At 60.5% G+C, this 57,671-nt stretch carries 17 protein-coding genes (1 of these 17 running past the window's edge); 5 read left to right on the forward strand and 12 right to left on the reverse strand.

What is annotated here, in order from left to right; translation table 11 throughout:
- A partial coding sequence (locus tag ABEB25_RS22450; protein ID WP_345738692.1) for an RCC1 domain-containing protein occupies positions 1-9,799 on the reverse strand: 9,799 nt, incomplete at its 3' end.
- Positions 9,800-10,507: 708 nt separating this feature from the next.
- Entirely contained in the window at positions 10,508-13,246 is a 2,739-nt protein-coding gene (locus ABEB25_RS22455) for a phosphoenolpyruvate carboxylase (RefSeq protein WP_345738693.1), read from the reverse strand.
- Between the two features lie 135 nt (positions 13,247-13,381).
- On the opposite strand from ABEB25_RS22455, the gene ABEB25_RS22460 reads away from it, so the two are divergent.
- Complete coding sequence (locus ABEB25_RS22460) at positions 13,382-14,458, forward strand: sugar kinase (RefSeq protein ID WP_345738694.1); 1,077 nt, start codon at positions 13,382-13,384, stop codon at positions 14,456-14,458.
- 64 nt (positions 14,459-14,522) lie between these two features.
- Here the strand turns inward: ABEB25_RS22460 and ABEB25_RS22465 are convergent, their stop codons facing one another.
- Complete coding sequence (locus tag ABEB25_RS22465) at positions 14,523-37,334, reverse strand: SdrD B-like domain-containing protein (protein ID WP_345738695.1); 22,812 nt, start codon at positions 37,332-37,334, stop codon at positions 14,523-14,525.
- A gap of 76 nt (positions 37,335-37,410) precedes the next feature.
- On the opposite strand from ABEB25_RS22465, the gene ABEB25_RS22470 reads away from it, so the two are divergent.
- The gene (locus ABEB25_RS22470; RefSeq protein WP_345738696.1) at positions 37,411-37,665 is read left to right on the forward strand and encodes a hypothetical protein; all 255 of its coding nucleotides are present in this window, start codon (positions 37,411-37,413) and stop codon (positions 37,663-37,665) included.
- 27 nt (positions 37,666-37,692) lie between these two features.
- On the opposite strand, the gene truB is transcribed toward ABEB25_RS22470, so the two are convergent.
- Together truB and ABEB25_RS22480 are read right to left on the reverse strand one after the other, a co-directional pair.
- A complete protein-coding gene (gene truB / locus ABEB25_RS22475) occupies positions 37,693-38,421 on the reverse strand; it encodes a tRNA pseudouridine(55) synthase TruB (RefSeq protein ID WP_345738697.1) in 729 nt (242 codons plus the stop codon).
- Positions 38,399-39,388, reverse strand: coding sequence for a DHH family phosphoesterase (locus ABEB25_RS22480; protein WP_345738698.1), 990 nt, complete (start codon positions 39,386-39,388; stop codon positions 38,399-38,401). The genes truB and ABEB25_RS22480 overlap by 23 nt, the downstream gene beginning before the upstream one ends.
- Positions 39,389-39,524: 136 nt before the next feature.
- On the opposite strand from ABEB25_RS22480, the gene ABEB25_RS22485 reads away from it, so the two are divergent.
- Positions 39,525-40,103 carry an acyl carrier protein phosphodiesterase gene (locus tag ABEB25_RS22485; protein WP_345738699.1) on the forward strand — a complete coding sequence of 193 codons (579 nt, stop codon included), beginning with the start codon at positions 39,525-39,527 and terminating at the stop codon, positions 40,101-40,103.
- 3 nt (positions 40,104-40,106) lie between these two features.
- Here the strand turns inward: ABEB25_RS22485 and ABEB25_RS22490 are convergent, their stop codons facing one another.
- A complete protein-coding gene (locus tag ABEB25_RS22490) occupies positions 40,107-41,495 on the reverse strand; it encodes a right-handed parallel beta-helix repeat-containing protein (RefSeq protein ID WP_345738700.1) in 1,389 nt (462 codons plus the stop codon).
- 139 nt (positions 41,496-41,634) lie between these two features.
- On the opposite strand from ABEB25_RS22490, the gene ABEB25_RS22495 reads away from it, so the two are divergent.
- Entirely contained in the window at positions 41,635-42,666 is a 1,032-nt protein-coding gene (locus tag ABEB25_RS22495; protein WP_345738701.1) for a hypothetical protein, read from the forward strand.
- A gap of 13 nt (positions 42,667-42,679) precedes the next feature.
- Here ABEB25_RS22495 and ABEB25_RS22500 read toward each other — a convergent pair whose 3' ends face one another.
- A complete protein-coding gene (locus tag ABEB25_RS22500) occupies positions 42,680-46,303 on the reverse strand; it encodes a beta strand repeat-containing protein (protein WP_345738702.1) in 3,624 nt (1,207 codons plus the stop codon).
- 298 nt (positions 46,304-46,601) lie between these two features.
- Here ABEB25_RS22500 and ABEB25_RS22505 point away from each other — a divergent pair, with 298 nt between their 5' ends.
- Positions 46,602-47,438 carry an LOG family protein gene (locus tag ABEB25_RS22505; RefSeq protein ID WP_345738703.1) on the forward strand — a complete coding sequence of 279 codons (837 nt, stop codon included), beginning with the start codon at positions 46,602-46,604 and terminating at the stop codon, positions 47,436-47,438.
- 31 nt (positions 47,439-47,469) lie between these two features.
- Here the strand turns inward: ABEB25_RS22505 and ABEB25_RS22510 are convergent, their stop codons facing one another.
- From ABEB25_RS22510 to ABEB25_RS22530, 5 genes are all read right to left on the reverse strand, one after another.
- Positions 47,470-48,786 carry a carbon-nitrogen hydrolase family protein gene (locus ABEB25_RS22510; RefSeq protein WP_345738704.1) on the reverse strand — a complete coding sequence of 439 codons (1,317 nt, stop codon included), beginning with the start codon at positions 48,784-48,786 and terminating at the stop codon, positions 47,470-47,472.
- A 44-nt stretch (positions 48,787-48,830) separates the two neighbouring features.
- On the reverse strand, positions 48,831-49,841 hold the full coding sequence (locus ABEB25_RS22515) for a polyprenyl synthetase family protein (RefSeq protein WP_345738705.1): 1,011 nt from the start codon (positions 49,839-49,841) through the stop codon (positions 48,831-48,833).
- Positions 49,842-50,048: 207 nt separating this feature from the next.
- The gene (locus tag ABEB25_RS22520) at positions 50,049-55,133 is read right to left on the reverse strand and encodes a beta strand repeat-containing protein (protein ID WP_345738706.1); all 5,085 of its coding nucleotides are present in this window, start codon (positions 55,131-55,133) and stop codon (positions 50,049-50,051) included.
- A 186-nt stretch (positions 55,134-55,319) separates the two neighbouring features.
- Positions 55,320-57,554, reverse strand: coding sequence for a redoxin domain-containing protein (locus ABEB25_RS22525; RefSeq protein WP_345738707.1), 2,235 nt, complete (start codon positions 57,552-57,554; stop codon positions 55,320-55,322).
- Between the two features lie 56 nt (positions 57,555-57,610).
- Positions 57,611-57,671: the end of a phenylacetate--CoA ligase family protein gene (locus ABEB25_RS22530; RefSeq protein WP_345738708.1), read on the reverse strand. Its footprint extends 1,205 nt past the window's final position; only the last 61 of its 1,266 coding nucleotides appear in the window; the start codon falls outside the window, past its right edge — the gene reads right to left on this strand; its stop codon occupies positions 57,611-57,613.

Below are 57,671 nucleotides of genomic sequence, written 5' to 3' on the forward strand. Positions count from 1 at the left end.
TGTCATCGAGGAAGGGCGAATTGAAGAACAGAATGTTACCCACCACATCTTCGGTGAAGCTCATCGTCGGAGGAACGAAATTGTTCTCGATGTAGATCTGCATTCTCCAGGCATTGGTGCCCGTGTTGGTGAAGGTCCAGTCCGGATGGATCCCGATCGTCGCATTGCCAAAGCCGACATCAGGGATCACACCCGCGGCGTGGTTGTTCCAGGCAAACACCGTCTCCGGCACGGTGGCCGAAAGGTTGTGCAACTGGAAGCTGCCATAACCGATGATCGGCCCGCCAGGAGTATCGTCATAGTCAAAAAGGGTGGCAGATCCCCCGATGATCCCTGGCGGGGAGTAATTACTGGTCCAGAGTTCCAGCCTGCCCTGTTCCGTGTTGCTATTGACCACCCGTGGATGGTTGGAGCGGATGGAAACATTCGTCACATTCCGCTGCGTCGTCAGGATGTTCCCCGCGTCTGGCACTTTCAGTCCATCCACCGTCAGACCCGACCAAGCATCGAAAGAGGCATCGGCATAGTAGGCCACCCCGCCCGTGGTGTTATCCATGCGATAACGCACACGGTTGAAGGGGAGACCGGCCAGAGTCGCCGCGTTGTTCGTCGTATAGACAATGAGGCCTGCCCCATCGCGAGACGGGTTCACCGTTTCATAAGCGAGGTAAGATGAGGAAGGTTTGATAGCCGGACCTTCATTAACATCCGTCACGATGACAGAGATGGCTTGAGTGTCCGTTAAACCTGGCGTTCCACTGTCTGTCACGGTCACAGTGACCTCGTAGATGTTGTTCAGGCCACTATCTGCAGGAGCTTCAAAGTTAGGCGCCGAAGTAAAACTCAAGGCCCCGGAGGTAGGATTGAGCGTGAAGAAGCCCGCATCCGCACCGCTCTTGGTGTAGGTCAGCGTTTGTGCAGGAGTGTTGGTATCTGTCGCTGTCACCGTCGTCACCGCCGTGCTGTTTTCGGCGACATCGATGGAGGCCGTGGCATCACCACCATTGCTGGTGATCGTCGGGGCAAAGTTAGGCACCACATAGGTGTAGAGGCTATTTGCCGCGTTGCTGCCACCGGACGTGGTGACGATGACACTGGCGGGGCCTGCACTGCCTGCCGGAGTGACGGCGGTGATGCTGGTATCGCTCACCACAGTCACACTCGTAGCGGCTGTGCCGCCGATGGTCACCGCCGAAGCACCCGTCAAGTTTGTGCCTGTGATTGTCACCGGAGTGCCGCCGAGTGTGCTGCCCGTCGCAGGGCTGACATTGGTCACGGTAGGCGGCGTCACATAAGTGTATAGCGTGTTCGCCGCGTTCGTTCCGATTGGCGTCGTCACCAACACACTCACCGCGCCTGCCGCACGAGCCGGAGTGGTGGCCGTGATCTGCGTGTCACTGTCCACGGTGTAGCTCGCTGCATTCATGCCGCCAAACGTGACTGCTGTGGCACCCATGAAGTCCATGCCTGTGATCGTCACCACCGTGCCACCGGCTGTGCTGCCTGCCGCCGGGGCCACATTCGTCACCGTCGGTGCAAGCAGTGTGACCTGGATCGTGAAAGTGAATGCAGCACTGCGGTCCACACCACCGTCTGCCGTGCCTCCATTGTCCACCGCGACCACACTCACCGTCGCTGAGCCATAAGCACTCGGTGCGGAAGTAAAGGTAAGCGTGCCAGCGCTGGAGATCACTGGCTGCACGCTGAAGAGCGCATTGTTGTTATTCGTTACCGTGAAGCTTACCGCCTGCCCAGACTCACCTGAAGGGCCTGGGGAGATGTTTGTCGCCACATTGGGCACCGTTTGGGGGCCCGCGTTTTCGGCTACCGTTACCAAGTAAGGCGCGGCAGTGACGGTCGAGGTGTAGATCTGACCCCCGATGACGATACCCACGACTTTGGTCCCATCGGCCGAGCATGCCAAGCTTCTCCATAGACGGCTGCCACTGCCAGCCTGAGGGACCCACGTCACTCCAGAGTCCGTCGAAGTGTAGATCAGCCCGCCCGAAACGGCTGCAAACAATTTCGTGCCATCTGCCGATGAAGCCAGGGCAGACCAGGCCAACTGGCTGGCTCGCGAAGTCCATGTCGAGCCTGAGTTTGTCGAGGTCCAAATGGTGCTGTGCTGGCTCGCCGCAGTCACCAGCTTCGTGCCATCCGACGATCCAGCGATCGGCACCAGATTGCCTGCGGTTCCATAATTCGGTGTCCAGGTCTGCCCCGAATCAGACGAGGTCCAAACCGGGCCTCCGCCACCTTCCACAAAGGCCAGCTTCGTGCCGTCTGCCGAGGAAGTGGCATACGCCCACTGCCTCGCACTGTCACGCGGCGTCCACGTCACACCGTAATCGGAGGAGGTGTAGAGGCGGGTAAAGTAGCCACCTGCCACCAGCTTGCTGCCATCTTCAGAACAAGCAATGCCACTCCAATTGCGCGTCCCTGCACCAGCCTGCAACGTCCACGTCACCCCGGAATCTGCGGAAGTGTAGATGCCACCATTCTCCACGGTGGCGGCAAGCCGAGTCCCATCCGCAGAGGAAGCAACGCTGGTCCAAGCGCGAGAACCCGAATTCTGCGCCGTCCATGTCGCTCCAGAATCCGTCGAGGTGTAAATTTGGCCGCCATTGGCCACCGCAGCCAGCTTGGTACCATCCGTCGAGGAGACCACCGACTGCCAGGCGCGGCTGCTGTCGCGAGCGACCCATACGGTCCCTGGAGCTAGCAACTCACCCGACCCCAGAGTAAAGCTTGGCGCATCATTCACCGGCGTCACGGTGAGGGTGAAGGTCTGCACCGGGGTGGAGCTCGCACCGCCGCTGTCCACCGCTGTCACAGAGACCGTCGCGGTTCCGTGGGCATCGTCCGCAGGTGTGAAAGTCAGCGTGCCACTGGCATCCATCGCAGGCTGCATGCTGAAGAGCGCATTGTTGTTGTTCGTCACCGTGAAGCTCAGCGTCTGCGCAGATTCATCCACAGGGCCGAACGAGAGATTGGTCGCCGCATTGAGGATGGACTGGGCTCCAGCGTCTTCCATCACCGAAACGGAGAACGGAACCAACACTTCTGCCGAGGTATAAATTCGGTTAAAAAACGCCACCGCCGCCAGCTTGCCACCATCCGCCGAAGAGGTGATGGAGCGCCAGTTCCGGTTGTTCTCCCGCGCCGTCCAGCTCACACCGCTGTCTGTCGAAGTGTAAATCTGCCCGCCCACGGCCACCGCCGCTAGCTTGCCACCATCGGCTGAGGAGGCGATGGAAAACCAAGAGCGATCGCTTTCTCGCGGCGTCCAGGTCACCCCACTGTCTGTGGACGTGTAAATTTGCCCGCTGTCCACCGCCGACACCAGCTTGTTACCATCCGCCGAGGAGCTGATGGCACTCCATAAGCGGCTGCTTTCACGCGCCGTCCAGGTCACACCGCTATCCGTGGAGGTATAAATCTGGCCACTATACACCACCGCCGCCAGCTTGCTGCCATCCGCCGAGGACGTGATCGAAATCCAAGAGCGATTGCTGTCTCGCGGCGTCCAGGTCACACCGCTGTCGGTGGAGGTGTAAATCCGTCCTTCTTGCTCCACCGCTGCCAGCTTGCTACCATCGGCTGAAGATGTGATGGAACTCCAATTGCGGCTGCTTTCTCGCGGCGTCCAGGTCACACCGCTGTCGGTGGAGGTGTAAATCTGGCCTGATTGCACCACCGCAGCCAGCTTGTTGCCATCCGCTGAGGACGTGATGGAAAACCAGTTGCGGTCGCTCTCCCGTGCCGTCCAGTTGATCCCGCTGTCAGTGGAGGTGTAAATCTGGCCGCTTTGCGCCACTGCCGCTAGCTTGCTGCCATCGGCTGAGGAGGTGATGGACCGCCAGGTGCGATTGGTTTCCCGTGCTGTCCATGAAGCTCCAGCGGGGGAACTCACAGTGGAAGCCAGCGCAAAGGTCGGTGCATCATTCACCGCCATCAGCGTCATCGTCACGGTCGTTGCTGGAGATGAAGAAGCAGCGCCGTCAGACGCCGTCACCGTGAAGGTCTTGGCTCCGTTCTCATTCGCCGCAGGCACGTAGGTTAAGTTCGCGAGATTCGCCGCCAGGATCACTTGGCTCGCCGTCACGTCCGAGCCGGACAGCTTCAACACGCCCGTCGCAGGCAGGCTAGCAATCGTGATGCTGGCCAGCGGGCTGCTTTCAAAATCACTGTAAGCATCTGTAAAGTCCGCTGCCGTGAAGGTCACCGTTGTATCCTCCGTGCCCCCCTTGCTGATGGATGCCAGCGTTGGAGGTGTATTGAGGTAAGTGTACAACGTGTTCGCCGCATTGGTGCCACCAGGAGTGGTGACCAGGACGCTAACCGCGCCTGCCGCACGGGCCGGGGTTGTCGCCGTGATCTGCGTGGCGCTATTCACCGTGAAGCTCGTCGCATTCGTGCCGCCAAAGGTCACCGCCGAGGCTCCTGTGAAGCCTGTGCCCGTGATCATCACACTTGTGCCGCCTGCCGTGCTGCCCGTCGCCGGGGCTACATTGGTTACCGTCGGGGCGGGGATCGGAGGAGTTGCTGGCGCGGCGGCCAGGGCCAGTGAATGTTGACTCTCGGCACTGCCCAATAACAGCTTGTTGAAGCGCTCTCCAGCCGCGAGCACGCTGCTATCGACCACCACCGGGACGGAGCTGTTCGTCAGGGTGTTGTCACCCAACTGACCCAAGTTGTTCCGGCCCCAGGAGGTCACCGTGCCATCCGAGCAAAGGGCAAATGCCTGGTAACCGCCGCCTTTGACGGCGACCACCGTCTTGCCACTGAGCACACCAGTTTGCGTGACTAGCACCGGCACGTTGCTGTTCGTCAGCGTATTGTTGCCGAGCTGACCGTACGTGTTGAAGCCCCACGCGGCCAGGGTCCCATCGGTGCACAGCACCACGCTGTGATAAGCGCCCGTCGCGAGGGCGGACACCGTCTTGCCGCTGAGCACACCCGTCCGGGTCACCGCCACAGGGACTGTAGTGCCCGTATTCAGGCCATGGCCGAGCCGACCGACAGCACCATTTCCCCAGGAAGCCAACGTGCCGTCCGAGCACAGCACCACATTGTGGACATAGCCTGCCGTGATCGCAGTCACTGTCTTGCCGCTGAGCACGCCCGTCTGCGTCACGGCCACTGGCACGAGGCTGTTTGTCGTCGAGTTGTTACCAAGCTGGCCATCCGTGTTCAAGCCCCAGGCCGCGAGTGTGCCGTCTGAGCACAGCACCAGGTTATGAGAGGCACCCGCCGCGATGGCGACCACCGTCTTGCCACTGAGCACACCCGTCATCGTCACCGCCACCGGCACCGTGCTCTGAGTCGTCGAGTTGTTGCCGAGTCGGCCTTCACCATTGCTGCCCCAGGCTGCCAGCGTGCCGTCCGAGCAGAGCGCCAGGCTGTGGGCGATTCCCACCGTCACGGCGATCACCGTCTTGCCACTGAGCACGCCCGTCTGCGTCACCGCCACTGGCACCGAGCTGTCCGTCGTCGAGTTGTTGCCGAGCTGGCCGTTGTTGTTTCGGCCCCAGGTCAGCACGGTCCCGTCTGAGCAGAGCACGATGCTGTGGGAATCTCCAGCCGCGCCCGCGATCACGGTCTTGCCATTGAGCACACCCGTCTGCGTCACCGCCACCGGCACCGGACTGTCCGCCGTCGAGCTGTTGCCCAACTTGCCAAAGCTGCCATTGCCCCAGGCCAGGACACGATTGTTCTTCCACACGAGCACCAGGTCATTGCCAGTGCCACCATAGTAGTTGGCCACGAATTCATAATCCTCCCCGCCAAAGCTCAGCGTCACCGTTTGACCCTGCGCGAGATTGTCAAAGACGCCGTTGATGAAAGCCAAGCCCGTGTTGTTCACCACTGTCAGTTGAGTGCCCGCCGTCGGTGCAAAGCCGAGGCTCAAATTCACGGTCTTGCCGCTGGCCGTGTAACCCACCGCAGTCACCGGCACATCCGTGGCGCTGCTGTAGGCAGCGGTCAGAATCGGATCAAAATAAGTGAATAGCGTGTTCGCCACATTCGTGCCGCTGGGTGTCGTCACCAGCACACTCACCGTGCCCGCACTGCGGGCCGGAGTCGTCGCCGTGATCTGAGTCGCGCTTTCCACCGTGAAGCTCGTCGCATTCGTGCCACCAAAGGTGACTGCTGAAGCATTTGTGAAATCCGTACCGGTGATCGTCACCACCGTGCCGCCCGCATTGCTGCCGTTTGCTGGGGAGACATTCGTGACAGTCGGCGCAGCCACCTCTGGGCCGAGGCCGGAGAAAATATAGGCCGCACCGGAATTGTCGGCCCCCTCATCGGGCGTGCTATTGATACTCGTGGCGCCGCCGTCCTCCAAATTCGCCCCGACGACCACCGTGTCACCGCTCACTGCCACCGACCAGCCGAAGTAGTCATTTTCCGTAACCTGGCTGGCCTTCAGGTAGGCCTGCTGGGTCCAGTCACCGCTGTTGCGCACAAACACATACGCCGCCCCAGCATTGTAGGAGAACTCATCCGGCGTGCTGTTGATGCCCGTGGTGCTGCTGGCCTCACCCGTCGCCCCGACGACCACCGTGTCCCCACTCGTTGCCACCGACCAGCCGAAGTTGTCAGATTCCGAGACCTGGCTGGCCTTCAGATAGGCCTGCTGGCTCCAGTCACCGCCGCTACGCACAAACACATACGCCGCCCCGGCATAGTAAATCATCTCATCTGGCGTGCTGTTGATGCCCGTGGTGCTGCTGGCCTCACCCGGTGCCCCGACGACCACCGTATCACCGCTTACTGCCACCGACCAGCCAAACTGGTCACTCGCCGAGACCTCGCTAGCCTTCAGGTAGGCCTGCTGGCTCCAGATGCCGCTGCTCTGCACAAACACGTAGGCTGCACCGGAATTGGGGCTCCCCTCATCCGGCGTGCTGTTGATCCCAGTCGTGCTGCTAGCCTCATTCAACGCCCCGACGACCACCGTATCCTCACTCACGCCCACCGACCAGCCAAACTGGTCACCCGTCGAGACCTCGCTAGCCTTCAGGTAGGCCTGCTGGCTCCAGGCACCGCTGCTGCGCACAAACACGTAGGCCGCCCCGGCACCGCTGGCATTCTCATCCGGCGTGCTGTTGATCCCCGTCGTGCTGCTGGCCTCACCCGACGCTCCGACGACCACCGTGTCTCCACTTATTGCCACCGAGATACCGAATTCATCGAATTCCGAGACCTGGCTAGCCTTCAGGTAGGCCTGCTGGCTCCAGGTTCCGCTGCTGCGCACAAACACATAGGCAGCTCCGGCAGCGTTGGCCAGCTCATCCGGTGTGCTGTTGATGCCCGTGCTGCTGCTGTCATCACCCCTCACCCCGATGACCACCGTGTTCCCGCTCACCGCCACCGAAAAGCCGAAGAAGTCATTTGGCGAGACCTCGCTAGCCTTCAGGTAGGCCTGCTGGGTCCACACCCCACTGCTGCGCACAAACACGTACGCTGCCCCAGAATCGAAGGACCCCTCATTGGGCGTGCTGTTGATCCCCGTCGTGCTGCTGTCCTCAAAATGCGCACCGACGACCACCGTGTCTCCACTCACTGCCACCGAGTTGCCGAACAGGTCAGTCGTCCCAGCGTGACCGAGCGGCCCTGTCGGCTTCACATACGCCTGCTGGGTCCAGGTGCCGCCGCTGCGCACAAAAACATACGCCGCCCCGGCAGAGCCGGCCAACTCATTGGCCGTGCCGTTGATGGCTGTGGTGTCGCCATCCTCTAAATACGCTCCGACGACCACCGTGTCTCCACTCACTGCCACCGAGTAGCCGAAGAAGTCCAACCCCGAGACTTGGCTGGCCTTGAGGTAGGCCTGCTGGGTCCATACCCCGCTGCTGCGCACAAAAACATACGCTGCTCCGGCAGAGTCGGCGAACTCATTGGCCGTGCTATTGATACCCGGGGAGCTGCTGTCTTCCCGATACGACCCGACGACCACCGTGTCCCCGCTCACCGCCACCGACCTGCCGAACAGGTCATTCCCCGTGACTTGGCTGGCTTTCAGGTAAGCCTGCTGACTCCAGGTTCCGCTGCTGCGCACAAACACGTAGGCTGCCCCGGCATCAGCGGCAGCCTCATTCGGCGTGCTATTGATGCCCGTGCTGCTGTCCTCATAAATGGACCCGACGACCACCGTGTCCCCACTCACCGCCACCGAGTAGCCGAACCAGTCAAACCCCGAGACCTGGCTGGCCTTCAGGTAGGCCTGCTGGCTCCACGTGCTGCCGCTGCGCACAAACACATAGGCCGCCCCGGCAGCGTTGACGAGCTCATTGGGCGTGCTGTTGACGCCCGTTGTGCTGCTGTCTTCAAAAATAGACCCGACGACCACCGTATCCCCGTCCACCGCCACCGAAAAGCCGAAGTTGTCACCCACCGTGATCTGGCTGGCCTTCAGGTAGGCCTGCTGACTCCAGGTTCCGCTGCTGCGCACAAACACGTAGGCCGCTCCAGCAGCGTTGGCACCCTCATTCGGCGTGCTGTTGATGCCCGTCGTGCTGCTGTCCTCTAAATTCGCCCCGACCACCACCGTGTCCCCGCTCACTGCCACCGAGTGGCCGAAGTTATCTTGCATAGTGACCTCGCTGGCCTTCAGGTAGGCTTGCTGGCTCCAGGTGCCACTGCTGCGCACAAACACATACGCCGCCCCAGAGTTGTAGACACCCTCGTTGGGCGTGCTGTTGATGCCCGTGCTGCCGCTGTCCTCCTCATTCGCCCCGACCACTACCGTGTCCCCGCTCACTGCCACCGAAAAGCCGAAGTTGTCACCCGCCGTGATCTGGCTGGCCTTCAGGTAGGCCTGCTGGCTCCACGTCCCAGCGCTGCGAACAAACACGTAGGCCGCCCCGGCATTGGGGCTCCCCTCATCCGGTGTGCTGTTGATGCCCGTGCTGCTGCTGTTCTCATATATTGCCCCAACCACCACTGTATCACCGCTCACCGCCACCGAGTAGCCGAACTGGTCGCCCACCCCAGCATAGCCGAGCGACTCTGCCAAGGGCTTCAAATACGCCTGCTGGGCGATCGGGTCGATGGTGATGGGGTAGCGCGCTGCGCTCTCGTCCACTCTCAGGATGATACCCCCCTCAGGCCCGGCCACGAAACGGGAAGGCAGCACCTGCCCATCCGCATCCCACACCTTCAGTCCAGCATAGGTCACCACCGGTGCGCCCACTCCGTCACGGAAATAAATCGTCTGCGCATCTGCCGCCACACTGGCCTTCAGCGTGCCGCGTGTGCCCAGCACCACCTCCAGCGCCGCATCCGCCGCCGCCCCCGCAGGACGACGAGCCACCGTGAAACCATGCTCCAGCCCGCGCTGGTCATTGACGAACCACTCCTGCACATCCGCATCCCACTGGTAGCTCAGGCGCTGCCCCTCGGCCTTCACCACAGGCTTCCCCTGCACCGCACGCTGCTGCTGGCCGAAGCCGTAACTGCGCAGCTCCAGCCCCCACTGCCACTCCGCCGCCTTTGGCTTGGCCAAAAAGCCACGCCCATCAAACTGCGTGGTCCACTGCTGCCCGGCATTGCGCGCCTGCCAGCCATCCTTTGTGGGCAGAAAGCTGTGCTCCCAGGCCTTGTGTGCCGCGCGGATGCTCTGCCAGTCTGACTTCGCCAGTCCCTCAGGCACCTGATCTGGCGAGCTGAGCTGCTGGGATTTTCCCGCTACGCCGCCCCGATCTTCCGACGTTACAGGTGACTCAGCCTGGAGCTGCGGGAAACTGAAGATCAGAGCGGCAAACAGACCACGCAGGGCATGAGGGGCAGACAAGTGATTCGTCATAGAAAAAGTAGCAGAAAACACAAGAAATGCGGAGAAGAATGACCCGTAACTGTCCGACCCGGCCTCAGATCGAAAAAGTAATGTAAGGCAAAGGGAAAACAGCAGACCACAAGCCTTACACCAACACTGACTAGTGAGATCTTTACTCGCCACCTAGATTTTTAAAAAAACCAATTTAACGATCTCAATTTCAAGAGGTTTCTTTTCTCTAAGATCTAGGATTTCAAAATAAATAAATCATTTTAACTATATTATTAACCTAGATAGAATGACTTTTAATCAACAAAAAATTATTAATTTAATCTTATGAACTAGTATTAATTTTTGGTAATTTTTAACTTAAATTATGAAGCACAATCTCCAATGGCTTCATCTTTTATCAGAGACCTTTCAAGGACTAAGGCACGAACACCTGACTGGGTTAAGCAAGCCCCGAGGTGGAATGGAATCTACGCAGAAGAGTTTCCCAAACTCTTTTTGAAGTCTCGTGAGATTCAGCCTCGTCGCACTCAGCACACCCAAATAAATCAGCCTCCGCACAGCGGAACTCAGGTAAAGAATTCCCGTATCCGAGCCACCGCCTGGACATCCATGTGCCCGCCCTCAAGACACGCAAGTGACTGGGCATGGACATCCACGCTGGACTGTAAACCAGTTTATTTGGCGACCTAAATTTGTGGATTCGCGCTGGGCAGACTAGCCTGTGGTGCGCAGGCCGGAAGCCAGGGCATTCACGGAGATGAGGAGATCTGGCAGCATGGCCTCGGCACCTTCATTTTCGCCAGCGGCGAGGCAGGCCCGCCATTCACGCAGGAGATTCACCTGCTGGTGATGCAGCACACGCAGGGGTTCTTCGCGGATGTCCAACGTGTAGGCGAGGCGCGGGCGGCGATTGGCAAAGGTGCCCTGGAAAATGTCCTCCAGCAGTTCACGGGTGCGTGAGTACTCGGCCAAGATGGTGCCCATGAAGGCTTCACGTACCATCGCATCCGGGACCAGTCCTGCATACAGTTGCATGAGGTCCGGGTTGGCACTGACCAGGGAGCTTTCGATGTTCGTCAGCACGTAACGCAGGAAGGCGGAACCTCGAAGCTGCGTGCGCAGTTCTTCAAAGGCGGCGCTGTCTTCGTTGCGCAACTTTTCTAGGGCGGAGCCTGCCCCAAACCAGCCGGGAAGGTAAAAGCGGGACTGAGTCCAGGAAAAGACCCAGGGGATGGCGCGAAGGTCATCCAGCGTGGCCTGGCCCGTACGGCGGCTGGGGCGGGAGCCGATGCGAGCGTGCTCCAGGGCATCAATAGGCGTAGCGGCGCGGTAGAAGCGCATGAAATCCGGCGCGTGCAGGAGACCGCGATAGGCATCGCGGCTCCAGTCGGCCAGGCGATCCATGGTGGAATGAATGGCGAGCGGGGCGGTGGTGGCATGGCGATGCCGGGCCGTGGCAGCAGCGGCGGAGGCCATAAGAAGCTCCGTATTATAAACGGCGGAGCCTAAGTGAGCATACTTCTGGGCAATGGTTTCCCCCTGCTCCGTCATGCGCAGCCAGCCGCCAAGGGAACCCTGAGGCAGGGCCTCCATGAACCAATGGGTGGGGCCAGCGCCCCGTCCGACGGTGCCGCCGCGCCCGTGGAAAAAGACGGCCTTCACACCGTGAGCCTGGCAGGTGCTGGCCAGGGCGATCTGGGCCCGGTGCAGCGCCCATTGGCTGGCCAAAATCCCGCAATCTTTATTCGAATCGGAGTAGCCCACCATCATCTGAAGGGTGGGTTTCCCCTTCCCTAGGCTACGCTGGGTGACGGGATGGGAAAGGAAGGCCTCAACAATGCCAGGGCCAGCTTCCAGGTCATCCATCGTCTCAAAAAGCGGCGTGACTGGCAGCGGGCAGCGCAGACCTTCCGCCGTCCATTCGGTGAGGCCAGCTTCGCGGGCGAGGATGTACACCGTCAGCAGGTCCTCCACATTTTTGGTCATGGAGACAATGAGGGCGCCCAGTCCGGCAGCTCCATGTTTTGCCAAATGCGTGGCGACGACGCGGTAGCAGGCCAGCACGGTATCGGCCTCCGGCCCGGCGGACATGCCGGGAGCCAGGAAGGGGCGCGGGGAAAGGAGTTCCTTTTCCAACAGAGCCCGTTTTTCCTGCAAAGACCATTCGCTGAGAGGGCGCTCATCCAGCAGCCCTGCGGTGCGCAGAAGCTGATCCAGCGCCTTTTCATGAAAGCTAGAGTTTTGCCGAATGTCGAGAATGGCCGAGTGGAAACCAAAGGCCAGCAACTGCCGACGCAGGGGCACGATGAACTCCTGCACCAGGGTACTGGCGCCCACGGCGGTCAGAGACTCCGCATAGGCGGCCAGATCAGCATCCAGTTGGGTGGCCTCTGTGTAGGCGGCGGGGGAGTCGGGCTTGTCCGTGGCCAGGACGACCTTGGCGCGCATCAGGTAGATAGCGGCGCGCCAGGGCTCTTCCTTGTTGCGTTCCAGGATGTAGGCCAGGTCCACCGCTGGCTCGGCCTGCAGGCTGGTGGTGAGCTGGGCAATGAGGTTTTCCAACACCTCGGGCGTTTTCTGAAACAGCGAGCTGAGGGGCGACTGGAAAGCCAAGGCCTCCAAGGACCGGCGTTGGATGCGCAGGGCATTCGCCCGCAGGGCCGTGAGAGAACGGGCGGTGACTTCGGCTGTCACAAAAGGGTGTCCATCCCGGTCCCCGCCGATCCAGGTGCCAAAGCGCAGCAGGGGCGGGAGTGAATCCACCGCCGCAGGCTCATACCCAGCAGCCACCCAAGCCTCGCGCAGGTGGATATGGGCGCGGGAAAGCGCTTCGGGGAAGACTTCGCGCAGGTAGTGCAGCGCATTTTGCAGCTCGGCATCAATGGTGGGGCGGGTGACGTGGATCTCCCCCGTGCGCCAGAGGTTTTCCAGCCGTGTTTCCAGGTGACTCTGTAGCCGCACCTGCTCACGCGGGGTGTAGGAGGGGTTCTCATGACGATTCATGAGACTGTAGATTTCCAGGTGCAGCTCGCGCACGGTTTCGCGCTTCGCCTCCGTCGGGTGGGCGGTCAAAACGGGCTCCACCAGCACCTCACGCAGCACTTCCAGCAGCTCGTCCTGGCTGAGGCCCAGGGACTGCATTTCCCGCAGATTGTCAGGCCACAGGCCTTTTTCCGCCAGGGGGCCTTTCTCCTTTTCCCGCAGGCGGCGCACCTGGGCGGCGGCACGCTCTTCCACGATGTTCAGCATCTGGAAAGCGATCGAATACGCCTGGCCCAGTGCGCGATCTGGCGCATCGCCGATGCCTTCGCACTTGCCTGCCCAGGGCAGCTTTTCTGCCAGTGCAGGCTCGCCCAGACGGCGCAGCACGTTGGCAAAAGCATCCATCAGAAACTTCAGTTCATCTTCGAGAAGGCGGAAGCCATGCTCCCGCAGCGGGTTGGTCGGTGTCATTCACGGCCACATTTAGCAGGAAGGATGCCGGGTGCCAGTGATCTCATTGGGGGACTTTTATGTTTGGCGGAAAACCGTCCCCTGCCCTACTCGCCCCTTGCTCCCGCCTGAGTGCGCTACATATCTACCGCCCTCATGTCCCGCCAACCGTTCTACGATGTTCTCTCCCTCGGTGAAGTTCTTTTGCGCCTGGATCCCGGTGAGGGGAGGGTACGCACCTCCCGCCAGTTCACGACCTGGGAAGGCGGCGGCGAGTACAATGTGGCCCGCGGGGCGCGGCGCTGCTTTGGCTTGCGCACGGGTATCCTGACGGCCTTCGCCGACAATGAGATCGGTCGCCTGATTGAGGATCTCATCCTCCAGGGCGGGGTGGATACGAACCTCATCAAATGGGTGCCCTATGACGGCATGGGCAAGCGCGTGCGCAACCCCATCAATTTCACCGAGCGCGGCTTTGGCGTGCGCGGGGCCAAGGGCAGTGTGGACCGTGGCCACAGCGCGGCCTCCCAGCTCAAGCCGGGCGACTTTGACTTTGACCACCTCTTTGGCACCCTGGGCTGCCGCTGGCTGCACACGGGCGGCATTTTCGCCGGGCTTTCCGAGTCCACGGCCGAGCTGACCATCCAGGCCTGCGAGGCAGCCAAACGCCACGGCGTGACCGTGAGCTATGACCTGAACTACCGCCCGTCCCTCTGGCAGGAGCGTGGCGGCTTCCCGGCGGCGCAGGCGCTGAACCGCCAACTAGCCCCTTACATTGATGTGATGTTCGGCGTGCTGAGTGATGAACCGCCAGTCGCCAGCGCAGTGCCTACCGACCCGAACGACATCTTCGCCGGGGAAGAGGCCAAGCTGCGCCCCGCCATCCTGAAACTGGTGGCCGAGTATCCAAATCTCAAAACCGTGGCCGCCACCCTACGCCGCGTGCACACCGCCAGCATCAATGACTGGGGTTCTCTCTGCTACCACGAAGGCAACTTTTACCGCAGCCGCAACTACCCCCGCTTCGACATCTTGGACCGCATCGGTGCCGGGGACAGTTTTGTCGCAGGTCTCGTCGCGGGGATGCTATTAGAAAACGATGCGCAGAAGGCCACCGACTACGGTGCCGCCCACGGTGCGCTGGCCATGACCACCCCTGGAGACACCAGCATGGCCACCCTCATTGAAGTGCAGAAGCTGGCCGAAGGTGGCGATGCGAAGGTGCAACGATAAGCGACATACTCCCACAAGCTGATTCCAAGGGGCGCGGTGCCATCACCGCGCCCCTTTTTGTGGATCAGGGTTCCCGATACCCTGGCACGGCCACCGGGGAGACGAGGAAGAAGGCGCGGGTCGGCTCCAGAAGGGTCTGGGTGCTGGCATCGCTGCCGTCTGCCTCATCCAGCCAAAGGGAGGCCGGATTGTGCAAGTAGAGGTGGCGGTAGGTGGATTCGCCAGGGGCGACATCGCCCTTCCACAGGCGCAGGCGGGTGGCCTCATCGGGAGTTGTCGAGGCCGTGAAGCCCGCCTCAGTCCGCAAGCCAAGGGTCTGCACGGTGTGAGCCACAGGGAAACCACTGCCGATGAACTGGGCCCCGGCCTGCAATGGCTGGGCAAACAGGGTGCTGCGGACCGCCCCGGTGAAGGTGAGGGAAACAGTGCCCGTGCGAGCATGGACCAGCAGCCCTTCGCCAGGGGCCACGAGGCGGTCTCCTGCGCTATCCCCCGTCCATCCGTCGACGGAGAGCCAGCTCGTGCGGAAGCTGCCCGAGGCTGCGTCAAAGAACAGCAGGCGATCTGCATTCGCCGCCTCAGTCCCCGTGGCAAACGCATCCGCTGGGAACAGGCCATTCACCGTCCAATGCGGACGCACCGCAAGGCGTGTGCTGGCAAGGTCTGGAGTGGCAGTCTCAAAGGCCAAAGCCTCATCGGTCGTCGCGGCTTCATCCAGTTCATAACGCTGGCCTTCATGCGCACCGACGAGGACTTCCACGTAATAGGACTGACCGGCAACGAGCTTCGACTTCACTCCGGTGGCGCGGATGCCGTTGAACACATCCGTCCGCAAAAGTGGCATGGAGAAGCTCTGCTGGCCGCTGATGTCACGGCGCACCCAGGCCTGGATTCCGGAGACCACCGTGGCTTCGGCGCGGCCGTTGAGATCTGCATCCAGGTTCACCTTCAGGCGCAGGAAGCCCATTTCGCCGAGGGAGGCGACATCGGTATAACGAAGCGTTTCGCTGCCATTGTTATTCTGAGTGATGACAGGCACCACCGTGACTGGCGACCATTCGCCCAACCGCAGGTCGCTGCTGGTTTCCAGCAGATGCCGCACATCTGCACGGCCACCGCTGGGGCGGATGACCACGGCATCTACACGGCCCGTGGCGGCATCCGTTTGCAGGAAGAAACGCTGGGTTTGCAGGCCGGATGTCGCATCGGTACCCAGGGCATATTCCAGCAGATTGGCAGCGCCGTCAGCATCCAGATCAGCCGTCGGTTCACCCAGTGTCCGGGCCAGACTTTGCCAGGTGCTGGAGGCAGAGGCTGGGACAGGAGCCGGTGCAGCCGACTGCGGCGGTGGAGCCAGACCGAGGCCGAGAAGGCCCCCGGTGATCCTGAAACCAAAGTCCACCGTCAGGTCATAATCCGCGTCCGAATCATCATCCGATGTGCCTTCAAACCCGCCTTCAGCACTGCCAGTAGGGGCAGTCCCAGATTGCAGCGTGATGGCGCGGCTGGAGATGCCCAGCGTGGTGAGATTCAGCACGTCGATGCCGTCTTCGCCCGTATTGTCATCACCGCTGGCGGTCTGGTAACCGGGCAGAGACGAGGCCTTGAACAACGGTCCCTCCGTGATGACCCCTAGGAGGCCCGCCTGGAAATTAGCAGCCGGGATGTGGACCACATAACTGTCAGCAGCAAGATCGCTGAAGAGATAGCGGCCAGCACTGTCGGTGGTGGTGGTTTTCAGCGGTCCGAGAAGGGCCAGAAGATCCGCACTGCGATAAAGATACACCGTCACGCCGGCCACACCTTCGCCTGCGTTGTAGCGGCCGTTACCATTGGCATCCATAAAGACCATGTTGCCGATGCCCAGGCCAGGAAGCCCGGTGTCTGGAGCAGCAATCACCGGCACAAAACCGAAGTCCACCGTCAGATTGCTGTCAGAATCCCAGTCATCGTCCGTGCTGCCATCAAAGCCGCTTTCAGCCGCACCCACGGGAGCCGTGCCAGCCTGCAGGACGATGACTTCACTGGAGATGCCCGTCACCAGCGGCAACAGGGAGTCCACCCCGTCCTCGCCCTGGTCATCATCCCCTGCCCCGGCCTGGTGGGAGGCGATGGAGAGATGGTTGTAAAGAGCGCCCTCAGCGATCAAACCGGCCACGCCGATGCCAAAGTTCTGGGCCGGGATATGGACGAAGTAACTGCCCGCCTGCAACCCGCTGAAGAGGTAGCGCCCGGCGGCATCCGTGGTGACTGTTTTCAGCGGCGCGATGACGCCCACGAGGTCAGTGCTGCGATAGAGCTGCACCGTGACTCCAGGGGTGCCTTCCCCAGCATCGTAGCGGCCGTTGCGGTTGGTGTCCTTGAAGACGACATTGCCGATGGCCAGGTTTTCTGGAACCGGGGTCATATCCACAAAACCAAAGTCCACGGTCAGGTTGCCATCGGCATCCCGTGCGTCATCCGCCGTGCCTTCGAAGCCAGCTTCAGCGGCCCCGGTAGGCGAGAGCCCCGGCTGCAGGCTGATGATGCCGCTGGAGATACCCGTGATGGCGGGAGCAGGCGCATCCACGCCATCTTCGCCCAGATTATCATCCAGCATTCCGTCCTGATGCCCGCTGACAGAAAGATGGTTATACAGCGGACCTGCCGAGATGGCGGCCAGGATCGGCGCACGGAAGTTATCCGCCGGGATATGCACATAATAGCTGCCGGAGTAGAGTCCACCGAAGAGGTAACGCCCTTCGTTATCCGTGGTCGTGGTCTTCACAGGCACGGCCACTCCCAGCACGTCCGTGCTGCGATAGAGATGCACCGTCACGCCTGCCGCACCTTCACCCGCATCGTAGCGGCCATTGGTGTTCAGGTCCTTGAAGACGAGGTTGCCCAGGCTGAGATCTTCAACGGCGACAAACGGCACAAAGCCAAAGTCCACTGTGAGGTTCGTATCGGCATCTCTGGCATCGTCTGAGGATGCATCAAAACCGCCTTCAGCCGCGCCAGCCGGGGCCGTACCCACCTGCAGATTGATTCCCAGGCTCGAGATACCCGTCACCAGCGGAGTCGCGGAATCCACACCGTCTTCTCCCTGGTTATCGTCCCCCACCGAGGTCTGATGGCCGGCGACTGAAATGCAACTGAAGAGAGGCCCTGCCGTGACAAACCCATCCACCCCTGGGCGGAAGTTTTCTGCCGCGATGTGCACCACATAGATGCCAGCGGCCAGCCCGGTAAAGGCATACCGGCCTTCACTGTCCGTCACCACCGTCTTTAGGGCGGCGGAGATGCCAGGCACATCCGTGTTCCGGTAAAGCTGCACCGCCACACCGGCGATGCCTTCACCCGCATCATAGTGGCCATTGGTGTTGGCGTCCCTGAAGACCACGTTGCCGAGGCCTAGATCATCCGGCAGTGGTTCAACCGCCACGGCGACAAAGCCGAAGTCCACCGTCAGATTGCTGTCTGCATCGTAGGCATCGTCAGAGCCTCCATCGAAGCCACCTTCCACCGTCCCGACAGGTGCCGCACCCGCCTGCAGGCTGATGAGCGTGCTGGACACACCTGTGACTTCCGGCAGCAGGGCATCCACCCCGTCTTCACCCAGATGGTCATCCAAAATTTGAGTCTGGTAACCGGTGACGGAACGATGACGGTGCAATGGCCCCTCCACTGTCAGGCCCAGGACACCCGGGGCAAAGTTCAGCGCCGGGATGTGCACGATGTAGTTGCCCGCCGTGAGCTGGCTGAAGAGGTAGCGCCCGTTGCTGGTCGTGGTGGTGATGGCCACAGGCAGGGACACCGCAGGAATGTCCGTGCTGCGATAAAGCTGCACGATCACACCAGACACGCCTTCACCGGAGTCATAACGACCGTTGCCATTGGCATCCTTGAACACCAAATTACCGATTTGCAGCCCCTCGGGATCCGTGCCGGAACCATTGTCGGGTTCCACAAAACCGAAGTCCACTGTCAGGTCGAAGTCACCGTCGAACTCATTGTCCGAGCTGCCGTCAAAACCGTTCTCGGCACTGCCAACGGGGCTTTGGCCCGGCTGCAAAATCACGACCTGGCTGCTGATGCCAGAGATGGCCGGAGCCAGCGCATCCACGCCATTTTCACCGACGAGATCATCCCCTTCGGTTTCACCCGTCACGGACACCCGATTGAAGAGAGGCCCCGGTTGCAGGCCCGGCAGCGCATTGCCACCGAGGGAGGTCAGGTTCGGCTTAAAGTTATCCGCCGCCACATGCACGATGTAGCCACCAGGTGGCAAGCTGCTGAAGAGATAGCGGCCCGCTGCATCCGTGAAGGTGCTGGCGTAGGGCGTGGAAAGCCCCGGCACATCCGTGCTGCGATAGAGCAGCATCCACACCCCGCCCACGCCTTCGTTCGCGTCATAGCGACCGTTGGCATTGGCGTCGTTGAAGACCACGTTGCCCACGCCCAGATTCGCCGGAGCTGGCACATTCAGGAAGCCAAGGTCAATGGTCAGGTCGGCATCGGCATCATAGCCCACATCCTGATTGCCTTTGAAACCGGTCTCCATCTCGTCGGTCGGCTCCGTGCCAAAGTCGAGATCGAAGAGCGTGGAGCTGATCCCGGTGGAGGTAGGCTGTGGTTGATCCAGCGTATCCTCATTGCCCGAGTCATCCGTGCCATCATCGCTGCCAAAACCAGGCACGGCCGAGGCACCGGAGAGAGGCTTGCCCTCACCAAACTGGGAGGCCGGGATATGGACAAAGTAAGAGCCTGCCCCGGGTGCCTTCAGTTCATAGCCGCCATCGATTCCCGTGTAGGTCTCGGCTAGCGGTGTGGAGGTCTGCGGGATATCGCCAATGGCAAAGAGCTGCACCAGCACGCCAGGGATGCCAAAGTCGGTCGTGGTGGAGAATCGGCCATCACCGTTCACATCGGCAAACACCAGGTTGCCCACCCGCAGCGGTTTCGGCGCAAAGCCAAGGTCCACCGTCAGGTCGGAATCCTGATCGTACAAGTCATCTTCAAAGGCTCCGTATCCCGTTTCTCCGTTGGCCGCCGTCGGGCCTTCGCCTATCTGCACACTGAAGGCAGCCGTGCGGGCACCCACCACGGTGACGTTTCCGAATTCGTAGATGTCCTGGCCGACGTTGTCGTCCACGAAGGTGCCAGCACCATTCGGTGTGGCGACGGAGGGCACGAGATTTTCCAACTGCCCACCCGAACTGAACTGGGACGCATCCACCCGCAGATGATAGGTGCCTGGGGCAATCCTGAAGCTGTACGAGCCGAGCCTGGAGGAGAACACGCTGGCAAGGGGAGAGGCCGCACCCGCTTCATTCGACCAAAGCTCAACGCTCACTCCGCCCAGCCCCGACTCGGTATCTGGGTCAAAGATGCCGTCACCGTTGGCATCGCTAAAGACGAGGTTGCCGATCTCGACGCTGGGCACAAAACCGAAGTCGCGAGTGAGGTCCACACTGGCATCGGTGAGGTCATCGGAGCCGCCATCCTGGCCGCTTTCGGCGGCCCCAACAGGGGAAGCGGAAGGACTGAGGCTAAACACTGCTGTGCTGATGCCATTGGTGTCTGGCCGCCCATCGTCCAGACCATCTTCACCCAGATTGTCGTCACCGGTGGAGCTGCCATAAACGCTGGCTTGCAGATGCAGCGGCCCTTCCTCCAAGAACATATAGTAAGGCACATGCAGGTAGTAATTGCCCGGCATCACATCCGTGAAGAGGTAACGGCCATTGGCATCCGTGGTGAGGGTGGCCACAGGCTCGTCAAAGATGGGCGAAGCATTCTCTTCATACAGTTGCACCTCCACGCCGGACAGCCCCTCGGCCTCATCGGCAGTGCCGTTGTTGTTGGAGTCCAGGAACACCAGGTTGCCCACAGAAGCGAGCTTGGAAAAACCAAAGTCCACCGTTAGGTCCATGTTGGCATCCTTGGCATCATCCATGAAGGCATCCCGGCCGAATTCGCCCAGGAAGTTTTCAGGCTCATTGCCTGGCTGCAGCTCGATCACGGTGGAGGTGATGCCCAGGGTGACAGGATCCGTATCGCTGCCGTTTTCATCCGAGTCATCGTCAATGCCGGAATCCAGTCCCTGGCCTGGGAGGGATGTCCAGCCGTAGAGCGGTTTACCCTCGGCAAACTCAGAGGCCGGGATGTGCAGCAGGTAGGCACCGGCGGCCAGATTGCCAAAGAAGTAGATGCCTTCATTGGTCGTGACGGCTGTGGCCAGCGGGCTGGCGGTCTGCGGATCTGCCGTGGAGGCAAATAGCTGTACCCGAACTCCGTTGACGCCTTCGCCACTGTCATACACCCCGTTCGCATTGGCATCCTGGAAGACGAGGTTGCCTACGCCGACAGCATTCGGATTGGTCACGGCAAAACCAAAGTCCACCGTCAGGTCAAAGTTGTTGTCATCAAAGTCATCGTCCTGCGCATAAAGGCCGGTTTCCGTCGTGCCATTGGTCGGGCAGGCATCCACCGCTAGAGAAATGAGGCGGGTGCTCACGCCGTTGAGTGCCGGGGTGGCCTCATCCACGCCGTCTTCACCGCTGCTGTCATCGGCACTGCCCGTCTGGCTGCCCTGAACCGAAAGGGTGTTGTAAAGCGGGCGGCCAGCCGCGAATTCCGAAGCCGGAATGTGGACGATGTAGGTCCCGGAACTGAGGAAATCAAAGAAGTAACGACCGCCCTCTTCCGTGGTCGTCTGCGCCAGCGGAGTCGTCGTCCCAGGAGTCTGCGTGGAGCGATAGATCTCCACCCGCACGCCGTTCACACCTTCACCCGCATCGGCCACTCCGTTGGCATTGTTGTCGAGGAAAACCAGGTTGCCCACGCCCACCGGCGTCTGGAAACCAAAGTCCACGGTCAGGTCTACTGCCGAGTCATTGTCATTGTCACTCGTTCCATCCAGGCCGGTTTCACCGCTGGAGTCCGTCGGGGCCGCGCCAGGGAACAGACGGATCTCGGCCGTGCTCACGCCGTTGACTGCGGGGGTGCCTTCATTCACCCCATCTTCACCCACGTTGTCATCCCCTGCGAGGCCTTCATTGATGCTCACCTGCTGATACAGCGGCCCGGTCTGCGCGAACATGGCGGCTGGCACGTGGACGATGTAATTGCCCGGACGGATGAAATCAAAGAGGTAACGACCGCCATTGGCAGACACCCGCGTGGCCAGCGGTGCATCGGTGCCAGGAATCTGGCCCGAGTTATAAAGCTGCAAGGTGATGCCATTGAGCCCCTCGCCCGGATCATAGCGGCCATTGGAGTTGCCATCGGCAAATACCAGGTTCCCCAGCGCCACAGGGCGGAAGAGGCCGATGTCCACGGTCAAGTCCGTATTGGCATCGTCTGCGTCATCGTCCGTAGCATCAAAGCCGGTTTCCGAGTTGGCATTGAGCGGCGCACTGTCGCGGGTCAAAATGATGCGGCCCGAGCTGATGCCCTCCACCGTCGGTTGAAGATTGTCCACTGAGTCTTCCCCCTGGTCATCGTCCCCGGCCTGCACGCCTTCCAGGCTGAAGAGACCACGCAGCACACCGGTGGACTGGAACTGCTGTGCCGGAAGATGGACAAAGTACTGGGCCTGCCACAGGCCGGTGAAGAGATACTTGCCCCCGTTTGCCGTCAGCGTGGTGGCCAGCGGCTGGTCAACACCGGGAGTCTGGCCCCAGTAGTAAAGCTGGACCACGGCATTGTCTATGCCCTCGCCCAGGTCAAAGCGGCGGCTGCCATTGAGGTCATTAAAGACGAGGTTGCCGATGCCCATCACACCGGGCTCCACAAAGCCAAAATCCACCGTCATGTCGCCGTTGGCATCCACCGTGTAGTCATCCACCTCACCGCCAGAGCCGATCTCCGCGCCCGTCTGTGCATTGCCCAGAGGCTCCGTGCCAGGGGTCAGCGTGATGATGGGGCTGACCACTTCCGTGAAGTTGCCGCCCGGCTGCTGCCCGTTGTCATCGTTGTCCGTCTGGTCGTCGTTGATCGAGGTGATCGGGCTGCTGAAGCCGGAGCCTGCCAGCGGCAGTCCCTGGCCGAAGTTCAGCGCCGGAATTTTGAGCTGATAACGCCCCGGAGTCTGGCCGGAGAAGTAATAGACGCCACGCTCGTCGGTGAAGGTCCAGCCCATGCGGAACTCCGCACCATTTGCCGTCTCGCCATCCAGGTCGCGCCACAGCTCCACACGCACACCTGGGATGCCACGCTCGCCGGCATCGCGGCGGCCATTGGCATTGAGGTCGTTCCAAACCAGGCTGCCCACGGAAACCGAATCTGGCAACTGCACAAAAGGACGACCAAAGGCGAGGTCACGCGGGCCGGACCAAATCTCATTGTTAGGCCCGGGGGGTGAAGGAATAGGCGCTTCGAAAATATGGACGGTGCCGTTAGGCGCACCAGCAGGATCAATCTCCACCACAGCCCCAGTGGCAAAGGTGCCGCCGAGCACGGGCTTGGCCCAATTGTAACCTGCCACATAGAGCTTGCCCGTTCCGGGGTTCATCTCGATGTCGCGGGCTTCCACAGATCCCACGCCTGCGGAGCTCATGGACGCCACCAGTTGAGGCTCGCCTGGAGCGCCGGGCTGGGTGAGGTCCACCTTGAAGATTTCATCGTCCAAACGATTCGCGCCGTAGAGGGTGCTGCCGTGGATATCGATACCCGAGATGATGGAAACTGGTTCGCCACCAGGCACCATGTTGACCAACTGGGTGTCCGTCACGATCACATTCAAGAGGCTGCCAGTGGTGGTGCTGTAACGGCGCACTTCCCGCACCGTTCCATCCAGAATGACGGCATAAAGATTCCCGTCTGGCCCAAAGTTCACATCCTGGATGCCCGCCTGGCTGATGAAGGTGTGGGGAGCCAGGCCCATGGGCATGCCCGGGCTGGCTGAGAGAGGGCCCTGGAACTTGACGATGCGGCGGCCATTGAGGTCCACCACATAGAAGTTGCCGTCTGGCCCGATGGCAAAGGCTTCGATGAAGCTGACATTCGCCGTCGTATTCAACAGCACAGCACCGAGGTCCACCCCTGCTGGGCTGATCTTGCGCAGATTGCTAGCGCCAAAGTGGGCGACGTACCAGTTCCCATCCGGGCCCATTTCAATGCTGTAAGGCACGTCAAAAGGATTGCCATCACCCTGGTTATGGCTGTTGCCAAAGGGGTGATGGAAGTTGCCCTGGAACCGCCGTGCATTCGGATCATAAACCTGAATGCTGTCATCCTGCGTGGCCGAGACGTAAGCCGTCGGCAGCACATTGCAGAGGCCAAAGTCCAGTGTGCTGTCCGTGTAACCGTTGTCAGAGCTCTCACTGCCGGGGCTAAGGGTGACCACCGGGCTGTAAAGAGAACCGCCCGCAGGCTGATGGCCGTTGTCATCATTATCCACCCGATTATCTGCCAGCACGGTGCTGCTGCTGGACAGCGGGTGCGACTGAGGCGGCGTGGGGATGCGGACGTAATACTTGCCTGGAGCCAGAGAAGAGAAGGCATACAGGCCGCCACCGGCCGTCACCAGGGTGCGCAGTCGCACATCATCCGTGCCGCCGATCACCTGATCTGCACCGACGGACCAGAGCTCCAAAGTCACTCCGTCCAGCCCAGGTTCGCCAGCATCGCGCAGGCCATTGTCATTGGTGTCCTGGAAGACCAGGTTGCCCAGGCCCATGCCACGGAAGAGGCCGAAGTCGAGGGTGAAGTCCGTATCGGCATCGCCATCGTCCACAGTGGGTTCGGTACCGATGCCCAGTTGCACCACGGGGCTGAAGATCGTGGTCCCTGCGCCACCGGGTTGCGAGGCTGCGTTGTTGTCATGGTCGATGCCATTGTCCAAGGCCACTGGGCTGCCACCGGACAGCGGGCTTGTCACCGGCGGCACCAGACGCACATAGTAGTAACCAGGGGCTAGGCCATTGAAGGCATAGGCTCCGCTGGCGGGCGTCGTCAGCGTCGTACCCACCTGGGCATCCGCATTCAGGCCACTGCCGCCGATGGCACGATCCGCCCCGGCAGACCAAAGTTGCAGGCTGGCACCTTCGATACCGGGCTCACCACCATCGCGGATGCCGTTTAGGTTCACATCATTGAACACCAAGTTGCCCAAGGACAATCCACGTGCGGCCAGGCTGTAGGCCCGCAGGGTGGAGCACCCATAGGAGTCCGTGACGTTGACCGTGAACAGCGCCGTCGTGGAGGTCGTGGCCTTGCCCTGGATCGTTCCCGTGGAGGTCAGGTTCAGCCCGGGAGGCAGAGATCCCGATTCGATCACCCAGAGGTAAGGTCCCGAGCCGCCCGTGGCCGTCAGCGTCTGGGTGTAGGTCGTATCCAGGTAGGCCGCAGGCAGCGTCTCTGGAGTCACCGTGATCGTTGGGCAGGTGCTGCGGATGACAAAAGCCCGCGTGGTGGAGCAGCCGCAGGAGTCCGTGACACGGGCGGTGAAGGAGCTGTCCACCGAAGCCGACGGCACGCCAGAAAGGCTGCCTGAGGCCGAAAGGGACACGCCCGGAGGCAGGGCACCGGCAGCCACCGTCCAGGTGTAAGGAGCCAGACCGTCAGAGGCCTCAAGCACCTGCAAGTAGCTCTGCCCCACCGCCGCATCCTGCAGGGTGGTGGTCACAATGGAAACCGGGGCACAAGTGACCGGGATGGAGTAATTGGCGACAGCGGCACACCCGCTGGCATCCGTGGCCTTCAGGGTAAAGCTCTGGGAATTGTTCCCGCACAAAGGCGTGCCGATGATCTTGGCCTGCGGGCTAGTGCTGCCATTGGTGGAGATGACCTGGAGGTTGCGGATGGATGCAACGGTCGTTCCCAGTCCCAGCACCGTGGTATTCAGCACCGCAGTGGCCTTGATGCGCAGCTTGGCCGCACCCGTCACCACAGTGCCGGGGGTGTTAAAGGTCAGGTTCACCGTGCCACTCGTCACGCCCGTGCCCAGGAGGCCCAGAAGGTTGACCAGCGTGCCGGACGATTGCGAAGCGATGGCGTTCCCTGCCCCGTCGAGCAACTCTATGGTAAATGTGGGCAGGATGCCCAGGCCAGACTGTAGGAGGCCATTGCTGCCATCCACCAGGAAGCTCACCGTGTAGCGGGTGTTGGGTTCGAGCTCAATCGCTGCGCCCGGCTTGTTAAAGTTGGCTGTGGCCTCCCAGCTCGATGTGATCGCCGTGCCCACGCCCAGCCAACCCAGCAGGCTAGAGGAATTGTTGCTCACCTGGAATTTCAGGGCTGAACCATCCAGGCTCACTCTGGAACCACTTTCAGTTAGGCCAATGCCCAGCAGGCCAATGCTCACCCCGCCCGTGGCCTTCAAATTCCAGAAGCCCACATCCACAGGCCCCGCTGTACCACCGAGAGCCAGAGTCAGCAGGCCACCGTTCGGGGGATCCACCGTCACCGAACCAGCGGGAGAAAAGATGCTTTCATAGGCGGTGCCAGATCCCACGATCTTGTTGTCCCCGTGCACCAGTTGCAGGCCCTGCGGCAGGCTGCCATTCACCACGCTCCAGTTATAGGAACCGCTGCCGCCCGAGGCGGTCAAAGTCGTGTCATAAGCTGCCGCCACCGTGCCCGGAGGCAAGGTGGAAGGACTCATGGTAATGACCGGGCAACTGATGGCCAAAGTCAGGTTGGTTTCCTGCACGCAAGCCCCGGAATCCGTGATGCGAACGGTGAAAGTATAACTGCCGGAGCTGCCCGCAGCCGGGGTGCCCGCCAGGGTGCCATCCGCAGCCAAAGTGACGCCCGAGGGCAGAGCACCACCGGCCAGCACCCAAGTATACGGGGCCGTGCCTCCGCTCGCCGTCAGCATCTGTGAATAAGGCACATTCGCCGTGCCTGTGGGCAGCGAAGCCGGGGCCACCTGTAGCACCGGGCAGGCCACGGGAACGGTGTAGCTGCGGGTGGCGACACAACTGCGGCCATCGGTGGCGGTGATGGTGAAGGAGTAACTACCTGAAGAGGCCGTGACCGTGCCGGAAAGCTGGCCGGAAGGAGAAAGCACCATACCTGGAGGCAGGGCACCCGCCGTCACCGCCCAGGAGTAGGGGATATTGCCGTTGGTCGCCGTCAGCGTCTGGGCATAGGCGGAACCCTGCCCTGCCGCAGGCAGGCTAGCAGGGGAAATGGCGATGGAGGGGCAGGTCACCGCCAGGACGTAGGCACGGGTGCTGGTGCAGCCCACATTGTCCGTCGCACGCAGGACCACTGCGTAGTTTCCAGGCACCGCTGCTGGCGTGCCGCTGAGGCTGCCATCTGCAGACAAGGCCATCCCGGCGGGCAGACTGCCTGTGGAAATCGAGAACCGATAAGGTCCCGTGCCACCCACAGCCGTGATCGTCTGGGCTGGGTAAGCGGCGAACTGTTGAGCGGCGGGCAGGACCGAAGGCGAGATCGTCAACGCGGCACATTGCACCGTAAAATTGTAGGACCGTGCACCCACGCAGCCTGCGGAATCTACCACGCTGACGGTCACATTGGTCGTGCCAGCATTTGCGGTCGTCGTGCCGCTGATGACCCCTGCTGGAGAGAGGTTCAAGCCCGCTGGCAAGCTGCCGGAGGTGAGGCTCCAGGTGTAAGGGGCCGTGCCACCTGTGGCGGTGAGAGTCTGGCTCGGATAAGCCACCAAACGTGTGGCAGCAGGAAGCGTCACCGGCGCAATGGCCAGCGTGCCGCAAGTCACGGTGAGCTGATAAGCACGGCCACCGATGGTGCCCGATGAGTCGCTGGCCCGAACATGGAACGTGTAGTTTCCGGGGGCTGATGTGGGCGTGCCAACCAGGGCACCCGTGGCTGCATCCACACTCAGCCCCTGCGGCAGGCCTTGATTGCCCGTCTGCGTCGCCTGGTAGCGGGCCTGGATTTCAGCCAGCGACAACGCACGACCATAGATGAGAACCTCGTCCACCCCGCCCTTCCAGGCCCCATCGGAGGCGCCACCACCGATCAGCAGCGAAGTGCTGCTGTGCGTGATGCTGCCCACAAAGCTGCTGCTGGCCTGCAACACACCGTTCACATAGATCCGCATCTGGCTGCCATCAAAGGTGGCCACCACATGCTGCCAGACACCGGCGGTCAGCGTGGTCGTCACCCGGTTGCTGCTGCGGTTGTTCAGCCAGAAGCCAAAGGTGTTATCCGCCCCTAGCTGCCCCAGGCCGTAACCGTCCGTCCCGAGGGCGGAGGTCGTTTTGGAAATCACGCTGCCATTGGCGTTCATCGGGTAGGTCGGGTTCACCCAGGCCTCCAGCGTCAGCAGCGCCGGGCGCAGCGTTTCAGAGTCGGCCACGGCCACCACATCATCCACCCCGTCAAAGACAAAGGCCTTGCCGATGCGCCCGGTCCCGTAGCTGGTGCCGGCAAGGGCCGAGCCAGCATCGGTCCCGATGATCGTGCCGGAACTCGCTTCCGCAGGCCACCAGGCCAGCACTCCGGAAGGCACCGCCGGAGACACGCTCCAGGCGTAAGGGGCACTGCCGCCGCTGGCGACCAAGCTCTGCGTGTAAGGCAGATATTGGGTGGCGGATGGCAGCGTCTCGGGGCTGATGGCGATGACCCCCTGGGTCACCTTCAAGGTGTAGCTGCGGACGCCGAAGCAGCCCGTGGCATCCGTAGCGCGCACGACAAAACTATAGTCACCCAGGAAGGCCCCGGACGATATCGTGCCGGACAGCAGACCGGCTGGCGAAAGCGTGAGCCCCTCTGGCAGGCTGCCCATGCTCAGAGTATAATTGTAGGGGGTGCTGCCACCGGTGGCGCTCAGATTCACCGAATAGGCGACGTTTCGCGTCGCGGCCCCCAGCACGCCAGGATTCACTACAATGGAAGGGCAGGCACGGAAGCCAAAGTCCAGCGTGTTCTCCGCATTCGTGCTGCCCGCACTGCCGGGCTCCGTGGCAGCGGTGAGCGTGAACTCAGGGCTGAAAACCGCCGTGCCCACACCGCCGGGCTGCAGGCCATTGCTGTCATTGTCTTCGCCATTGTCATTCTGGTCCGCCACCGGACTGGCCAGGGGATAGGTGGAGCTCGGAGTCGGGATGCGCAGGCGATAAATACCGGGGCGGTAGGCCAGCAGGTTGTAAACACCACTGCCGTTGGTCGTCGTGGTCGCCACGACTTCATCCGCCTGGTTCAGCAACTGCACGGTGAGACCGCTGATGCCGATTTCAGCCGTGCTATCATACACACCGTCGTTGTTTGTATCGGCCCAGACCTGATTACCGACGGTGATGCCGCTGAAGAGACCGAAGTCCACACTGAGATCCGAGTCCGCACTGTCATCACCATCGTTCACCGGCTCCAGGCCCGAGGTCAGCGTGACGACGGGACTGAACAGAGGTGTCCCCTGCCCACCGGGCTGGCTGCCGTTGTTGTCATTGTTCACCTGGTTGTCGAGCGCCACCGGAGTCCCCCCGGTCAGGGGCAGTCCGGAGGGCGGCGTCACCTTCACCACATAGCGTCCTTCGGCGAGATTGGAGAATTGGTAGTTGCCCGTCGTCGAGGTCGTGGTGCTGGTGATAAAGACGTCGTCCTCATTGCCTGCCGTGAGATCCACACTGCTGTAAAGCTGCACCGTGACGCCGCTGCGGCCGAGTTCGTTGCCGTCCTTGAGGCCGTTGTTGTTGGCATCCGTCCACACCTGGTTGCCGATGGCCAGATTGTTGGCGGAGGAAAGCTGGCAGAGGGACACAAAATCCGCCACCACCGGTCCGCTGCTGGAGCCGCCGCTGAGCACAAAATTCGCCGTATCCAATTGGGAAGCCGTGGCCGCTGCCGCCACACGGAAACGCCAGGTGAACTGCCGCCACTGCGGCTGGGCCCCGTTCGCCACAGCCTCGGACCAGCTATTGTAATCGGCCGATGTGAACTTGCTCAGAGAGGTGCCCGTCACCGGGAATCCGCAGCATTGCAGTTCACCGACGGCTGAGGCCGTCATCTCCGCCTGGGAGACTGTGTATTGCTGGTAGATGCCAGGAGTGCTGCCCGTGATGACCTGGAAGACCGGAGCATTGGCACCCAGGTTCCAGATGATGGAGGCATCCGCCGCGCTGGCATTCGCCGCCCAGACGGAAAGCTGGTACTCACGGCCCGGCTGCAGCACCGTGCCCCAGCCTGCGCCGCCTGCCGCACGCACACTGACGCCTGAGCTGGTGCCCTGGAGCAGCATGTGACGGCTGCCATGGCGTGACTTGAAGCTTTCCACCCAGGACACCCGGGACCCGCTGCCTGCTGCCTGGATCTGCACTCGCTGCACCGGCTCGCCCAGGCCACTGCTCCCATTGACGCCGTTCACCCACTGGTAGGCATTGATGCCCGTCCCCAGTCCGGTGCCCGCGCCATTGTAACCCTGCACGCTGAGGGCCGTGCCTGTGCTGTTGGGTTGCTGCTGAAACTCGAAGCTCGGATTGTCAATCAGGTTGGTGACATAGCAGGCATCCAGGTTGGCAAAGCCAAAGTCCACGGTGGAATCCATGTCAGGGCCATCGCCATCGGCTGCCGTATCCGGCTCGCCCGCAGGAGTCAGCACAATGATGGGGCTCACCACCTGGGTGCCGCTGCCCGCCGGCTGGATGGCATTGCTGTCATTGTTCACGCCGTTGTCCAGATTCACACCGCCCGTGCTCACCGCCGGAAAGTGCAGCGGTGCCGTCGGCATGCGCACATAGTAGCTGCCAGGCACCAGCAGGGTGAACTGGTAGAAGCCGTTGGCATCGGTAAAGACATCCACGGCCGCCTTCACGTCGTCGCCGCTGCCGTTGTTGCGGACGCCATCGTTGCCGACCGACCACAGCTCCATGCGCAGGCCAGCGATGCCGCTTTCGCCCGCCTGGCGCAGGCCGTCATTGTTCATGTCTGCCCACACCTGATTGCCCAGCGCCAGGCTGCGTGCCGACATGGCAAAGCTGCGAGTCACCTGGCATCCGGCCGCATCCACAGCCCGCACCGTGAAGCTGGCACTACCCGTGAGTGAAGGAGTGCCAGTGATGACACCCGCAGGGCTGAGGTTCAGCCCCGTTGGCAGGCTTCCTGAAGAAAGGGCCCAGGTCAGCGTGCTGCTGGCACCGCTGGCCGTCAGCGTCTGGTTATAAGCCACGCCCAGATAGGCATCTGGAAGGCTGCTGGTGGTGATGGCCAACGGTGGGCAAACAGGCCCCAGGGTGTAAGCCCGTGTGCCTGCGCAGCCGGAAGAATCGCTGGCACGGATGGTGAAGTTGGAAGTGACATTGCTGGTGGGCGTACCGCTGATCACACCCGTGGCCGTGTTCAGGCTCAGGCCCGCAGGCAGGCTGCCGCTGGCCACCGCCCAGGTGTAGGTCTGCCACTCGGTGACAGCCTTCGATGCGAAGCCCGGGCCCGACCAATACAGCCGCGCCACTGCACCACCGCCGTTTTCATAGAACTCGAATTTGACAGGCACCTCTGCCCCACCGGTGAGATTCACGGCTGCCGCATAATTGGTTGGGGACTGGTCCCGCCACTGGTCGATCACCAGCACATTGTTCACCCACAGGCGGATGCCGTCATCACTCGTCGTCCTGAAGGTGTAAGAGCCGGTGGATGGCGGCACCAGCTTGCCTGTCCAGCGCACGGAGAAGACATTGTTAGGCAGCAGCGGGTCCGGCGAGCCGCTGCCCCAGTCAAAGTCGATCGCCGCATCCTTGCGGGTCAGCAGCAGGGTATTGAAGTTCAGCCCAGAGTAATATTCGCCCGTCAGCCCGATCACAGGCAGGGCGGTCAATGCCTGGCTATAGGCAGTGCCGACCGTGGCACTCGCCAGAGTCTCGGGGTTCACCGTCACAGCCGAGCAGCCGGCATTGAGGGTGTAGGCACGGGTGCCTTCGCAGCCCTTCCAGTCCACCGCACGGACGGTAAAGGTGGCAGTGCTGGAATTGGCCAGAATGCCGCTGATGACACCCGTGGTGGCATTCAAAGACAGCCCGGTAGGCAGTGACCCACTGGCCACCGTCCATTGATACGATGTCCACTCCGTGACCGATTTCATCGCGAAGGATGGGCCGGACCAGTCCAGCGCAGCCACGGCATCGCCGCCGCGCTCATAGTACTCCATGCGCACATTCACCGGCATACCGCCCGTCAGGCTCACCGTGGCCGTGTAAGCCGTCGCACCCTGGTCGATCCAACGGTCAATCACCAACACGTTGTTCACCCACAGGCGCACCCCGTCATCTGCCGTGGCGCGGAAGGTGTAGCTGCCCGTCGAAGGTGGCAGAACGGCACCCGTCCAGCGAATCGAAAATCCGTCCACGGAAATGACCGGATCTGGCGAACCGCCACCCCACGCAAAGTTCACCGCCGCATCCTGACGAGTCAGCGCCAGGGTCTCAAAGTTCATGCCCAGGAAATACTCGCCCTTCAACCCGCTGGGCAGATCGCTCGTCAAGGTCTGGCTGTAAGAAGTCCCCGCCATGCCTGGAGACAGCGTCGTCGGGGAAATAGTAACCGGTGAGCATCCGACCGCCACGCTGTAATTCTTCGTCCCCACACAACCATTCGCATCGGTGGCCGCAACGACGATGCTGGCTGGAGCCGTCACCGTGGTGGTGCCACTGATGACACCGCCTGGACTCAAGGTCAGCCCCGCAGGAAGTTCACCCGAGACCAACGCATAAGTATAACTAGAAGCACCGCCAGAAGCCGTCAGCGTTTGCGAATAAGGGCTGCCCACGATCACCGGCGCCAGGATCGCGGGCGAGATCGTAATGACCGGGCAGACTTTGAACGTCATCGTGGCGGTGCCCAGGCAGCCATTCGCATCGGTCGCACGGAAGGTGATGGCCGTGCCTGCACCATTGCCCGTTGTTGGCAGGCCGCTTAACACCCCGGTTTCGGCATTCAGTGTTAGGCCAGCCGGCAGAGTGCCCACGCTGACAGCCCAGGTGTAAGGCGCGGTGCCGTTGGTGGCCGTCAGCGTTTGGTTATACTCCACGCCCACAGCAGCAGCAGGCAGGCTGCCCGGAGTCACCGTCAGGGTTGGGCAGACCGGTGTGAGCACGTAGGCACGGGTGCCGCGACAGCCGTTCGTATCCGTTGCTGTCAGGGTAAAGCTGGCAGGCGCGAGGCTCGTCGCCACCCCGGTGATCCTGCCCGTGCTGACATTCAGCGTCAGCCCGGCAGGCAGGTTCCCCGTTCCCACGGCATAAAGATAAGGAGCCGCCCCGCTGCTGGCGGTGACAGTCTGGTCATAGGCAGCACCCAGCACAGGAGCAGGGAGCGTGCTCGGGCTCAGATTGATCACCGGGCAAACACGCAGCACCAGAGTGCGGGAAACCTGACAGCCATTCGCATCCGTGGCACGGAAGACCAGGGAAACTCCAGCTCCGTTCCCAGTCGTGGGAGTTCCGCTGAGACGGCCTGTGGCTGGAACCAGGGTCAGGCCAGTAGGCAGCGTGCCCGAAGTGATGTCCCAGATGTAGGGGCCCGTACCTCCGCTAGCGGCCAGCGTTTGGTCATAGAAAGCCCCCACCGAGGCGGCGGGCAACGTGCTGGTGCTAACCGTCAAAGCGGGACAGGAGGGCGTGAGGGTGTAGGCCCGGCTGCCCAGGCAACCACTTGCATCCGTCGCCCGGATGGTAAACGAAGCTGCCGTGGTGCTGTTCGGGATACCCGTGAGCACGCCGCTGTCGGCATTCAGCGTCGCCCAGGCGGGCAGCGCACCCGCCGAAACGGCAAAGATGTAGGGGGCTGTGCCGCCGCTGGCCGTAAAGGTCTGCGTGTAACTTGCACCCGTCACCGCAGAAGCAGCCGTGACCGGATTCACCGTGATGGATGGGCACTGCACCGTGATCTGGTAGTCTTCCACCTCGCCCTGCCCATGGGAACCTACGGACGGGATGCCAGGGAGTGAGCTGAGGCGCAGGCGCAGCCCCAGGGGCGTGCCACGCACGGCTGTGCCCGGAACATTCACAGTGAAGGTGCGGGACTGCACGCTGCTGCTTGTCGTCACCATCGTCTCTGCGATGACCTGCTCATTGCTGCCATTCAGCGCCCCATCATTATTCCAATCCACCCAGGCTGAAAAATAAGCCGTCGCACCGGTGTTGTTAAAGAGGTTCAACGTCACGGAGCTGCTGGCACCGGAGGCAAAGGCAGGCAGCGCCGAGTCTTCATCGTCTGTTCCCACGGCATCGTCTCCCGTGGCCGTTGCATTGGCCGGATTGGCCGTTTCGGAATCCGTCGCGTTGGTGCCGATGCGCAGGCCGGCACTCACCACACTGCTGGCGCTGCCCAGCACGGACAAATCGCCAAAGTCCACAGGTGCGGCCAGCAGGGCCACCAGATAGTCTTCCACTTCACCGATACCGGCGCTGCCCGTCGGGGCCACACTGCTGACGGTGGACAAGCGAAAGCGCATCCCGGCCATCCCCGGCGTCAGTCCCGCTGGCACCGTGATGCTGATGTTCTGCGTCACCCCGTTGGTGCCGTTGGCGACGATGCGGTTGGTGATCACCTGCTCCCCAGCATCGGTGAGGTCGCCATCCAGATCTGCATCCAGCCAGGCATTCAGGAAAACCGTGCCGCCTGAAGTGTTGAGAAGCTTGACCGGAATCGTGACCGTGCTGCCCGCCGTTAAGCTCGCTGGCATGGTCACGCCGTCTTCGTCATCAATGTCATCAATGTCGTCTCCGTTCGCGTAAAGATTGCTGCGGGGACGGGATTCGGTGTCCACTTCGTTGCCCAGGCGCACCGTGGTACTCCAGGTGCTGCTGGCAGCACCAAAGCCGACATAGTCACCAAAGTCCTGCGTGGAGGCTTCGCAGTCGGAAAAGGCCACGGCATGGGGGCCGTCCAGGCTGGTGGTCAGCTTCCGCAGCAGGCTGCCTGCGGCCGAAAAGACATCCAGCTCATTCTCGCCATAGTCCACCACATACAGGTTGCCATCCGGGCCCCATTTGATCCCCGTGTAGGGATTGGAGCCTGAATCCAGCGTCACAAACGTGCTGCGGGTTCCGCCTGGCAGGCTGATCGCATCCACCCGCCCATTGCTGGCGTTGTTGTTGCGCACGTTGACATAAAGGCGGCCGTCCGGGCCCCAGGCCAGCCCGCGCGGATACTCACCGGCAGGCCAGGTGGCGATGACTGAAAGCAGGGTGCCACTGCTGTTGTACTGGCGCAGCGAGCCGCCGGAAATGTTTTGCGTGACGTAAAGATTCCCTTCCTCATCGAACACCAGACCCGCCGGGCTGCTGGTGCTGAGGACGGTGCCCAGCACCTCGCCGGTCGTCTGGTTAAACCGCAGCACATTGCCCGCATTTTGGTTCGCAATGTAAATGCTGGAGTCCAGCGCCACTGCCATCTGATACGGAAAGTTCAACCCACGACCCGCAGGCACCAGCGTGCTGATGAGGGCTCCGGTAAATGGATTGTGCTTGGTGATGGTGTTGCTGGATCCATTGGCCACCAGCAGGGTGTTGTCGCTCACGCGATACCCATAGTTAGGCGAACCGAGACCTGAGGGCGTCCAGGTCGCCAGATGCGAACCGTCCGTCCCGCTGAAGCGGCTGATGGTGTTATTGTTGTAGTTCACCACCACGACGGCAAATTCCGGACAGGCGCTGGTGACGCTCACCAGATGGTCCTCTACCTCGCCGATGCCACTGGCGCTGGCGCTGCCGGGGCTCGAAGTGGAAGTCAGCCGCACACGCGCACCGACCATGCCTTCCATCGCAGCCACAGGCACGGTGAAGTTGATCACGCGGTTCACGTTGTTCGTTCCATTCGCAATGGAGACATTGGTAGCCACCTGCTCGGTGCTACTCAGCGTGCCGTCGCCGTTCCAGTCCATCCACATGTTCAGGTAGGCGGTGGATCCACGGGTGTTGGTCACACGCACCGTCGCCGTTCCCGCCTTGCCCTGCACCAGGGAACTGAAGGTGACGCCGTCTTCATCGTCACTGCCGAAGGTGTCGTCCCCGCTGGCAATGTTGTCGGCGATGCTGCTGCCTTCCGCATCGACCAAGGTGCCAATGCGAAGGCGGCTGTTCACGGTGCTGCTGGCATTGCTAAACAGGCTGTAGTCACCAAAGTCCGAGGTCGCCGCATTGATGGTGAAGGAGTAGTCACGGGTGCCAAAACAGCCACTGGCATCCACGGCCCGGAGGGTCACGCTGCTGGTGCCCGCCGTGGTGGGCAGCCCAGATATGGCCCCCGTCTCTTCATTGAGCACAAGACCCGCAGGCAGGCTGCCGCTGCTGACCGAAAAGGCATACGGAGGCGTGCCCGAAGAGGCGGTGACCGTGGCGTTGTAGTTTAAGCCCAGCGTGCCATTGGCCATGGTGGCGGGGGACAGAGTGATCACCGGGCACACCACCAGGCGCACCGTCTGGCTGCCGCTACAGCCGATGCTGTCTGTGGCTGTCAGGGTCACTTCCACACCTGCGCCATTCGCACTCGTTGCTTTGCCACCCAATGCTCCGGTGGAGGGGTTCAGCGTCAGCCCTGTGGGCAGGCTACCACTGGTCACCGTCCAGTTGTAGGGGGTGTTGCCGCCAGTGGCCGTGAAGCTCTGGCTGTAGGTGACATTGATCATCGCATTCGCCGGAACGGTGGGAGAGATCACGATCGGCGTGCACAGCGCATTGATGGTGTAGGTTCGCTGGCCTATGCAGCCGCTGGCATCCATCACCCGCACGGTAAAGGTGGCCGCTGCCGGGCTGGACCGGGTGCCGGAAAGGACGCCGGTGCTGGCATTCAGAGAAAGGCCTGCGGGCAGGCTGCCGCTGGCGAGGCTGTAAACATAGGAGCCGCTGCCGCCGCTGGCCGTGAGTGTCTGCGTATAAAAGGTCCCCAGGCTCCCCGCAGGTAGGCTGGCAGGATTCAGCGTGATGGCAGGACAATTTTGCTTGAAGAGCATCGAGTCTTCCAGCGAGGAAAGATTCCTTCCGTAGATGGCCATCGTCATGCCATCCGCAGAGATGCCGTCGCCACCGTTGTAGAGGTTCCAGCCGTAGTAGGTGGAGTCCTGGCTGGCGTGCCCATCCGTGGCCAACAGGTCCAGAAACGTCGTGTAACTGCTGATAGGCGAAAGCCACATCACCGCGAAGCTGCCATTGCTGCCCGCCGTATGCACGGAGCCCAGCACACGCCCCGTATCGCTCACCGCACCCACCTTGCCACCCAAGGTGTCTCCGGCCCGCAGAGGCAGGTTCATGCGGAGTCCCTGCACGGTATCAAAAACAAAAGGGCCTAACAAATAGTCATTCTCAATCTCTGAGGTGGCCACATAACGGCCATCCGGGCTCACCTTGCCACCGCTGATGAAGCCAAAGCTGGCCACCGTCGTTGTCCACCCACTGGCCACGCTGCCACGCAAAATTTTTCCGTAGCCCGTGCTGCTGTCCACCACCAGGAGGATGGAGCCATCGGCCGAGGCATCCAGCACTTCGCGCACACCAGGGATGCTGGTGCGCGCACGTGTGCTGAGATTCCAATACACCCCCTGGCTGGGATTGGCCCCCAGCGGGCCGTCCGTATCCGCCATGCCAAAGGCATAAGTGCTGCCTGCGGTGATGGCGGTGGGGATCGCCGTCAGGGTGGGATTCGCCGAATTGTAAAGGGAAGTGACGGTGCCCGCGCTGCGGTCATAGAACCAAGGGATGATGTTCACCACATTTCCCACGCTCCATTTTTCATAACCGACGACATCGCCTTCATCGTTCACATCCTTACCGTGGGCATACGGATGAGAGGAGGCCACCTTGGGGATGTCCAGCAGTACGGGCGTCGTGCCCGTCGTCATGAGAAAGCCGCGTGTGCTGCTGCCAAAACGCACCCCCGTGGCATAGCGCCCATCTGGAGAGAGGGCCATGACATCCTGCGACTGCGCATAGCCCTGGCCACCCAGCACATCCCGACCGACACGGGTCACCCTGTATTGGGAGCCCACAGTCTGGGCCAAGCCCTGGCTGGCCAACCCCATCAATGCGGCGCACAGCCCGCCCTGAATGAAGCGCCATCTTACGGGCAGTATCTTAGGCGCAACAGAAAAAGTGTCGCCCAGAAAGTGCCAGAAGCCGCGGAGAGTGCCCATTGTGATCAAGAATCACCGCATTCTAACCACACTCAATATAATTTCAATAATTTTTGATCCTAATAATCAAGTTTCCTTAAATTTTATAAAACCACAAAATGTAGGATTTGCAGAAGCCTGCCCTTCCCTAAAAACAAAAAGCGGCGATGACCGAAGCCATCGCCGCTGAATCGGGGGCCTATATCGGCCAAAAAAGTTACGCTCCGCGCAGTTTGGACACGTCGTAGAGGCTCATCATGGCGGAAATCACCTCGTCCCTGCGGCCTTCTTTGAGGGCGGAAAAGGTGGTGTGATTCCCCGGCTGGAACTTGAAGTGACCGCTACGGCTGCGGCGGAGAGCCGTGAGGTGCGCCCCACAGCCCAGCTTTTGGCCGATGTCATGCGCGTAGGTGCGGACGTAGAACCCCTTGCTACAGACCACCCGGAAATCCACATCCGGCACCGCCACATTGTTGAGCTGGTAGTCATAGACGCGGACAAAGCGAGGCTTGCGCTCCACTTCTATGCCCTGGCGCGCGAGCTTGTACAGAGGCACCCCATCAATCTTGATGGCGCTGACCATGGGTGGCGTCTGGTAAAAATCGCCCCGGAAGCCGTCGAAGGCCTCGCGGATCTGCTCCTCGGTGAAGGCAGGCACGGGCTTTTCCTCCAGCACCTCCCCTTCCCGGTCCTGGGTGCTGGTGGTGGCCCCCAGGCGCAGACTGCCGATGTATTCTTTGTCCTCGCTCATTAGCAGGTCCTGCAGCTTCGTGCCGGTGCCGATGACCAGGATGAGCATCCCTGTAGCCATGGGATCAAGCGTACCGCAATGGCCGATCTTCTTGGTGTTCAGGCAGCGGCGGGCCACGGCCACCACATCGTGGGAGGTCATGTCCGGGTCTTTGTCCACTAGGAGGACACCGTTAAGCGAGTCGTCTGACTTCATGTTCTAAAGCTGTCAAAAAGGTTTCTGCGGCCTCTTGAATGGGGCCTTTCATACGGGCACCGGAAGCGAGGCGATGACCGCCGCCGCCAAACTGCCCGCACACCGCGGAGATATCCAGTCGCTGGTCTTTCGACCGGGCACTGACGCGAATTTTGCCATCGGCCGTCTCTTCGAAGATCACGGCCGCGACCACACTGTCAATCATCCGCAGGGTATCGATCATGCCCTCGGTATCTCCCGGTTGCACCTGCACCTCGTCCATCAGGGCGCGGGTGAACTGCCAACTGGCGATGCGGCCTTCCGCCCGGAAATCCATCTCATTGAGCATGGCCCGCAGCAGTTGCAGACGGCGGGCTGGGTAGGTCTGGTAAAGCAACTGTGCCAGACGGGAGGAATTCAATCCGGCAGCCAGCATTTCCCCGGCGATGTGGTGCGTGCGGGCATTGGTGCTGGAATACTGGAAGGAGCCCGTATCCGTGCTGATGGCCGTGTAGAGATGTTGCATCACCGCATCGGTGATGGGAAAACCACCCACTTTCAGCAATTCATAGATGATCTGGCCCACGGCAGGCTGGGTGCCATCCACATGGTTCAGATGGCCATAGCCCGGATTGGTGGGGTGGTGGTCAATGTCAATGAGCAGGGGTGCACGGGCCAGGGCGGCCTTCGTGTGCTCCCCCACGCGCTCATGAGTCGCCGTATCCAGGGCCAGGGCGACATCCACCTCAAAATCCGCATAGGGAGGGGTGAGGATGGTCACTGTGTCCGGCAGAAAGGCCAGATTCAGCGGCACCCCATCTTCCAGCAAGGCGTAAACCGTCTTACCCATCGCCCGCAGGCTGAGCGCCAGGCCCATCACCGAACCGAGGGCATCCCCATCCGGCCGCACATGCGCGGCGATGGCGATGCGCTGGGCAGGACGCAGGGCGTCAGCGATCTCGGAAAGGGATGTCTGGATGGTGGACATTTTGGGCGGGTGTTCACAAAGCACTCACCGCGAAAGCTGCAAGGGGAAGATGCGTTTGGCCAGAGGCACTTTGCACCCAGCTTTCTGGGATTCTATGGCCACATCCCCTATTCGGGCGTAACATCTCTACTTTGTCATGAACTGGCTGGCCCACCTTTTTCTTTCCGAGCCCTGCCCTGCTTTCCGCATTGGCAATGTGCTGCCGGACCTGGTGCGGCAGTCGAAACTGGAATGCCTGCCGGAGGCCTACCAGCGCGGCATCCGCCAGCATCGCCGGATTGATGCGTTTACGGATACGCACCCGGTCGTCCGGCGCAGCATTCTGCGGCTGGGACCGGAGTACCGCCGCTTTGGCGGCATCCTGACAGACATGTTTTATGACCATTTTCTCAGCCGGGCCTGGGCCTCGTTTTCAGCACAGCCGCTGCCAGTCTTCACGGCCGAGGTTTACGCCTCCTTCGACCATCATCGGGAAATCATTCCCGCTGAGGCCCATCCGCCGCTGGACGGCATGAAGGACGAAAACTGGCTGGGCAACTATGGGGAGATGGAGGGGCTGGCGGACACCCTGCGCCGGATCGGTCTGCGCTTTCGCCGCCCCGTGAATCTAGCGGCGGCGATGGGGGTGTTTCAGCAGGAATACACAGGCCTCGAGGATGACTTTCACGAGTTCTTCCCTACTCTGGTGAAACACGTGGCCGCAGAAAATCGCTGACGCTTACTGCACCTTCTTGCCGTTGCCGAGCAGATTGGAGCCGATCTGATTGTCATTGCCGTCCGTAACGACCAGAGAAGGTTCCTTGGACTTCACATCTGCAGCGCGGTCATCGCGGATGATGTTGTCGCTGACAAGGCTGCCCTCCACACCTTCCAGCAGGAGGCCAATGCTGTCACAGTCCAGGATGCTGTTGTTGGTGATCATGAGGCGGCGGCCGCCCTGGATCTCCACAGCCGCACGCTTGCGCATGACCCCGGCAATGATGTTACCAGTGATGGAGCTGTCGGCGCAGTTTTTGAAAACCAGGCCGTTGTTTTCGGAGTTCTGAAAGCCGTTCACCAAGTAGCGCGGATTGCGGTCGAAATTGTTGCTGCTGACGATGAGGTGCTCGCAGTTTTCCGCAATAATGTCGTGTTCAAAACCTTCCCAAAAAGTGTTGCCGCTGATGACCACGCCACGGGACTCTTTGACCTCAATATTCACCCGCACGTCGCTGAAGACATTGGCGCTGATGGTGACATTGCCCTCGCGGGTATGGGCACGGCCCATCTTGCGCTCCAGGCTGGGATCGGTGCCAGCCCCCAGGATACGGATGTTGGCGGAGCCGGGGGCCTTGCTTGTGTGTTGGAGGGTGCAGCCGACGATGGCCACTTCGCCGATGGAGCCGCCGGTGGAGTCCAGTTCCACATTCGCAGAGGCTGGGGAATCGGCATGGTGGTTGCCCTCGATGTCGCAGGTGCCGATGTGCAGGTTGCGCACGTTGCCTCCGCGTGACACCACACCGCCACCTCGGTTGTAGCTGATGTGGCTGCCCACGATGTTGATCTGGTGCAGGTTCAGATTATCCAAAAACACGCCGATACCGGAGTTGTCATAGAGATGGCAATCGCTGATGAGCACGTTGCGGTTGCGCGGTGTCAGGCGGATGCCGTGGCGGCATTTGCTGACCACCAACCGATGAAAGGTGACCTGCATGGTGCCCCCCACTTCCACGCCATCGGCCTCAGGATGGCCGCCGAAGATTTCAAAGCCGCTGATCATCGGCGTACGCTCCTGGGCCCAGACTTCCGGCTTCAGTGAAGACGGGGCCGCCGTGCCTTCATGGTGGCCCGTCACGCGAAAGGCGGGGCCCGCACCCGTCATGATGAATCGGGCCGTGCCGTCGCTGGACAGTCCAATCAGGCCAGTCTTGGAAAGATCCACCTCAATGGTCTGGCTCAGCTTGTAGGTGCCCTTGGGGAAAACTAGGCTGCCTTTTTCCAGCACGGCTTTCTGAATGGCGGCCGTATCGTCTGCCTGTCCATCGCCCTTGACTCCCAGGGTCAGAACATTGGTCTGGGCAACGGCGAAGGAAGTAGTGGCAAGGAGCAGAAAAAGACAGCGTAACATCTGACTTAAACGCGGCTCATTGCCGAAATTCACATACGACAATGCTGCCGACGAATGATTTTGTGAGAATTAGACATTTTACTCCATAATTAGAAATTCAATTCTAAGGATGAAGCCATTCAAAAAAAACAAATAGCACATGCCCACACAGCCTTCACAAACCACCATTCGGAAACTATTCGCATTATCGATGAATCGTTGCGCTTTTGATGATTGTAAGATTAGCGTAGTGGATTTTAAGACCAACACTATTCTTGCAGAAGTTTGTCATATCCATGCTCAAAATCCTGGGGGGCCGCGTTATGATGGCACTCAAACACCAGAGCAGCGACACGGGTCTGACAATTTGATCATCCTTTGTAGTTCTCATCATAAGATCATAGATTCTCCTGAAAATGAGAAAATCTATACCTCAGATAAACTCAAAGAAATGAAATTAAATCATGAAGCAAGATCTGCTCACACCTCTATGCAGCTCCCCAATCTAACAGAAGACTTAATTCATAAATTAATTCATACAGTTAATACATACGAAAGCAACTCTACGCACATGGATTTTCGGAATTCAAAATTCAGTGCAGGAGGAGAAGGTGGACACTTTGGTGGAGCAGGAGGAAATGGAGGAGTTATTCAGATAATAGGTTCTACTAACATCCCTGCTAATACTGAATTTAATGCGTCGGGTGAAAAAGGTAAAACCTACGGAGGCGGAGGCGGAGGAGGCGGCAGCATCCATTTTCGAGGAAGGGAAGCCGTAGAAAAAGACATTGAATCAGGATTGAAAATTTCAAGTTTTTTCCTAGCTGATGCAGCTCGCAAAGAAGACTTAATAAACGTACTTGGTGGATGCTGGTCTCATTACAAAGTGAATAATTTGCCTTCAAGCATATTAATCAATTTAGTTTACATAGTTGAATTTGGAAAATTGACGAAAAATTCATTAATTCAGTTCAAATTTGAATCAATTAATCCAAATGGAAATATTCAAGCTCATGGATATGAAGACATTCCAATTCCAGGAGGCGAAAACTTAACTTCAAGGTCTCCATTTTTTAAAATCTTTCCAATAGATATAGATTCAATCGGAGTGTGGTCTCTTTTAATTAAGTCAGGGTCAATACTATTAGCCCAACATGATATTGAGTTTAGACTCTGTGAACCGGCACAGTAAAATAAGGCTATCCTTAACGACGGCGACGCCCCAAAAGGGCCATCGCACCGAGCATGAGCAGCAGGACACGGCTCGGCTCGGGGATAAAGACAATGACAAGGCTGCCCGTGCTGGTGAACTGGCTGACATCCCAAATGTAGCCCGTGCCACTGATGTCTGGAAGATTGAACTGGCCCAGATTGTCGCCCGAACCGTCGCGGTTCATCCCGACATCAAAGCCGGTGAAGTTGGTGGAGACCAGAGTCGCCCAGTCCAGCAGATTGAAGATCTGGCCTGCGACCGGGGTAAAACCAGAAGAGCTGACCGTGATGTTGCCGCTGAACGTCAGCGAGGAGCCGCTGCCGCCATTGAAAACGAGGCGGTCATGATCACCGCTGCCAGTGATGCCCTGCACGTAGGTTTGGTAACCGGGAGAACCCACGGCATTGCCACCAAAGTTGGGATCCAGCACGCCCTGGTTGGTGGCGCTGGTGATGCTGAGTTCGATGCCGGAGCTCGTGGCAAAATCATAGGTCCCCACGCCGGATGCGGGCGTGAAGGTGAGCGTGCCATTGCCCGTGGTTGAACCCGTGATGATGTTACCGCCCTGGAGACCTGCGCCCTCAAGCAAAGAGAAATTGGAAGCCTGAACGGTGCCTGTGCCGACCAACTGCGCCCCATAAGATACAAAGGTCGCCCCGGTGCCGGTGAACCCACCCGTGGCCACATCGAGGGTGCCTGCCAGCACTTCCGTCGTGCCACTGTGGGTATTCGAAGCACTGCCCAGCACCAGAGTGCCGAAGCCGGTCTTGTCAAAATCGCCCGTGCCTGTGACGGCATTCTGAACGGTCAAGGTCCGGGTGGCTTCCACTTCGATCGTGCCGCCGTTCGGACCAAAGGTGATGCCACGGTTTGCATCATCCATGACAAAGGAATTGTAGGCCGTGAGGGTGCCACCGTTCAAAGTGAGATGGGCGGCATTGAAAGCGGCGGGATTGGAGCCCAGATTGCCTTCATTGTTCAGGCGCAGCTTGCCCGCGTTCACCGTCGTGGTGCCTGTGATGGAGCCAGCCGTGGTCGTCGCTTCTGTGCTGGTAGAACCGGTCAGGGTCAAGGTGCCCGGACCATTTTTGACGATGTTCACATCGTATTCATTGGTGCGACGCTGGAAGTGGTTCACCGTCGTGTTGCCCGTGCCGCTGAAGATGATATCCAGGGAGGTTGTCGCGCTCCCGGAGAGCCGGTGGTACATCATCGCGTTCGTGAAGGTCAGAGTACCATTGTTGACGATGTTGTAGGCGGGAGCGGTGCCATTGGCCAGACGGAGCTGGGCATTGAAGACCTGGGTGCCGCCCAGAACTTCCAAGGTGTCCCCATAGGAATACAACACTCCTCCGGTGCCTGTATTGACGACGAAGTTCTGTTCACCGCTGAAGTAGAGGCTGCGAACGTTTCGGTCCCCATCAATCGCAGTCGTTAAGTTGCTGGCCAAGCCTTGGAAAAAGACGTCGGTGCTGGGAGAGGGAACCGTGCCGACCTCCCAATTTTCCCCGTTCGCCCAGGAGCCATCGACATCGCCCTGCCAAGTGTGGTTGAACGCGGTTTTGTTGATCGAAATGGTCCCATCGGTGAGGAAGTTGTCGGTCACCCAGCCATAGCCGCTGGGCAGAGTTCCGGCATTGGCAAAGTCGAAGGTAAAATTCCCCGTCTTGGTGGCGGAGCCGATGCCCGTCCAGTCAATGAGCTGCCAGATCCCATTACGCCAGGGGAGGTGGGAACCGGAAACATCCGCCACCGAAATGATGCCGCCAAGGGTGATGGTGGATGCCTGGGTGGTGAGGCTGAGCAGATCCGACTGCCCCAGAGTGGCAGCCCCGGCGTTGCTGAAGAGATCAAACTGAAGCGTGCCCGCGAGTGTGATCGCGACATTGGTGGCCCCGCCCAGGCGGAGATTCGAAACCTGGCCCAGGTAACCCGCGCTGCCTGCCACACTATTCGCCAACTGATGCGTATTCCCCACCATCAGACGGGTACCAGAGGCGATGGTGATGCTGGCTCCCGTGCCGCCGCTGATGATGCCCGTGCCACCCAGGGTGCCGGTGCCGCTGGTGATGACATTGCCCGTACCCGTGGCGGAACCAGTGGTATTGGTAGCCAGCAGGGTGCCTGCGCTGATGAGAGTACCACGGGAATAATTATTGGCGGCAGAAAGTGCCCAGGTGCCGGTGCCCGTCTTGGTGAGCTGCAGGGCGATCGTGGCACTGGCATTTGTATTGGTTCCGCCGATGACGCCGCTCATCACACCATTGCCCACGCCGTGCAGATTAAGGCTAGAGACATGGGCTGCATCGGTGCTGGTGGAGCGGACCGTACCGCTGAGGGTCAGCGTCTGTCCGGCCACGGTGTTGTCAATGCGGGCATTACCACTGTTGGTGCCGTTGCCGTTGGAAAGGCGGATGTCGCGATCACTGGAGCCACCGTTTGCGCCGGTAAACTCAATGCGACCAATGGTGCCGCTATTTTGTCCCAGGGTGATCAGGGTACCTGCGCCCATGGCCGAATTGACCCCTTTATTGCCAAGGGTGGCAAAGCGGAACGCCCCATCGGAAATGCTGATGTTCCCCAAAAAGCTGTTGGCATTATTGTTCAGAAAGACCGTACCGCTGTCGGTGCGGTTCAGACCGCCTGTGCCAGAGATCAACCCATCGATGATGAAGTTCTGGGAGCCACGGAAGGTCAGGGTTCCCGGCAGCAAAACGCTGCCAGTCAGAGTCAATGCCCCGGAGCCCTGATTGTAAAAGGAACCACCGCCTGTGATGGTACGATCCGTCGAGGCAGCCGCACCTGTGTATTTCACATGAGAGTTGGCCCCGACAGTGAAGCCGCTACCCGCGCCAACGGCGCTATTAGAGCCAGCATTTGCGATGCTGGAGAAGAGAAGCGTGGCATTGGTCACCACCGTATTGCCGGTATAACTGTTGGCATCGTTGATGATACGCCAGACGCCGCGCTGACCGCCGTTGACTCCATTCACAGAAACCGAAAGTCCGCCCAGGGCACCGCCATTGGAGATGAGGCCGCTCACGGTGTTCCCGGAGGCATCGTTGCTGCGGTTACCGATGGTAGTGTTCAAGTTCAGCGCGATGGTCGAGGTGGTGGTGCCACCGCTGATGTTGCCCGTGATGTTCAGCTTGTAGGTGCCAGGGTCCGCATCGGCGCTCGTCGCATTATTGGCGATGGTGTAGGTGCCTGCCGTGGTGCCGCTGGCAGCCTCCAGGATGAGGGGGGCATTGATGGTCGTCGTGGTGAGGGTCCCGGAAGACACCGTCAAGCTACCACCGCTGCTCAGACGCAGAGCTTCGCCGGCATTGGGCCCGGCACTGCCCAGGGTGTATAGCCCGGCTGTATTGGTGCCATTGAAGGTCAGGCTGCGGAGGTTTCTTCCCGCATCAATGGTGATCAGCGTTTCCGCCGTGGTGCTGCCAAAGGTGGCCGTGTCTGCACTGGTGGTCCCTGTGGTCTGGCCGGGGGCTACCCCGCCCGTCCAGTTACCCGGAACTGCCCAACTTTGAGTGCCCGTCTGGGCCGGATTCCAGGTGCCATTCACCACCTGGGCGGAAGCAGAAAGGCTGGCCAGAAAAACCAAAAGGCAAGGCAACCACCATCGGCCCACAACTCCCGCTGGGAGGGTTCGACCTAAATGCAAAGTGGAGGCATGGTCGCCCATGCTCCTGAAGAGCTGACTGATGTGCATGGTGCCGCGAGGGGGGAAGCGAACGTTTGTCTGCCCTGGCAGGGGGTTGGAAAGGCAGACGCACATGATAACGCGTCCGTTTTGGCCATGCAAAGAGGAATTCCTTTATGTGCGCCCTGTGTCAGGCTGGCAAAAAGCACCGCAGAAACCTATTTTTAAATCATTCGGCCATCTACGGTGTCAAATCTGAGGAATTCCAACCATGCCAACTCCCAACATTCAAGACAAGGAAGGTCGTGCTGGCAGCAGTGCCGCCCCCCTTCCCCACCCCCCACCTCAGGCCCCGAGCGAAAAACAAATCCAGCAGGCTTTCTGCGGTCACTTGGTGGACCGCGCCATGTTGCAGGGGCCGAACCGACGGCTGACGGAACTGCGGTTGCTCTTTTCCGTGGTGACCGATTTTTTGCGCGGTTTTCGCGGCCTGCATTTTGTGGGCCCCTGCATCACCGTCTTTGGCTCGGCCAGGTTCAAGGATGACCATCCCCATTACCAAATGGCGCGTGAGGTCGGCGCAGCGATCACCCGCATCGGCTTTACCGTCATGACGGGTGGCGGCCCTGGCATCATGGAGGCAGCCAACCGTGGGGCCAAAGACGTGGGCGGGCGCAGTGTGGGCTGCAACATCGAGCTGCCCTTTGAGCAGAGCCACAATCCCTACCTGGACCGCTGGGTGACGATGAAATACTTCTTTGTCCGCAAGGTACTACTGATGAAGTACAGCTATGGGTTTGTCATCATGCCCGGCGGCTTTGGCACGCTGGATGAGATGTTCGAGGCCCTGACGCTGATCCAGACGAAAAAGGTGCGCAATTTCCCCATGGTGGTCATGGGCAGCCAGTTCTGGGGAGAGCTCCGCGCACTCATTGACAGCATGGTGACGAATGGCACCATCAGCCCCGAAGACCTGGACCTGATCTGCTGGACCGACAGCGTGGAAGAGGCCGTGAACCACCTGCAGGAGAAAGCCGTGAAGCAATTCGGCCTGACCTGTGAGGTGCCTCCACAAAGCAGCTCTTGGCTGGGCGAGAAGGGTCTGTGAGCTATTTCATCGGAGTGAGGCTCATGCAGCCTCACTCCTTCACAAAGCTGGGGCGGTGACTGGGAATCTGGGCTTTAAAATCGCCCAGGCTATTCCAATGCGCACGCGCATCCAGATCCACCTCAGCGATGGCCACCGTGCCCCATTCGGTCGCCTTGGCCAGGACATCGCCGTAGTGATCAAAGATGCCGGAGATCATCCACTGATGTTGGCTTTCATCCGTGTAGGTGCTGCTGACCACATAGACGTGGTTTTCGCAGGCACGAGCAGCGGCCAGGCGGGGATTGCAGCCCCACACGGGCCAAGCGATGACCTCGGCCCCTTTCACCGTGAGGGCACGGGCGACTTCTGGGAAAAAGCCATCGTAGCAAATCATCATGCCCACCTTGCCAAAGCGGGTATCAAAGACGGGGTAATCCCGCCCAGGGGTGATGCCGGCCTCCACCTCACTGCGCGGCAGGCTGACTTTGCGATACTTGCCCACCAGTTCACCTTCCGGGCCGATAAGGGCGGCGGTGTTGTAGAGGGTGGCCCCCTCCCGCTCGACCAACCCAGCAACGATGTAGAGGCTGTGCTGTTTGGCCAGCTTTCCAAAGTAGGCCGTGCTGGGTCCGGGAACAGTCTCTGCGCATTCAGCCATCTTTTTGCCCGTGCCGTAGTAGGTGAGAGTTTCCGGAAGCACCACGAGATCGGCCTTCTTTTGGGCTGCTTCAGCGATGAGCGGGGCAAATTGAGGTGGCTTGTCCGCAGGCTCTTTACCCTCCTTCGGTTGCAGATGGATGGTGGCCAGCCGCACCTTGCGAGGAGCGGGGGCAGGCACGGCCATTAAAGCCACGTCGCTAAAAGTCACGCGGGCGTTCGATGCCCACTGGAGATAAAGCTCGATCTTTGCCTGCCGTGCGGCCTTGGGTGCCCGCAGCGTTTCCTCAAAACGGCCCCACTCCCCCGCTGCGCTGCCGAGGTCCCGTGGATACTCAGGCTCGGCCTGGGGGATAGTGCCTGCGGCGTAACCACTCGGCGCAGGCGCCTCCCAGCGGACTTGTTTGCCTGCGGCATCCTGCCAGATCACACGGGCCACCACACTGCGGCGAGGCTCAGGTACAGAGTCGAAGTTTCTCCAGCCGGTGAACTGATAATGCTGGCCACCTTGCACAGGCAGGGTCTGAGTCCAGCAGCCGATCCATTGCTCCCCCGCCCCGGTTTTGATGACGAGGCCAGGGTGGTTTTCGCGCCCACCTTTTTCTACCTGCTCATGCTCCGGGGTGGCCTCGGCGCGGGGAGATTCAAAAGTCCATGTCTGTGCCCAAACAGAGGAACAAAGGCTGAGGACAGCGAACAGGCATTTCATGCCAGCTACTACGCGGTGAAACGGCGACTTTGTGCAAAGGCAGCTCAGAGAGAGGCGCGGCAATTATCCAGCAGCGCGTGCAGGTAATCGGCGATCTCTTCAAAGGCGCGTTTGTAGTCGGAATCTGCCAGGCAGATGAGCTCAGCACGGGCTTCGTTGAGCATGTTCTGGGCGAAGCTCACCGCACGCTCGATGGCCCCTTCATAGTCGGCGATGCCAGCCAGGATGGAGGTGTCCATCGGCTCGCCCTTCAGAAGCATTTTGTTGAGCTTCTGCTTCTGGGCATCCGTAGCATCCATCAGCAGATAGAGGATCGGCAGCGTCAGTTTGCCCTTCACCAGGTCGGTGCGCAGGGTCTTGCCGACTTTGGCTTCATCACCCACCAGATCCAGACAGTCATCATAGATCTGGTAAACGGTGCCCAGCTTCATACCGTAGCTATGCAGGGCCTGTTCCACCTGCTCTGGCACGCCGTTGAGGCGGGCACCGAGACCGGCGGCAGCGGCGAAAAGCGCGGCGGTTTTCATCTCGATCATGCGCAGGTAATCCGGCACAGAGAGATTCAGGTCAAAACGGCGCTGGGTCTGCAAAATCTCGCCACTGCACACGTCACGGGAAGCCTTGGCGATGCTGCGGCAGACCTGGGTGTCTTCAAATTCGGTGGCCAGCTCCAGCGAGTAGGCAAAGATGGCATCGCCCAAAAGCACGCTGAGGGCGCTGCCCCATTTGGCCGCCGCTGTGGGCAGGCCGCGACGGGTGGCGGCACCGTCCATGATGTCGTCATGCACCAGGGAGGCGATGTGCACCATCTCCAAAATGACCGAAAGGCGTGTGTGATCCGCCGACTTGCCACCTGTGGCACCGCCTGCCAGCAGAGCCAGGGCTGGACGGATGCGCTTCCCCGCTGCCTGGCAGACATAGCTGACATAACCTTCCACGGCTGGATCAAAGGCCCGAGCTTGTTCGCGAATGGATTTCTCGACGATCTCGAGATCAGAACGAACGAGTTCGAAAGGAAAAACAGGGGTGGAAGCGCTGGCGGGGGGATTTTTCATGAACAGGGCGTGGCTGGCAGCGCCGGGGGGACTGAAATCTGACTCTTACTACGTGGCGCACCGACTTTCGTGAGTCAATTACGACCTGCATGGAATCTGTGGCTGAACTTTCAGAAAGGTTATTGCGGCTGAAAGCTGTGAAAACCGCCATTTCCCCAGCGAAACCCTGATCCCAGGCTGAAAACCGGCCTTTTTGCCTCCCTGAATTTAGGGACGGCGGCGGCGGGTAAACAGCGCTAGCCCACCAAAAACCAAAAAAATAGCCCGCGACGGCTCCGGCACCAGGGTGATGCTGAGGACACCTGAGGTGAACAAATCCGAGGTATTCCACACCAGGCCATCGGGCAGTGAGGGAAGGTCAAACTGGGCCACGCTGCCAGCGATGGGTCCCGTGAGCCCCGTCCAGTCAAATAACCGCCATTGGTCATTCGCGGCCCAGGCGGTCAGGCCAGTGGGATTGGCCACTTTTAAAATCGTGGTGCTGGTCAGGTCCAGCCCGCCCAGGATGATGGCCCGGTCTGCCGCAGCGGCGATACCCGTATTGTCGCCCAAACCTGCCCCCGAAAAGAGATCGAAGTCCAGGATGGAGCCCGTCTGCAAGGTGAGTAGGCCCGTGCCCGTCGTCTGCAAAGTCAGCAGACCTGCCACTGTGGGCGTGGCCCCGGGCAGTTCCGTGCCGATCTGGAGGGTGGCCCCGGTGAGGGTGATGTTTCGGTCTGCCCCGGCGAGGATACGGCCACTGCCGCCCAGGGTGGCTCCAGCGGCGACCGTGACATTTCCTGTGCCCGTGGCGGAACCGCTACCGATGAGGTTGCTCACTAAAAGGGTGCCAGCATCCACCAGCGTGCCGCCGCTGTGGGTGCTATCTCCGGTGAGGGTCCACGTTCCCAGCCCGGCTTTTTGCAGCACGGTGCCGACGCTGCCGTTGTTTCCGATGCTGACGATCTCATTGGCTCCTTGGTTGGTTCCCGTCAGGCGCAGGGTGCGGGTGGCGGTGACGTTTGTGCCCGTGGAGGTGAAGGGGGCGGTGAACTTCACGCTGCCGACGCCGTTGTTTTCCAGCACAGCTAGCACCGTCTGCACGGTGGTGACGGAATTGGAAATCTGAATGGGCCGATCGGTGGTCGCATCACTGCTGCCCACATAACGCAACGCCCCGATGACATGAAGGACGGTGGTATTGCCGCCACTGGCCAACTCGATGACTCCATTGCTTGTGCCTGTGCCCAGAGAACTAGCGGTGCCCTGATTGGCCAGCACCGAGGCCTCCACCGTGGCATTGCGGATGAGGGTCTGGCCCGCATAAGTATTCGCCGGGCCCAGAGGGAGAAACATGGTGGTGGGCACCGTGGCGGTGCTGACGGTGGCGACGTCATTCACAGACAGGGAGAGGTTGTTCTCGTTCTCGCCAGCCCCGCCGAGGAATCCTGCGCGGAAGTTGTTGTTAGACGTGACGTTATCCACCATCAGCGTGGAGATGACACTGGCTCCACCGACGATGCGGTTGTCCGTGCCAGTGCCCATGACTTGGAGCCAGTCCACGGTGGTGTTATAAGCGGTGCTGCCGATGCCGAGGATGATCTTGCCACTACGGTCACCCGAGCCCAGGAGGAACTCGGTATTGGAGCTGATGGACCCCGATTGGAAATGCAGGATGCCTTCATGCACGCGCGTGCTGCCCGTGTAGGTGCTGGCCCCGCGCATGACCAGGGTGCCCAGGCCGCCTTTGGTGACAGTAGTGCCGAAACCAGCGGCGTTGACGATGGCAGAATTGATGACCAGCGGGGCGGCGGTGTTGTTTTGAATGATGGGCAGGTCGTTGTTCGCCCCGGCATCCGGTGACTTCAGCGTGCTGGTAGAAATGGTCTGGGTAAAGTTGCCCACAGTGCTGGAAACCAGGATGCCACCAACGGTCAAAATACGCCCCGTGACATCCTGCGCGAGAGTGGTCGTCTGGGCCTGGCCAAAGCGCAGGCTGGTGATGGCCGTGTTTGCCCCCAGTGTGGTGGTGCCCACTCCGGCAGCAATGTCTGCATTGCCCACCAAAGTGGTGGCGGTGGTGGGCGTGTAACCGCCAGAAGGCAAGGCTGAGAGGGGGACGATCTGCCGCACACCGCCGCTGAGGGCCGTGGAGCCTAACCATTCATCTCCGGCAGCGGCATCCAGCGACCACAGGTAAGGCGCACCGAGTGAGGAAGTGAAGATGGCATTGTCCGTGCCGCCCGTTGTCGTGAGGCTGCCAGTGGTGGGCCGGGTGATGCCCACGATGCCGCCGACACCGCGAGTGAAGCTGCCAAAAGAGAGATCTACCCGGGTGGCCCCATTCTGCGCCACCGTGATGTAGCTGGAGCCTCCATGCGCGGTATTCACCCCTGTGGGCACCACTGGGCCAAAAGCTTGGCTATTGCTGGCTCCGCTCTTGCCCGTGATGAGCAGTGTACCGCTATTAAGGTTGAGTTCGTTTGGGATGGCGATGCCACTGTGCAAGATATTCGTGGTAGGGCTGGTGGCGGCGCTGAAGTCCAGGTGCAAAGCCCCGCCATTCAGCGTGGTGATGGTGTTGCCCACTGAGGAGGCCAGCATCACGGTGCCGTTGCCTTCCTTCACAATCGTCAGTGCGCCCGTGCTGGTGCGGGTGATGGGGTCCAGCACATCCATGTTCCCTGCCCCGGCCAGGACTAAGACACGTGCGGTGGTGGCCGTCTGCGTGATGGCGGCCCCGCTGGCGGTATCAAAGATGAGTTTGCCACTGTCTGACTGGATGCGGATGGTGGTGACGCCGCCCAGGGTGATGAGGCCCGTGAGGGTGTTATTGCCGCTGACATTGCGGATGCCACCATTGCTCGCGACCCCGAGGCTCGATATGGAAATGGGTTCTGCCGCGAGGGTGATGCCCCCTGCCAGTTCCAAGGCTGCGCCAGCACTGATGACGGTGGAACCAAAAGTGGTTGCTGAGACACCGAGCGCATTGGCATGTGTGGGCCGCAGGACCCCAGCGCTGATGGTGAGAATGCCGGTGAAATTGTTATCCCCTCCCAGAGTCAGGCTGCCATTACCCGTCTTGGTCAGCAAGCCCGTCGCAATGTTGATGCGCCCATTGATGGCCGTATCTCCACGACCGCCAATGTTTAAATTCACCGTGCCTGTGATGGCATTCGTGGCAGGGGTCGTGGCCTGGATGGTCAGCAAACCCGCATCGGAAGTGAAGGTGGAATTCCCCACCAAGGTCATCAGCCCGGTGAGCGTATTATTGCCACTGACATTGCGAAGAACGCCATCCACGGCCGTGCTGACCCCCACGCCAGAAAGGGTCACAGGACGACTGAAGGTGATGCCATTGGCGAAGCGCAAGGAACCCCCTTCGATGACATTGATGGTGCCACCTGTCGTGCCCAGTGCAGCCCCATTTCGCAGCTCCAGCGCCCCACTCGCCACCACAGTGCCACCCGTGTGGCTGCTGGTCCCCGTGAGGATGGTGGTGGCCCCAGCAGAGCCATTGACCAAGAGGGTCACAGCACCACCGCCGGCATTGTTGGTGATCCCTGAATGAACGGTGAGCAGGGAGCTATTTGAATGATTGGTTAGGAAAAGCTGCCCGGTGCCTGCGCTGGCACCACCCGCAGAAAGTGAACTGGCGACACCGATCTGGCCGATGGTGAGGCTTTTCGCATTCGAAGTGATCTGCACACCCCCGACCACGCCGAGGCGTAAAGTATTGCCTGCACCCGTGAGGACGGTGCGGTCCACCTGCGTATCCGTCATGGAAACGGTGGCTAAGTTCACCACCGCCCCCGTCTGGGTCAGGGGTCCGGTGGAGCTGCTATTCAGCATGAGATGTGAGGTAGCGTCGCTAGTGACAGGCGTGGCGGTCACAGCCGATGTGGTGCCGCTAAAGTTCGTCAAAACACCCCCGGAAACCTGCGCCCAAGTACCCAGACCCACACCCGACTTGTAAGTGGCCCAAGGACCTAAAACCGTATCCGCCATGCTGCTGGTGATGGCACCCGAGGCCGGAGCGGTGAAGGCGACGGTGCCTGTGGTGGTGCGGCTCAAGGTGCCAAAGCTGAGGTTCATCTCACCGCCTGCGCCGGAGGTGAGCTCAATGGAGGAACGAAACCCCTGCACGCTGATGTTGCCCAGGCGCTGGGAATTGATGGTGCCTGCCTTGCCCGTCAACATAAGGACTGAACTGCCGATGTTGCTGCCCAGGAGATCCAGCCCGCCAGGGGCGGCGAGGCCATTGTAAAGAATGTCTTGCTGAGGGGCCGTGGCGGCGGCGTAATCCAGCACGGTCATACCGCCTGTGTAGCCAGAGCTATTGCGCCCCAGCACTGTATTTCCACCATACGTGTTCGCAGCATTGAGCGTCACCGTGCCATCACTTTTGGTTAGGGTGAAACGGTGAAAGGCATAACCGGACCCGCCATCGGTGATGGGGGCACTGATGACCATGCCTGTATTGCCGGAGTGCATGAGCACGCCCGTGCTCCCCGTCATGGTGATGCCGCCCGAAAGGGTCACATTGTTTCCCGTCACCCGGATGGCCGCGTAAGTATTGGCAAACCCCGAGGCCGTGATGGGCATGGCGTAATTGCCGGTGCCGCCCAGGGTCAGCGTGCCATTGTTGCGGATGGTGATGCCGCTGACATTCGAGATCGTTGCCTGGGCGGCGATGCCTGCATAGACGTAACTGCCGATGGTTAACATGCCCGTCAGGTTCGGGTTGGAGAGCATGTTTAAATTCACGAACTGGGTGGCTGTGCCGCCGCTTTTCTGAAGGGTCAGATTGCTCCCCTGAAAGGCAAGATTCGTCCCAAAACTGACAAACTGGGAACCGCCCGAGGAAAAGTCTGCGAACTGGATGAGGCCACCATCACCGAAGTTCAGCACCGTATTGGCCACAGCTCCATTGAGGGCATACTGCTGGCCCGCGACAGGTGTGGCGGTACCCAGCGCCAGGAAATTCATGCCCTTCAAATTCATATTGCCGGAAATGCTCACCGTATTGGCAGACGCTGGCGTGGTGCTGCCGAACTGGGCCGTCTCCAGCCCCGTGTTACCCCACAGCACGTTCGCATTGGTGGAGTCCAGCCAGTTCGCCACCGTGGTGTTCCAAGTACCGTTGCCATTTTGCAAACCAGGGGTGCCAGGGGTAGCATCCCAGGTCAGCACTTGGGCCACTAGGCGAGGCGGCAGTGCCAAGTAGGTTTGGCAAAGCAGCAGAATGGCTACACTAAAGGGCCGAATCCACGCGGAGAGCTGGTGGGCAGCAGGGTGCAGGGGGGATTTCATAAGGGATGGGCCACCCCAGCGGTGACTCGCATCCGTGGACTTCCATCGGTAAGAAGAACCGGTTTTTCACAAGACGTTTGGGGGGATGCCTAACAAACCAAGCATCGGCCATGCCATGCGCTCACCTCACCGGCTAGCTGGGCACATTAATACAGGAATCGGTTCTGCCGTCACCTGCGCCCCGGATCACTCCAGCCCTAACAAACGCTGTGACTCTTCCAGCAAAAATTTGGTATCGGTGAAGGGTTCCCAGCTCACGTCCCACCAGCGCAGGCGGCCCTGGGCATCCACCAAAACGGCGGCGTGGAGGGGCTCCTCCTCAAAGTCATCGTAGGCTTTGAAGGTCTTGAACATGGCGAGGCTAGGGTCGCAGTAGATGGGGAAAGGTGGCAGCTTTTTCGTCGTCATCTGCTCCGTGATGCGGCCTGCCAGAGACATGGGCTCCAGGGTAATGGCGGCCATTTGAATCCCGGCTTTCTCAAAATCTGCGGAGACTTTAGAAAAGGCATTGATCTGGGTCATGCAGTGCGTGCAAGCGCTGCCGAGATAGAAAAGCAGGAGGTGCGGTTTGCCTGCGAGTGAGGAACTGTCCACAGCTTTGCCCTCCAGCGTCAGGGCCTCCCACTTCGGCCCCACCGGGGGCTGCCAGTGCATGGGACCCAGGGTCTCCAGCGCCGGGCGGACGCCGCTGTCCTTACGCTGAGGGGCTGCGGCCTGCCAGTTCCCCTGAATGCCCAGTGTGGGGGCCAGGGCGGTGAGGCGCTTGGCTAGGGGCAGATCTTTGTCCATGGCGAAGGCGAGTTTGCCCGCCTGCTCCAGGGCTTTTTTGGCTTCGTCTTTTTTGCCCAAGGCTGCCAGAAGTTCGGCCTTGGCGGCAAAGCCAGCGAGGTCCTGGGGAAACTCTTTGATGTCCTCCTCGGCCTTCTTTTTGTCGCCCAAGGTGAGCCACAGAAAGGCAGCCCTCTCCGGAGGCATGGAGCCGGCAGCGTCCAAGACCTTGGCGGCGTCTTTGCTTTTCGACAGGATGGCTTTCAGGGCCCGCAATTCCTTAAGCGTGCTCACGGCGGGGCCTTCATTCGGTTTGTCCTTGGTGACGACCTCGGGGGTTTTAGGCTTGGCCTCGTTGCCTTTGGTTGCCTTGACTTTGTCGGCCTCTTTGGCCTTCTCGGCTTTGGCTTTGTCCGCCGCGACCTTGGCTTTCGCGATGGCTTTGCGATTCAACTCTTCAAGCTGGGTAATGTTGGTTTCGAGAGCTTTGAGATCCCCTTTGTAATAGAAAGCCAAAGCACGAGCCTCGCGTCGGGCGATTTCGATCTGGTCATGGTCCACCGCTTTGAGAAGAGGGCCATCCGTGAGCGTCAGCACCTCGTCCCACAGTTCCCATTTTGTTAGTGTATCGATAAGGCGCAGAGGGCCATAGTTGGCGCTGCCTTTGCCCAGATGGTTATACTTCGGGTGACGTGGATTGCTGATCAGACTTTTGGCTAGGCCGATGGCGTCTTTGGCGCGACCCAGTTCATTATACGTGCGCACCAGCCACTCTTCATTGTGCGCGTAATTGTGGATCTGGTCTGGCAGGATCCGGTTTTCGATCATGTAGGCGTGATCCACACGAGTGCTGGCTTCCTGCTGCCAGGCCGCATCGTCCTGACGTTTCAGCTTGGAAAAGGTGTGCCCGGACATGTGCCACATGTGGGCGATGGCCGGAGCGATCTGGCCATTCTGCGCGGCGGATTTCAGGGCCTGTCCAGGCTTGGGGCCGTCCCAGAGGTGGATGCGGTAGTGATGCGCGGGATGCTCTGGATTGGCGGCGAAAACTTGGTCCAGCAGGGCATTGAGCGCCATGGGGCTGGAAAGAGGCGCATCGCCCTTGGCATGCCAGATTTTCCAGGCCAGGAAGGCCTTTGCTTCCACGTCATCGCCATGCTCCTGGACGATGGTTTCCAGGTCGCGAATGAAATCCAAAGCGCGCTGTTTTTTATCCCGTTTGTCCTCCTTGTAAAAGGTCTCCAGGGTGGCGATCCACAACTTCTCACGCGCACTCGCTTTCTCCTTCAGCGCGGTGGCTTTTTTGATGAACTGCTTCGCCCGTGCTTCGTTGTTCACGTTGGCCATCGTCAGGCCCCAGTAGGCCATGGCGCAGTCTTTATCCAAGAGCGCAACCTGTCGGAAGGAGCGCTCCGCCTCGTAATACCAAAAACCATGAAGCTGGCCGACTCCCTGATTGAAAAACTTCTGCGCTTCCGCGTTCTTGGTAGAGATTTTAAAGTCCACCTTCCCTGTGCCCGGCATCAATACTGCTGCCTGTCGCGGCCCCTCATTGAAGGCCTCCCCATGGAGCGAGTGCCCAGGCAGAGGATCTGCCGCTGGACAGGCCAGGGCGAAGCTGAAGGAAAGAAACAAAGAAAGGCGCGGGTGCATGAAGGCTGGTATGCATAACGGCTAAGCCCGCACGAATCCTTCCGCAAGGCACTGAATCAGACCTTGCGCCAGCGTTTGGCCTTGAACTCATGTCGCGGCAGGCTGTCCGCCTCCACC

Origin of the sequence: Prosthecobacter algae (genome assembly GCF_039542385.1) — a bacterium.
In the GTDB taxonomy this organism is placed as follows: Bacteria; Verrucomicrobiota; Verrucomicrobiia; order Verrucomicrobiales; family Verrucomicrobiaceae; genus Prosthecobacter; species Prosthecobacter algae.

Coding starts and splice junctions, on each gene's coding strand:
- ABEB25_RS22525 (WP_345738707.1), bottom strand. CDS start 57,554: ATGCACCCGCGCCTTTCTTTGTTTCTTTCCTTCAGCTTCGCCCTGGCC.
- ABEB25_RS22505 (WP_345738703.1), top strand. CDS start 46,602: ATGCCAACTCCCAACATTCAAGACAAGGAAGGTCGTGCTGGCAGCAGT.
- ABEB25_RS22520 (WP_345738706.1), bottom strand. CDS start 55,133: ATGAAATCCCCCCTGCACCCTGCTGCCCACCAGCTCTCCGCGTGGATT.
- truB (WP_345738697.1), bottom strand. CDS start 38,421: ATGAAGTCAGACGACTCGCTTAACGGTGTCCTCCTAGTGGACAAAGAC.
- ABEB25_RS22470 (WP_345738696.1), top strand. CDS start 37,411: ATGAAGCGCCATCTTACGGGCAGTATCTTAGGCGCAACAGAAAAAGTG.
- ABEB25_RS22515 (WP_345738705.1), bottom strand. CDS start 49,841: ATGAAAAATCCCCCCGCCAGCGCTTCCACCCCTGTTTTTCCTTTCGAA.
- ABEB25_RS22495 (WP_345738701.1), top strand. CDS start 41,635: ATGCCCACACAGCCTTCACAAACCACCATTCGGAAACTATTCGCATTA.
- ABEB25_RS22510 (WP_345738704.1), bottom strand. CDS start 48,786: ATGAAATGCCTGTTCGCTGTCCTCAGCCTTTGTTCCTCTGTTTGGGCA.
- ABEB25_RS22490 (WP_345738700.1), bottom strand. CDS start 41,495: ATGTTACGCTGTCTTTTTCTGCTCCTTGCCACTACTTCCTTCGCCGTT.
- ABEB25_RS22455 (WP_345738693.1), bottom strand. CDS start 13,246: ATGACACCGACCAACCCGCTGCGGGAGCATGGCTTCCGCCTTCTCGAA.
- ABEB25_RS22480 (WP_345738698.1), bottom strand. CDS start 39,388: ATGTCCACCATCCAGACATCCCTTTCCGAGATCGCTGACGCCCTGCGT.
- ABEB25_RS22460 (WP_345738694.1), top strand. CDS start 13,382: ATGTCCCGCCAACCGTTCTACGATGTTCTCTCCCTCGGTGAAGTTCTT.
- ABEB25_RS22485 (WP_345738699.1), top strand. CDS start 39,525: ATGAACTGGCTGGCCCACCTTTTTCTTTCCGAGCCCTGCCCTGCTTTC.